Annotated in this window: 48 protein-coding genes, 4 tRNA genes and 3 pseudogenes (1 of these 55 cut by a window edge); 22 read left to right on the top strand and 33 right to left on the bottom strand. The window is 73.8% G+C overall.

Annotation, left to right across the window (positions count from 1 at the left end):
• Positions 1-679: the 3' portion of a universal stress protein gene (locus ACFQH9_RS22110; protein WP_379568470.1), read on the top strand. The gene continues 119 nt to the left of window position 1, outside the view; 679 of the gene's 798 nt are visible here — the last part of the coding sequence; its start codon lies beyond the left edge, outside the window; its stop codon occupies positions 677-679.
• Between the two features lie 117 nt (positions 680-796).
• Entirely contained in the window at positions 797-1768 is a 972-nt protein-coding gene (locus ACFQH9_RS22105) for a rod shape-determining protein (RefSeq protein WP_379568468.1), read from the top strand.
• A 45-nt stretch (positions 1769-1813) separates the two neighbouring features.
• On the opposite strand, the gene ACFQH9_RS22100 is transcribed toward ACFQH9_RS22105, so the two are convergent.
• The 4 genes from ACFQH9_RS22100 to ACFQH9_RS22085 all read right to left on the bottom strand — a co-directional run bounded on the left by ACFQH9_RS22100 (position 1814) and on the right by ACFQH9_RS22085 (position 7454).
• Positions 1814-4747, bottom strand: coding sequence for an FtsW/RodA/SpoVE family cell cycle protein (locus tag ACFQH9_RS22100; protein ID WP_379568466.1), 2934 nt, complete (start codon positions 4745-4747; stop codon positions 1814-1816).
• Between the two features lie 25 nt (positions 4748-4772).
• The gene (locus tag ACFQH9_RS22095) at positions 4773-5363 is read right to left on the bottom strand and encodes a hypothetical protein (protein ID WP_379568464.1); all 591 of its coding nucleotides are present in this window, start codon (positions 5361-5363) and stop codon (positions 4773-4775) included.
• A gap of 331 nt (positions 5364-5694) precedes the next feature.
• On the bottom strand, positions 5695-6312 hold the full coding sequence (locus ACFQH9_RS22090) for an FMN reductase (protein ID WP_379568462.1): 618 nt from the start codon (positions 6310-6312) through the stop codon (positions 5695-5697).
• A gap of 2 nt (positions 6313-6314) precedes the next feature.
• Positions 6315-7454: an LLM class flavin-dependent oxidoreductase gene (locus ACFQH9_RS22085; protein WP_379568460.1), complete on the bottom strand. Its 1140-nt coding sequence runs from the start codon at positions 7452-7454 to the stop codon at positions 6315-6317.
• A gap of 82 nt (positions 7455-7536) precedes the next feature.
• Between ACFQH9_RS22085 and ACFQH9_RS22080 the strand changes: the two genes are divergently transcribed.
• Together ACFQH9_RS22080 and ACFQH9_RS22075 are read left to right on the top strand one after the other, a co-directional pair.
• Entirely contained in the window at positions 7537-7992 is a 456-nt protein-coding gene (locus tag ACFQH9_RS22080; protein ID WP_379568458.1) for a MarR family winged helix-turn-helix transcriptional regulator, read from the top strand.
• An 85-nt stretch (positions 7993-8077) separates the two neighbouring features.
• Positions 8078-9871, top strand: a complete 1794-nt coding sequence (locus tag ACFQH9_RS22075; RefSeq protein ID WP_379568456.1) for a thiamine pyrophosphate-requiring protein — start codon at positions 8078-8080, stop codon at positions 9869-9871.
• Between the two features lie 12 nt (positions 9872-9883).
• Here ACFQH9_RS22075 and ACFQH9_RS22070 read toward each other — a convergent pair whose 3' ends face one another.
• The 4 genes from ACFQH9_RS22070 to ACFQH9_RS22055 all read right to left on the bottom strand — a co-directional run bounded on the left by ACFQH9_RS22070 (position 9884) and on the right by ACFQH9_RS22055 (position 11397).
• The gene (locus ACFQH9_RS22070) at positions 9884-10105 is read right to left on the bottom strand and encodes a hypothetical protein (RefSeq protein ID WP_379568454.1); all 222 of its coding nucleotides are present in this window, start codon (positions 10103-10105) and stop codon (positions 9884-9886) included.
• 137 nt (positions 10106-10242) lie between these two features.
• Positions 10243-10848, bottom strand: coding sequence for a nitrile hydratase subunit alpha (locus tag ACFQH9_RS22065; protein ID WP_379568452.1), 606 nt, complete (start codon positions 10846-10848; stop codon positions 10243-10245).
• On the bottom strand, positions 10845-11120 hold the full coding sequence (locus ACFQH9_RS22060) for an SH3-like domain-containing protein (protein WP_379568450.1): 276 nt from the start codon (positions 11118-11120) through the stop codon (positions 10845-10847). Before ACFQH9_RS22060 ends, ACFQH9_RS22065 begins: the two co-directional genes overlap by 4 nt.
• Entirely contained in the window at positions 11113-11397 is a 285-nt protein-coding gene (locus tag ACFQH9_RS22055) for a hypothetical protein (RefSeq protein ID WP_379568448.1), read from the bottom strand. The genes ACFQH9_RS22060 and ACFQH9_RS22055 overlap by 8 nt, the downstream gene beginning before the upstream one ends.
• A gap of 147 nt (positions 11398-11544) precedes the next feature.
• Between ACFQH9_RS22055 and phaZ the strand changes: the two genes are divergently transcribed.
• Together phaZ and ACFQH9_RS22045 are read left to right on the top strand one after the other, a co-directional pair.
• The gene (phaZ, locus tag ACFQH9_RS22050) at positions 11545-12825 is read left to right on the top strand and encodes a polyhydroxyalkanoate depolymerase (protein WP_379568446.1); all 1281 of its coding nucleotides are present in this window, start codon (positions 11545-11547) and stop codon (positions 12823-12825) included.
• Positions 12822-14576: a PHA/PHB synthase family protein gene (locus tag ACFQH9_RS22045; protein ID WP_379568444.1), complete on the top strand. Its 1755-nt coding sequence runs from the start codon at positions 12822-12824 to the stop codon at positions 14574-14576. The genes phaZ and ACFQH9_RS22045 overlap by 4 nt, the downstream gene beginning before the upstream one ends.
• Here the strand turns inward: ACFQH9_RS22045 and ACFQH9_RS22040 are convergent.
• Positions 14543-14944, bottom strand: coding sequence for a DUF5997 family protein (locus ACFQH9_RS22040; RefSeq protein ID WP_379568442.1), 402 nt, complete (start codon positions 14942-14944; stop codon positions 14543-14545). The two genes, ACFQH9_RS22045 and ACFQH9_RS22040, sit on opposite strands and share 34 nt — an antisense overlap.
• 43 nt (positions 14945-14987) lie before the next feature.
• Between ACFQH9_RS22040 and ACFQH9_RS22035 the strand changes: the two genes are divergently transcribed.
• Positions 14988-15689, top strand: coding sequence for a LysR family substrate-binding domain-containing protein (locus tag ACFQH9_RS22035; protein ID WP_379568440.1), 702 nt, complete (start codon positions 14988-14990; stop codon positions 15687-15689).
• 181 nt (positions 15690-15870) lie between these two features.
• On the opposite strand, the pseudogene ACFQH9_RS22030 reads toward ACFQH9_RS22035, so the two are convergent.
• The 7 genes and pseudogenes from ACFQH9_RS22030 to ACFQH9_RS22000 form a co-directional block, all read right to left on the bottom strand.
• Positions 15871-16146, bottom strand: a pseudogene (locus ACFQH9_RS22030) (glycosyltransferase); the annotation flags it as partial.
• 298 nt (positions 16147-16444) lie between these two features.
• Positions 16445-16816, bottom strand: coding sequence for a VOC family protein (locus tag ACFQH9_RS22025; RefSeq protein ID WP_379568438.1), 372 nt, complete (start codon positions 16814-16816; stop codon positions 16445-16447).
• Positions 16813-17223 carry a VOC family protein gene (locus ACFQH9_RS22020; RefSeq protein WP_379568436.1) on the bottom strand — a complete coding sequence of 137 codons (411 nt, stop codon included), beginning with the start codon at positions 17221-17223 and terminating at the stop codon, positions 16813-16815. Before ACFQH9_RS22020 ends, ACFQH9_RS22025 begins: the two co-directional genes overlap by 4 nt.
• A 213-nt stretch (positions 17224-17436) precedes the next feature.
• Positions 17437-20328 (bottom strand): helix-turn-helix transcriptional regulator, encoded by a 2892-nt coding sequence (locus ACFQH9_RS22015; RefSeq protein WP_379568434.1) that lies wholly within the window; start codon positions 20326-20328, stop codon positions 17437-17439.
• Between the two features lie 673 nt (positions 20329-21001).
• On the bottom strand, positions 21002-25831 hold the full coding sequence (locus ACFQH9_RS22010; RefSeq protein WP_379568432.1) for a chemotaxis protein CheB: 4830 nt from the start codon (positions 25829-25831) through the stop codon (positions 21002-21004).
• A gap of 419 nt (positions 25832-26250) precedes the next feature.
• Positions 26251-26325, bottom strand: a tRNA-Val gene (locus ACFQH9_RS22005).
• A gap of 23 nt (positions 26326-26348) precedes the next feature.
• Positions 26349-27056: a TIGR02611 family protein gene (locus tag ACFQH9_RS22000; RefSeq protein WP_379568430.1), complete on the bottom strand. Its 708-nt coding sequence runs from the start codon at positions 27054-27056 to the stop codon at positions 26349-26351.
• A 450-nt stretch (positions 27057-27506) separates the two neighbouring features.
• Between ACFQH9_RS22000 and ACFQH9_RS21995 the strand changes: the two genes are divergently transcribed.
• The 4 genes from ACFQH9_RS21995 (at position 27507) to ACFQH9_RS21980 (ending at position 28399) form a co-directional block, all read left to right on the top strand.
• Positions 27507-27947, top strand: a complete 441-nt coding sequence (locus tag ACFQH9_RS21995; protein WP_345379366.1) for an SsgA family sporulation/cell division regulator — start codon at positions 27507-27509, stop codon at positions 27945-27947.
• A gap of 162 nt (positions 27948-28109) precedes the next feature.
• Positions 28110-28182, top strand: a tRNA-Gly gene (locus ACFQH9_RS21990).
• Positions 28183-28251: 69 nt separating this feature from the next.
• Positions 28252-28323: transfer RNA gene (locus ACFQH9_RS21985), tRNA-Cys, on the top strand.
• 1 nt (position 28324) lies between these two features.
• Positions 28325-28399: transfer RNA gene (locus ACFQH9_RS21980), tRNA-Val, on the top strand.
• A 167-nt stretch (positions 28400-28566) separates the two neighbouring features.
• Here ACFQH9_RS21980 and ACFQH9_RS21975 read toward each other — a convergent pair.
• The 5 genes from ACFQH9_RS21975 to ACFQH9_RS21955 all read right to left on the bottom strand — a co-directional run bounded on the left by ACFQH9_RS21975 (position 28567) and on the right by ACFQH9_RS21955 (position 34575).
• On the bottom strand, positions 28567-28959 hold the full coding sequence (locus ACFQH9_RS21975; RefSeq protein WP_379568428.1) for a hypothetical protein: 393 nt from the start codon (positions 28957-28959) through the stop codon (positions 28567-28569).
• Entirely contained in the window at positions 28956-32069 is a 3114-nt protein-coding gene (locus tag ACFQH9_RS21970; protein ID WP_379568426.1) for a zinc metalloprotease, read from the bottom strand. The genes ACFQH9_RS21975 and ACFQH9_RS21970 overlap by 4 nt, the downstream gene beginning before the upstream one ends.
• Before the next feature lie 80 nt (positions 32070-32149).
• Positions 32150-32374 carry a hypothetical protein gene (locus ACFQH9_RS21965; RefSeq protein ID WP_379568424.1) on the bottom strand — a complete coding sequence of 75 codons (225 nt, stop codon included), beginning with the start codon at positions 32372-32374 and terminating at the stop codon, positions 32150-32152.
• 666 nt (positions 32375-33040) lie between these two features.
• The gene (locus ACFQH9_RS21960; RefSeq protein ID WP_379568422.1) at positions 33041-33427 is read right to left on the bottom strand and encodes a VOC family protein; all 387 of its coding nucleotides are present in this window, start codon (positions 33425-33427) and stop codon (positions 33041-33043) included.
• A 305-nt stretch (positions 33428-33732) separates the two neighbouring features.
• Positions 33733-34575 carry an oxygen-binding di-iron domain-containing protein gene (locus tag ACFQH9_RS21955; RefSeq protein WP_379568420.1) on the bottom strand — a complete coding sequence of 281 codons (843 nt, stop codon included), beginning with the start codon at positions 34573-34575 and terminating at the stop codon, positions 33733-33735.
• A 134-nt stretch (positions 34576-34709) separates the two neighbouring features.
• Here ACFQH9_RS21955 and ACFQH9_RS21950 point away from each other — a divergent pair, with 134 nt between their 5' ends.
• On the top strand, positions 34710-35180 hold the full coding sequence (locus tag ACFQH9_RS21950) for an OsmC family protein (RefSeq protein ID WP_379568418.1): 471 nt from the start codon (positions 34710-34712) through the stop codon (positions 35178-35180).
• A 16-nt stretch (positions 35181-35196) separates the two neighbouring features.
• On the opposite strand, the gene ACFQH9_RS21945 is transcribed toward ACFQH9_RS21950, so the two are convergent.
• Positions 35197-36354, bottom strand: a complete 1158-nt coding sequence (locus tag ACFQH9_RS21945; RefSeq protein ID WP_379568416.1) for a cysteine--tRNA ligase — start codon at positions 36352-36354, stop codon at positions 35197-35199.
• Between the two features lie 37 nt (positions 36355-36391).
• Positions 36392-37912: a GDSL-type esterase/lipase family protein gene (locus ACFQH9_RS21940; protein WP_379568414.1), complete on the bottom strand. Its 1521-nt coding sequence runs from the start codon at positions 37910-37912 to the stop codon at positions 36392-36394.
• A 173-nt stretch (positions 37913-38085) separates the two neighbouring features.
• Between ACFQH9_RS21940 and ACFQH9_RS21935 the strand changes: the two genes are divergently transcribed.
• A complete protein-coding gene (locus ACFQH9_RS21935; protein ID WP_379568412.1) occupies positions 38086-38838 on the top strand; it encodes an FkbM family methyltransferase in 753 nt (250 codons plus the stop codon).
• Here the strand turns inward: ACFQH9_RS21935 and ACFQH9_RS21930 are convergent.
• A pseudogene (locus tag ACFQH9_RS21930) lies at positions 38838-39296 on the bottom strand (glycosyl transferase); the annotation flags it as partial. The gene ACFQH9_RS21935 and the pseudogene ACFQH9_RS21930 sit on opposite strands and share 1 nt — an antisense overlap.
• An 89-nt stretch (positions 39297-39385) precedes the next feature.
• On the opposite strand from ACFQH9_RS21930, the gene ACFQH9_RS21925 reads away from it, so the two are divergent.
• Positions 39386-39634: a type B 50S ribosomal protein L31 gene (locus ACFQH9_RS21925; RefSeq protein WP_379568410.1), complete on the top strand. Its 249-nt coding sequence runs from the start codon at positions 39386-39388 to the stop codon at positions 39632-39634.
• Between the two features lie 57 nt (positions 39635-39691).
• Here the strand turns inward: ACFQH9_RS21925 and ACFQH9_RS21920 are convergent, their stop codons facing one another.
• Positions 39692-40555: a metallophosphoesterase family protein gene (locus ACFQH9_RS21920; RefSeq protein WP_379568408.1), complete on the bottom strand. Its 864-nt coding sequence runs from the start codon at positions 40553-40555 to the stop codon at positions 39692-39694.
• 162 nt (positions 40556-40717) lie between these two features.
• Between ACFQH9_RS21920 and ACFQH9_RS21915 the strand changes: the two genes are divergently transcribed.
• From ACFQH9_RS21915 to ACFQH9_RS21895, 5 genes are all read left to right on the top strand, one after another.
• Complete coding sequence (locus ACFQH9_RS21915; RefSeq protein WP_379568406.1) at positions 40718-42040, top strand: cytochrome P450; 1323 nt, start codon at positions 40718-40720, stop codon at positions 42038-42040.
• Positions 42037-42438, top strand: a complete 402-nt coding sequence (locus tag ACFQH9_RS21910; RefSeq protein WP_379568404.1) for a PPOX class F420-dependent oxidoreductase — start codon at positions 42037-42039, stop codon at positions 42436-42438. The genes ACFQH9_RS21915 and ACFQH9_RS21910 overlap by 4 nt, the downstream gene beginning before the upstream one ends.
• A gap of 240 nt (positions 42439-42678) precedes the next feature.
• The gene (locus tag ACFQH9_RS21905) at positions 42679-43644 is read left to right on the top strand and encodes a hypothetical protein (RefSeq protein WP_379568402.1); all 966 of its coding nucleotides are present in this window, start codon (positions 42679-42681) and stop codon (positions 43642-43644) included.
• A gap of 187 nt (positions 43645-43831) precedes the next feature.
• Positions 43832-44566 (top strand): polysaccharide deacetylase family protein, encoded by a 735-nt coding sequence (locus ACFQH9_RS21900; protein ID WP_379568400.1) that lies wholly within the window; start codon positions 43832-43834, stop codon positions 44564-44566.
• Between the two features lie 10 nt (positions 44567-44576).
• Entirely contained in the window at positions 44577-45980 is a 1404-nt protein-coding gene (locus ACFQH9_RS21895; protein WP_379568398.1) for a glutamate decarboxylase, read from the top strand.
• 4 nt (positions 45981-45984) lie between these two features.
• Here the strand turns inward: ACFQH9_RS21895 and ACFQH9_RS21890 are convergent, their stop codons facing one another.
• From ACFQH9_RS21890 to ACFQH9_RS21865, 6 genes are all read right to left on the bottom strand, one after another.
• Positions 45985-46611 (bottom strand): LysE family translocator, encoded by a 627-nt coding sequence (locus ACFQH9_RS21890; protein WP_379568396.1) that lies wholly within the window; start codon positions 46609-46611, stop codon positions 45985-45987.
• A 9-nt stretch (positions 46612-46620) separates the two neighbouring features.
• The gene (locus ACFQH9_RS21885; protein ID WP_379568394.1) at positions 46621-47694 is read right to left on the bottom strand and encodes a phosphotransferase family protein; all 1074 of its coding nucleotides are present in this window, start codon (positions 47692-47694) and stop codon (positions 46621-46623) included.
• 72 nt (positions 47695-47766) lie between these two features.
• Entirely contained in the window at positions 47767-48204 is a 438-nt protein-coding gene (locus ACFQH9_RS21880) for a DUF3037 domain-containing protein (RefSeq protein ID WP_379568392.1), read from the bottom strand.
• A complete protein-coding gene (locus tag ACFQH9_RS21875) occupies positions 48201-49058 on the bottom strand; it encodes a HipA family kinase (protein ID WP_379568390.1) in 858 nt (285 codons plus the stop codon). Before ACFQH9_RS21875 ends, ACFQH9_RS21880 begins: the two co-directional genes overlap by 4 nt.
• Before the next feature lie 230 nt (positions 49059-49288).
• Positions 49289-50149, bottom strand: coding sequence for a DoxX family protein (locus ACFQH9_RS21870; RefSeq protein WP_379568388.1), 861 nt, complete (start codon positions 50147-50149; stop codon positions 49289-49291).
• 296 nt (positions 50150-50445) lie between these two features.
• Positions 50446-50889, bottom strand: a complete 444-nt coding sequence (locus ACFQH9_RS21865; RefSeq protein WP_379568386.1) for a hypothetical protein — start codon at positions 50887-50889, stop codon at positions 50446-50448.
• Between the two features lie 206 nt (positions 50890-51095).
• Between ACFQH9_RS21865 and pgi the strand changes: the two genes are divergently transcribed.
• A complete protein-coding gene (gene pgi / locus ACFQH9_RS21860; protein WP_379568384.1) occupies positions 51096-52763 on the top strand; it encodes a glucose-6-phosphate isomerase in 1668 nt (555 codons plus the stop codon).
• A gap of 115 nt (positions 52764-52878) precedes the next feature.
• Positions 52879-53535, top strand: coding sequence for a phosphatase PAP2 family protein (locus ACFQH9_RS21855; RefSeq protein WP_379568382.1), 657 nt, complete (start codon positions 52879-52881; stop codon positions 53533-53535).
• 14 nt (positions 53536-53549) lie between these two features.
• Here the strand turns inward: ACFQH9_RS21855 and ACFQH9_RS21850 are convergent, their stop codons facing one another.
• Positions 53550-54356: an Fpg/Nei family DNA glycosylase gene (locus ACFQH9_RS21850; RefSeq protein ID WP_379568380.1), complete on the bottom strand. Its 807-nt coding sequence runs from the start codon at positions 54354-54356 to the stop codon at positions 53550-53552.
• Between the two features lie 51 nt (positions 54357-54407).
• Between ACFQH9_RS21850 and ACFQH9_RS21845 the strand changes: the two genes are divergently transcribed.
• Positions 54408-56192 carry an NHL domain-containing thioredoxin family protein gene (locus tag ACFQH9_RS21845; RefSeq protein WP_379568482.1) on the top strand — a complete coding sequence of 595 codons (1785 nt, stop codon included), beginning with the start codon at positions 54408-54410 and terminating at the stop codon, positions 56190-56192.
• A gap of 12 nt (positions 56193-56204) precedes the next feature.
• On the opposite strand, the pseudogene ACFQH9_RS21840 reads toward ACFQH9_RS21845, so the two are convergent.
• Positions 56205-56692, bottom strand: a pseudogene (locus tag ACFQH9_RS21840) (hypothetical protein); the annotation flags it as partial.

Here is a 56692-nt window from a genome sequence, read left to right as displayed (position 1 = left end):
CGCCCTCCGTCCGGACGAGTCCGCGCACCGCGCCGAGGCGCTGCTCGACCGGGCCACGGCCCGCGCCCTGGCCGTCGCCCCCGAGGTCGACGTGCTGCGCCGCGTGTCGCACTGGGCGCCCGGGCCGGCCCTGCTCGAGGCCGCCCGCTCCGCGTCGCTGCTGGTCGTGGGCATGGGCGGGCGGGACGACCCGCCGGAGGCCGCCGACGACTCCGTCGCCCTCGACCTGATCGGCCGGGCCCGCTGCCCGGTCGCGGTCGTGCGCGCACCGCACCGCCGGCACCGCTCGGTGGTCGTGGTCGCCGTCGCCGACCCGGTGCGGGACACGCCGCTGCTCGCCGCCGCCTTCCCGCTCGCCGCCGGCCGCGGCGTGCCGCTCGTCGTCGAGGTCCCGCAGACCGGCGACGCCGACGCCGACCTCGTCGCGGCCGCCGCGCTGGACACCGCGCTCGCGCCGTGGACCGCCCGGTTCCCCGAGGTCCGGGTGGAGACGGCCGCCGTGCGCGGCCCGTTCGTCGAACACGTGCTGGAGCGCGCGTCGGGCGCCGCCGCGCTGGTCCTGGGTCGGCCCGACGGCACGGGGCGGTGGGACGAGCCGGCGCGGCGCGCGGTCCACCGCGGCCCGTGCCCGGTGGTCGTGGTGCGGACCGAGGCGGCACCGGAGCCGGCGGGCGCGTAGGGCGGACGGACTAGCGTCCTTCGGCCCTGCCGGGGGGCGGCGGCGAGGGGCAGGCTGGCAGGGGGCGGCGCGGGGCACCGTGCCGGGAGCTGGGGGTGGAGCATGGGGCGTATCGGCATGGACGTCGGCACCGGCACCACGGTGCTGTACGACGCCGAGGGCGGGTTCCAGTACGACGAGCCGTCGGTCATGCTCGCCCGCCCGCACGGCCGGGGCGTGAGCGTGGGCCGCGAGGCCGCCGACCTCGTCGACAGGATCCCCTCGGGCGCGCACGCCGTCCGGCCGGTGCGCGACGGCGTGATCACCGACCTGGACACGGCCCGCCGCTACCTGCGCGCCGTCGTCCGTCACGTGCTCCCCCGGCCCTGGCAACGGACCCGGCTGTCCGCGGTCCTCACCGTCCCGGCAGGGGCCAGCCCGCTGGAACGCCGCGCCCTGGTCGAGGCCGCGGAGGAGGCCGGGATCGTCCGTGTGCTGGCCATCGCCGGACCCGTCGCCGGCGCGATCGGGTGCGGCGTCGACCCGCTCGACCGGCGGGTGCACATGGTCGCCGTTGTCGGCGCCGGCACGGCCGAGATCGTCGCGATGTGCTTCGGCGAGGTGCTGGCCGTGCGGTCGCGCCGGGTCGCCGGGGACGCGATCGCGGCCGCGGTGCGCCGGCACGTCCGCGAGCAGCACCACCTCCTCCTGGGCCGGGACGCCGCCGAGGAGCTGACCATCCGGGCCGGCGGGGCACCGGACGGCGCCGAGATCGCGGTCGTCGGGCGGGACGGCGACAACGGCCGGCCCCGCACGGTGCGCCTGCCCGCCGCCGAGCTGCACGGCATCGTGGCGCCGCGGGTCGCCGAGCTCGCGACCTCGCTGATCGGCTGCCTCGACGACCTGCCCGCCCGCGCGCTCGACGACCTCGCCGCGGACGGCGTCCTGCTCGTCGGGGGTGCCTCCCCGACCCGCGGGCTGCGCGCGGCGCTGGAGGCGGGTCTCGGGCTGCCCGTCAAGCAGGCGGAGAACCCGTCCACCTGTGTGGCCGAGGGTGCCGCGCGCGCCTTCACCCTGCCCGGCGTGCTCGAGACCTACGCCCGGGCCTGAGGCGGGCCCGCCGCCGGGACGGGCATCCCGGCGGTACCTCTCCCGTCAGGGGGCCGGGGGCGCGTCCGTGTACTGCCGCAGCCCGTCGAGGACGATCCGGCTCGCGCTGTTGCCGCCCTTGCCCGGTCCCTGGACCAGCCCGGTCATGACCACGGTCGGCGCGTCGAGCGGCGCGGCCGCCGAGGTCCAGTTGTCGTACTCCTCCGCCGACAGGCTGCCGTCCTGCGCGGTGCCGGTCTTCGCGCCGGAGTCCAGGGGCAGCGTCGAGAGCGACGTGGCCGTCCCCCCGTGCACGGCCCCGCGCATGCCGTCCCTGATCGGGCCGAGCGCTGCGGCGAAGGGCACCGGGACGGGCGGGGGCACCGGCAGGGCGGTGAACCCGGTCTCGGGGGTGCCGACGGCGAGCCCCACCCGCGGCGTCACCAGCTGGCCGGTCGCGACCGCCGCCGTCCAGCGGGCGTTCTGCAGCGGCGTGACCTGCAGCGGGCCCTGGCCGATGCCGAGGATCACCGTCGTGCCGCCGTACCAGTGGCTGCCGTCCGCCTCGATCGTCTCCGGGGTGCCGAGGTAGCCCGCGGACTCGCCCGGGAGGTCGATGCCCGTCGGTGCCCCCACGCCGAGCGCGTGGGCGGCGTCGACGATCGGCCCCGGGCCCAGCCGCGCGGCGAGCTGGTAGAAGTACACGTCGTTCGACCAGGCGATGGCCTGCGGCAGGTTCATCGGGCCCATCGGGCGCCAGTTGTCGAAGGTGTGACCGCCGAGGGTGAAGCTCGCCCCGGTGGGGATCACCGACGCGGGCGGGATCGTGTTCGTGACGACGTTCGCCGCCGCCACCACGAGCTTGAAGGTCGACCCGGGCGGCACGGCGACCTGGCTGGCGTGCTCGAGGGTCGGGTGGCCCGGGCGCGCCTCCACGGCCTGCAGCGCCTGCGCGTCGAGCGGCGGGCCGTACAGGTTGTTGTCGTAGGAGGGCAGGCTCGCCAGGGCGAGGACCTGGCCGTTGCGCGGATCCATGGCGACCGCCGCGCCGACCGCGCGCGGGTTGCGCTGGGAGGCGAGCGAGGCCCGCACCGAGTCGGTCAGCCGGCGCTGCAACGGCAGGTCGAGGGCCGTACGCAGGTCCGCACCCGGCACCGGCTCACGGCGGGTCCCGACGGCGGTCGGGACGCCGGACGGGGTGACGTAGTAGCACTGCTCGCCGTCCAGGCCGCGCAGCACCGCGTCGTAGCTCGCCTCCAGCCCCGCCCGTCCGACGACGACGCCGGGCGCCAGCGTCGGGTCGCGCCGCGCCTGCACCTCGGTCGCCACCCCGGTGTACCCGAGGAGCGGGCCGAGCAGCTCGCCGGTGGGGTAGCTGCGCCGCGGGTCGAGCTCGACCCGCATCCCGGCGAACCTGGTGAACGCCCGCGCCTGCGCGAGGGGCAGGTCGGCCAGCTCGAGCGACAACGTGGTGTCGGGGGCCGCGTCGAGGGCGGCCCGCACGTCCGCGGCCGGCCGGCCGAGCATCTCCGCGATCCCGTCGATCTCGACGGGCCGGACCAGGGTCGGGACCGCCAGGACCTTGGCCGTGCCGGCGTCCGTCCTCGCGGCGTCGGTGGCGAGCACCGTGCCGTTGCGGTCGGTGATGTCGCCGCGCGGGGCCGGCAGCCGGGCGCAGCGGGTCATCTGCTCCTGGCCCGCCGCCACCAGCGCGGGCCCCTCGACGGCCTCGAGCCGCCAGCCGAAGGCCCCGAAGGTGACCAGCAGCCCGGTCACGCCCAGCGCGGCCACCCGGACCAGCCGCGGGCGCAGCCGCTCGGGCGCGGCCCACAGCACCCGGCGGGCCCCGTCGCGCCGGACGCCGAGCACGACACCGATCGCCGCGAGGTGCACCACCACCGCGGTGCCGCCGTAGCTGACCAGCGGGAACGGCACCCCGGCCAGCGGCAGCAGGCCGAGGTTGCCGCCGACGGAGACCACGACCTCGGCGCCGAACAGCACGGCGAGCCCACCCGCGAGCAGCGCCCCGTGGGCGGTGCGCGAGGTGCGCGACGCGACGGCGAGCCGCCACACCAGGACCACGGCGGCCAGCAGCACCGCCACCCCCGCGACCATCCCGAACTGCAGGACGAGGCTGGCCGGGGCGAGGTCGGTGTCCCGTTCGGGCAGGTAGCGCTCCAGGATGTTCGTCACCGGGTCCCCGGCCTGCCCGAACGCGCCGCCCGAGGCGAGCGCGATCCGCGCCTGCGCGACGGCCCACCCCGAGCCCGCCGGCGACTCCGCCGAGCCCGCCAGGAAGCTGCCGAGCCGCTCCACCTGGTAGGGCCGCAGCAGCCCGACGACCAGCGGTGCGGCCACCGCGGCCCCGGCGAACACCGGCAGCACGAACCGCGCCGGCACCCGCCCGATGATCAGCAGCGCGACCGCGACGACCACCAGCAGCGTCGTGGTGCTCAGGTCGGGCTGCAGCACGGTGAGCATGATCGGCACCGCGGCCAGGACCAGTGCGCCCAGGAACCGCTGCCACGCCGGCCGGCCCGATCCCAGGACGCCGGCGACGACCAGGAGCATGCCCAGTTTCGCGAGCTCGGAGGGCTGGAAGGTGAACCCGCCGAAGGCGATCCACCGGGTGGCGCCGTTGGCCGACAGCCCCACCACGGGCACCGCGAGGAGCAGCACGACGGCCGCGGCGTAGCAGACGACGCCGAGCACCCCGAGCAGGCCGACCCGGACCCGCCAGAACAACGCCAGCAGCACGAGCCCGCCGCCGGCGATGATCGCCTGCCGCACGGCGGTGTCGGCGCCCTCGACGACGGCGAGGTTCGCCAGTCCCGCGACGACCAGGACCAGCGTGGCCAGCACGGCCACGAGGTCGAACGCCAGCCCGGGGTTGCGCGGGCGCCGCGGCGGCCGCTCCGCGCGGGACGGCCGGTCGGAGGCCCACGCGGAGACCCGGCGCCTGCCACGCAGGAGCCGGCGCAGGCGCCTGCCGGGCCTCATCGCGACGGTCCCCCGCGCCGGCCGGTCACGGGGTGCACCCGCCCGTCGGCGGGACGCGGACCGCCGGGCTGGCCGCGACCCCCGGGCCACCCGTGACGGCGGTGAGGGCGGTCGCGGCGGCGTCGGGCACCCGGACGGACGCGACGACGTCGGCGCGGTCCCCGCCCGCGGGCACTGTCACGGTGCCGTCGGCGAGCGTGCCGGCGGTGCCGGCGCACAGGTCGTCGAGCCGCAGGACCCAGCCGACGGCCACCGGCTCCGGCGCGGGACGCAGCCCCACGTGGATCCGGACGAGGCAGTCCTGCCCGGACCCGCAGGTCCGCACGGTGCGCAGGCCGACCGCGCCGACCGCGCCGGCGGCGGGCGGCGCGGGGGCGGCCGGCAACGGTGGCAGCGGCCTGGCCGGCGCGGCCACGGCCGCCGTGTCCCGCCCGCTCGCGAGCAGCAGGGCGATGTCCGCCTCGATCCGCTCGTGCAGCAGCACCCACTCGACCACCAGCACCGCCGACACCGCCAGCGGCCAGGCGATCCAGAGCCACCAGCGGCGCCGTCCCCCGCGCACGCCCGCGTACCCCCCGGCGCGAACCACCCCGCAGCCCCCCTCGTCCCCCGCCACGGCCCGACTCGTCCCCGCGGACACCGTGCCCGACGCGGGCGCGGCACAGGCAGGGGCGGACGGCCCCGCGGGGTCCACGGGGTCCCGGGGCGGAAGAGGCCCTTTCCGGGGCGATGGACCCTGGCGGGTCGTGGCGTCACACCACGCGGCGAGGCCCGGCTCGAGCAAGGACCACTGGCCCGACGCGCGCCGCCGCGAGCAGCGGCAGCGCCCCCCACGTCGCGGCCTCGGTCGGGGCGCTCGACCGCTGCTCAGCTCGGTGGCGGGTCCTCACCCTCCCCGGGGACCGGCGGGACGGGCCTGCCCCGGTCGCGCCGGGCCGCGGCAGGGCTCAGACGCCACCGAGCAGCGCCTCGAACGACGGCGCGTCGGCGAACGGGTCCGCCGCCCGCGCCGCCGGCCGCGTGGCGACGAGCTCGGCCAGCTCCTCGGCCGCGCGCTCGATCCGCGCGGCCAGCCCGTGGCTCGCCTCCCCCGCGCCACCCCAGTCCTCCGACGCCGCGAACACGCCGGTGGGCGCGACGACGGCGCGCAGGTAGGCGAACAGCGGCCGCAGCGCGTGCTCGAGCGCCAGCGAGTGCCGGGCCGTGCCGGCCGTCGCCCCCATCAGCACCGGCTTGCCGGTCAGGGCGTCCTTGTCCACGACGTCGAAGAACGTCTTGAACAGCCCGCTGTACGACGCCGAGAAGATCGGCGTGACCGCGATGATCCCGTCGGCGCCGGTCACGGCCTCCAGCGCCGGCCGCAGCCCGGCGTTCGCGAAACCGGTGACCAGGTCGTCGGCCAGGTCGCGGGCGTGCTCGCGCAGCTCGACGACCTCGACGTCGGCCTCCACGCCGCGGCGGCGCAGGGCCGCCACGGTCGCCGCGGCCAGCCGGTCGGCCAGCAGCCGGGTGGACGACGGGACGGACAGTCCCGCGCTCACCACGGCGATCCTTCGCTTCTCCATGATCAGGCCGCCTCCTCCGGGGCCTGCCCCGTGACGTCGTCCGCCGGGGCGTAGACGGTCGAGTCCTTCGCGCCGCGCGCGGCGACCAGGGACTCGTGGGTCGGAGCGTCGGGGACGTGCGCGGGCTTGAGCGCGGCGAACTCCTTGCGCAGCACCGGCACGACCTCCTCGCCCAGGATGTCGAGCTGCTCGAGCACGGTCTTCAGGGGCAGGCCCGCGTGGTCGACCAGGAACAGCTGGCGCTGGTAGTCCCCGACGTAGTCGCGGAACCCCAGGGTCCGCTCGATGACCTGCTGCGGGCTGCCCACGGTCAGCGGGGTCTCCCGGCTGAAGTCCTCCAGCGAGGGCCCGTGCCCGTAGACCGGTGCGTTGTCGAAGTACGGCCGGAACTCCTTCACCGCGTCCTGGCTGTTCCTCCGCATGAACACCTGCCCGCCGAGCCCGACGATCGCCTGGTCCGCGGCGCCGTGGCCGTAGTGCTCGAACCGGCGGCGGTAGAACTCGACCATCCGCCTGGTGTGCTCCGCCGGCCAGAAGATGTGGTTGTGGAAGAAGCCGTCGCCGTAGTACGCGGCCTGCTCCGCGATCTCCGGGCTGCGGATCGAGCCGTGCCACACGAACGGCGCGACGCCGTCGAGCGGGCGCGGGGTCGAGGTGAAGCCGCGCAGCGGGGTGCGGAACCGGCCCTCCCAGTCGACGACGTCGGAGTCCCACAGCCTGCGCAGCAGCGCGTAGTTCTCGATGGCCAGCGGGATGCCGTCCCGGATGTCCTTGCCGAACCACGGGTAGACCGGGCCGGTGTTGCCGCGGCCCATCATCAGGTCCACGCGGCCGCCGGCCAGGTGCTGCAGCATCGCGTAGTCCTCGGCGATCTTCACCGGGTCGTTCGTGGTGATCAGCGTCGTGGCCGTCGAGAGCTGCAGGCGCTCGGTCTGCCCCGCGATGTAGCCGAGGGTCGTCGTCGGCGACGAGGAGAAGAAGGGCGGGTTGTGGTGCTCGCCCAGGGCGAAGACGTCCAGCCCCACCTCCTCGGCCTTCTTCGCGATCGCGACGACCGCCGTGATCCGCTCCGCCTCGGACGGCGTGCGCCCGGTCGTCGGGTCGGTCGTGACGTCGCTGACGGAGAACACTCCGAACTGCATGACCCTCACCTCACTGGTTGATGTGTCATCTACCGTGCCTCAACCTTGGTGACGTGTCAACTATTCCGGTACCGTGGAGCCCATGACCCGATGGCTCGACGAGCGCGAGCAGCGGACCTGGCGCGCCTACCTCGCGATGCAGGCCCAGCTGCAGGCGCAGCTGCACCGGCGGCTGCAGGCCGACTCCGGCCTCTCCTACGCCGACTTCGACGTGCTCGTCGCGCTGACCGACCGCAACGGCGAGCAGGTGCGCGTGCTGGAGCTGGCCGAGGCCCTGCAGTGGGAGAAGAGCCGGCTCTCCCACCACCTCTCGCGGATGCAGAAGCGCGGTCTGGTCGAGCGGCAGGAGTGCACCGACGACGCCCGGGGGGCCTTCGTCGTGCTGACCGAGGAGGGGCGGCGCGCGATCGAGGGCGCGGCGCCCGGCCACGTCGAGGCGGTGCGGGAGCTGATGTTCGACGGGCTCGACGCCGCCCAGGTCGACGCGCTCGCCGGCATCGCGGAGACCGTGCTCGACCGGATCCGCGCGGCGAGCTGAGCGAGCCGACGGACCGAACTGCGCGGGATCGGGCACGATCGGCCGCTGCGGCATGCGGGGCGGGGCGCCGGGTACCCGACGGTCCATGGGTGAGGACCAGCAGCTGGTCGCGGACCTCGTCGTCGAGCGTCTGCGCGCGTGGGGCGTCGAGCGCGTGTTCGGCCATTCCGGCGACGGGATCAACACCGTGCTCGGGGCGATGCGGCGGGCCGGGGGCCGTCCGGCGTTCGTGCAGGCCCGGCACGAGGAGACCGCGGCGCTGATGGCGGTCGGGCACGCGAAGTACACCGGCGGCGTCGGCGTCGTCATGTCCACGCAGGGCCCGGGCGCGGTCCACCTGGTCAACGGCCTGTACGACGCCAAGCTCGACGGCGTGCCGCTGGTCGCCGTCGTCGGCCAGCAGGAGCGGACGGTGCTGGGGTCGGCCTACCAGCAGGACATCGACCTGCAGACGCTGTTCGGCGACGCCACCCGCTACGTGCAGACGGTGACCGCGCCGGAGCAGGCGCAGATGGTGCTCGACCGGGCCTTCCGTACCGCCCTGGCCTCCCGCGCGCCCTGCGCGGTCGTCCTGCCGCACGACGTGCAACGGCTGCCCCTGCCCGAGGGCCTCCCCCAGGAGCACGGCGTGATCGTCAGCTCACCGCAGTGGCGGCGGCCCCGCGTGCGCCCGCACGACGACGACCTGCGCGCCGCCGCCGAGGTGCTCAACGCCGGCCGGAAGGTCGCCCTGCTGGTCGGGCAGGGCGCGCGGCACGCCGGCGCACAGGTTCAGGCCGCGGCCGAGCGGCTCGGCGCCGGGATCACCACCAGCCTGCTGGGCAAGCCCTGGGTGGACGAGCACTCCCCCGTCGCCGCCGGGGTCATGGGGCACCTGGGCACCAGCGCGAGCGCCTTCGTTCTGGAGAACTGCGACACGCTGCTGATCGTCGGCTCGAACGACCCGTGGACCGAGTACTACCCGCCGCCCGGGCAGGCGCGCACCGTGCAGATCGACGTCGACACCCGCAACCTCGGCAACCGCTACCCGGTCGACGTCGGGCTGCCCGGCGACGCGGCCGAGACCCTCGACGCCCTGCTCCCCCTGCTCGACGAGCGGGCCGACGACGGCTGGCGCACCCAGGTCGTCGAGGCGGTGGAGCGGTGGCGCGACCTCGCCGCGGAACGGGCGGCGCTGCCCGCCCGGCCGCTCAACCCCGAGCTGGTCGTCCGCGAGCTCAGCCCCCGGCTGCCCGCCGACGCGCAGGTCGGGGTCGACGTGGGGTCGATCACCTACTGGTACGCCCGGCACCTGCTGCTGCCGCCGGGTGTGCAGGCCCACCTGTCCTCGACGCTGGCGAGCATGGGCTCGGCCCTCCCGTACGGCCTCGCGGCCAAGCTCGCCGCCCCGGACCGGCCGGTCGTCGCGCTGGCCGGCGACGGCGCGATGCAGATGAACGGGCTCGCCGAGCTGATCACCGTCGCGGCCCGCTGGTCGGACTGGGCCGACCCGCGGTTCGTCGTCTGCGTCCTGCACAACCGGGACCTGGCGGAGGTGACCTGGGAGCAGCGCGAGATGGAGGGCGACCCGCGGTTCGACGACAGCCAGCGGCTGCCGGAGTTCCCCTACGCCCGCTACGCCGAGCTGCTGGGCCTGCACGGCATCCGCGTCGACGACCCCGCCGACGTCGGCGCCGCGTGGGACGCCGCCCTCAAGGCCGACCGTCCCGCCCTGCTGGAGGCCGTGGTCGACGCCGAGGTGCCGCTGCTCCCGCCCTTCCCGGCGGGGCGGCAGAAGCTCGACACGATGCGGCAGGGCCTGGCCCAGGACGGGCCGGAGGGCGAGCGCGCCCTGCAGTTCCTCGAGGAGCAGGCGCGGCAGGAGGGCGGGTCGGGCTGAGCGGTCCCCGGGTCAGTCCTCCACCACCAGCGGGAGCTTGAAGGTCAGGTTCCGGAGGGCGTTCGCCGGCGGCCGCAGCATGGGTGGGTAGCGCAACTCCGCCTGCACCCACGCGATGATGTCCTGCGCGCGTCGACGGCTGTTCGCGATCCCGGAGACGACGAAGCCGTCCTCGTCGACCACCGTCCACGTCCACTCGCGGTAGCCGGTCCGCCTGGTCACCGTCAGCTGCACCGCGACACCCTATGCACCCGGTCGGTGGGCGGATCCGGGCACCCACCTCCACGGGGCTCGCGGAGCGTCGCGGGCAGCGCCGAAGGCCCCTCGTCCACAACCTCGTTCCGGGAGCCGGACCAGGGCGGGAACGGACCTCAGACCGCGGCGGTGCCGATCAGGCCCTTCCGGGTGACGAGCCCGGCGAGCTGCTCCTCGGAGAGCCCCTCGGTGCCGTCGGGCCTGCGGGGCAGGACCATGTACCGGGACTCCGCGCTCGCGTCCCACACCGAGATCGCGACCGGGTCCGGCAGCTCCAGACCGAACTCGCGCAGCACGCCGCGCGGGTCGCGCACCACGCGGGAGCGGTAGGCCTCGCTCTTGTACCAGGACGGCGAGGGCCCCAGCAGCGCGATCGGGTAGCAGGAGCACAGCGTGCACACCACGACGTGGTGCTCCTCCGTCCCGTCCGCGCGCACGCCGTTCGCGACCACCTTGAGCCGCTGCTCCTGGAGGCCGCCCGCCATGGACAGGCCCAGCTCGCGGATCGCGGCGTTGGCGTCGGCCAGCAGGCGCTCCGCGAAACCCGGATCGGTCCACGCGCGGGCAACGATCCGGGCCCCGTTGGCCGGGCTCCCTCCGGCGAGGAACTCGTCGATGCGGGCGTCGATCTCGCCGGGTTGCAGCAGCCCGCGAGCCTCCAGCAGCGACTCGACGTGCCGGACCTCGGCCGAGATCGTCGCGCTCGCGTGTTCCCCACTCATGCCCGCTCCTCCACCAGGTAGTCCTCCCACAGCTCCACCACGACGGAGTGGTCGCCGGCGCCGAACAGGTCCGCCGCCGCGAAGCGGACGTGGTACACGGGGTGCGGCTCGCCGTCCCGGCCGCGGGCCCGCTCGTCGGCCAGCGGGTGCCGGCCCGCCAGCTCCACGACGGTGCCGACCGCGCCCCGCGCGTAGCCCGGCAGCCGGGTGTGTCCCGCCACGTCGAGCGACCGGGTCCGCACCCGGTCGCCCGCCGCGAACCGGTCAGCCATGCGCGAGCTCCTCGGCGGTCGCGACGCCCTTCTCCGCCAGCAGCAGGCGTATCGCGGCGAACCACCGCTCGTAGTAGGAGGCGGCCAGGTACTCCCGCACCGGCAGCCGCTCCTGCGCGTCGCGGAACTCGTCGAGGTTGTAGACGCCGCGCCGGATCAGGGCGCCGTTGAGCGCGAACACGTGCGCCTCCCAGTCCGCGTGGAAGCGCGGCTCGTCGGGCTCCTCGACGATCGGTGCGAACCCGCTCATCCCGCCGACGTCGTTGATGCGGCTCACGGGCCCTTCCTACCTCACGACCTCCGCGGCGGTCACCCCGGACGACGTCGGGGTGACCGCCGTGCCGTCCCGCCAGCGGTGGTCGACAACGCGACGGTCGGTTACTTTCCGTGTGACGCACGTCGCACGACGAACGGAGATCGGCCGATGCTCTATCCCGCGTACGAGTGGCACCGGCGGTTGACCGAGCCGGCCCGGATCTCGTCGAAGCTCCTGCACCGCACCCTGTCGGGACTGCCCGCGCCGGTCGCGGAGCTGGGCGGGACCCGCAGGCTCAAGGCCGTCAGCGAGATCGTCGCGGGCAGCCGTCCCACCCACGTCCGCCCGGACTGGGGCATCGACTCGGTCACGGTCGCGGGCCAGCGCGTCGCGGTCGAGGTCCGGCCCGTCCTGGCGACACCCTTCGCCACCCTGTTGCACTTCGCGACACCCGGGGTGACCGGGAGGACGCCGACGCTGCTGGTGGGGCCGATCTCCGGGCACTTCGCCACGCTGCTGCGGCCCACGGTCCGCATGCTGCTGTCCGACCACGACGTCTACGTGCTGGACTGGCACAACGCCCGGGACGTCCCGGTCGAGGAGGGCCGGTTCGGGCTCGACGAGTACATCGACCACGTACTGGCCGCGATGCGCCACCTCGGCCCGGGCCACCACGCCCTGGCCGTGTGCCAACCGGCCCCGCTGGTGCTCGCGGCTGTCGCCCTGCTGGCGGTCGCGGACGACCCGGCACAGCCCCGCAGCCTCACGCTCATGGCCGGCCCCATCGACACCCGGGTGAACCCGAACCGGATCAACGAGCTCGCCGCGCGCCGGCCGCTGTCGTTCTACGAGCGGTTCCTCGTCTCGCGGGTGCCCCGCCGCTACGCCGGTGCCGGGCGGCGCGTGTACCCGGGGCTGGCCCAGCTGACCGCGTTCCTGTCGATGAACACCCGGCGGCACCTGGGCTCGCACGTCCAGCTCTACCGCGCGCTGGTCGCGGGCGACGGCGCGACCGCCCGGCGGATCCGCGACTTCTACGACGAGTACGGCGCGGTCATGGACGTGCCGGCCGAGTTCTACCTGGAGACCCTGCAGCACGTCTTCATGGAGCACGCCCTGCCCCGGGGGGAGTTCGTCTGGCGCGGGCAGCGGGTCGATCTCGCCGCCATCCGCCGGACCGCCCTGCTCACCGTCGAAGGAGCCGAGGACGACCTGTGCTCGCCCGGGCAGACCGAGGCGGCCCACGGGCTCTGCACCGGGATCCCCGCGGACGATCACCACCACCACCTGCAGTCGGGCGTCGGGCACTACGGGGTGTTCGCGGGCTCGCGCTGGTCCGAGGAGATCTACCCGGTGTTCCGGGACTTCGTCGCGGCCCGGTCGGCCGCCCGCACCGCGTCCTCGTCCGGAAGTCGCGTCCCCCACGCGAGGATCGGAGCCGCTCGATGACCGCAGAAGCGCCCGGCCGACCCGGTGGGAAGCGGACCGTCCCGCCGGAGCGGCCCCGGCCGCCGGCGGAGCCCGTCGCGGCCGACGAGGCCGACGCGCTCGGCGTGGTCGAGGGCGGCGAGGCGGTCGGCATCCCGTCGGTCACCGGGGTCCTGAAGGGACTCGCCTCGGCCTTCGCTCAGCCCGGGCCCGTCACCCGGGGCGCCGGACGGTTCGTCCGGGACCTGGTGTCGATCGCGCGCGGGACCGACGAGCACACGCCCCATCCGAAGGACAAGCGCTTCGCCGACCCGGCCTGGTCGATGAACCCGCTGTTCCGCCGGCTGGGTCAGGGCTACCTCGCCCTGGGCTCGGAGCTGGGCCGGCTGGTCGACGAGTACGAGAAGAGCGCCGCGGACTGGCACGACGTGGAGCGGGCCCGGTTCGCGGTGTCGGCGTTGACCAGTGCGCTGGCGCCGACCAACCAGCTGCCGACGAACCCCGCCGCGCTCAAGCGGGCCTTCGACACCGCGGGCGCCAGCGTCCTGCGCGGGGCCCGGCAGTTCGTGCACGACGTCCGGCACAACGGCGGGCTGCCCTCGCAGACCGACCGCAGTGCCTTCACGGTGGGCGAGGACCTGGCCGTCACCCCGGGGTACGTCATCGACCGGGACGAGGTGGCCGAGCTCATCGAGTACCGGCCGAGCACCCCCACCGTCCGGGAGCGCCCCTTGCTGGTCGTCCCGCCGCCCATCGGCCGGTACTACTTCCTGGACCTGCGGCCCGGGCGCAGCTTCGTGGAGTACGCGACGAGCCGCGGGCTGCGCGTCTACATGCTCAGCTGGCGCAACCCCACCCGGGAACAGGCGGACTGGGACATCGCCACCTACGCCCGGCGGATCCTCAGCGCCTGTGAGGTCCTCGAGGACGTGACCGGGGTCGAGGACGTCAACACCCTCGGCTTCTGCGCCGGGGGCATCCTCCAGTCGGTCGTCCTGGGTCATCTCGCCGCTCGGGGCGAGCACACCATCCACTCCGCGTCGTACGGCGTCACGCTGCTGGACTTCGGGGTCCGGGCGCCGATCGGCGCCTTCTCCGCGCCGCGGGCGTTGGAGATGGCCCGGGCGGACTCGCAGCGCCGTGGGGTGATCACCGCGCGGTCCCTGGGCACGGTGTTCAGCTGGATGCGCCCGGACGACCTGGTGTTCAACTACGTCGTCAACAACTGGCTGATGGGCGAACGTCCTCCGGTCTTCGACATCCTGGCCTGGAACGCCGACGGGACGAACCTGCCCGCGGCGCTGCACTCGGAGTTCCTCGACATCTTCCGGTCCAACACCCTCGCCGAGGGGCACCTCGAGGTGCTGGGGACGCCGATCGACCTCGGCAAGATCACCGTGCCGGTGTTCGTCACCGGAGCGGTCAACGACCACCTCACCCCCTGGACGGGGTGCTACCGGACGACCGAGCTGGTGGGCGGGCCGAGCACCTACGTCCTGAGCAACGCGGGTCACATCGCCAGCCTGGTCAACCCGCCCGGCAACCCGAAGGCCAGCTACTTCATCGGCGGGGACCCCTCGCACGGCCCCGAGCACTGGCGGGCCACCGCGGAGCGGCGCCAGGGGACGTGGTGGGAGGCCTGGGCCGACTGGCTCCTGGAGAGGTCGGGCGACGAACGCGCGGCCCCCGCCACGGCCGGCAACGCCGACCACCCACCGCTGGAGCCGGCGCCGGGCTCCTATGTCCGGGACCGCACCCCACCCCCGGCCTGACGCCGTTCGGCCTGCAGTCGGGCCTCCGCGCGCTGAGCCTCGGCGCGGGTGCTGCGCTCGCGGCGCAGCCACTCCGGCTGCTCCTCCTTCAACGCCGCGATCTGGGCGGTGGTCAGCGGCTCGGTGATCTCGGCACGAGCCAGTCCGGAGATCGACACTCCCAGTCGGTCCGCGACGACCTGGCGCGGGTGCGGGCCGTCGCGCCGCAGCTCGCGCAACCACTCGGGCGGATCGGCCTGCAGGGCGTCGAGCTCGTCGCGCGAGACGACCCCGTCCCGGAACTCGGCGGGCGTCGCCTCGAGGAGCACGCCGAGCTTCTTCGCCGCCGTCGCGGGCTTCATGGTCTGGGTCGCCCTCTGCCGCGTCATACGCCCAGATTATCGGGGCCGTAGCGGCCGATAGCCTGGGCCGGTGACCGAGCCGAACGACACCGCGTCCTTCCGGCTCGGCTACGTCCCGGGCGTCACGCCGGGCAGGTGGGCGCGGAAGTGGGCCGAGCGCCGTCCCCACGTCCCCCTGCAGCTGGTCCTGGCGACCACGGAGGAGGCGGTGGAGCTGGTCCGGACCGGCGCGGTGGACGCCGGACTCGTCCGGCTGCCGATCGACCGGACCGGACTGCACGCGATCCCGCTCTACACCGAGACCACCGTGGTCGTCGTGCCGAAGGAGCACCTGCTCACCGCGGCCGAGGAGGTCACGGTCGCGGACCTGGCGGACGAGATCGTCCTCCGGCCGCGGGACGACACCCTCGCCTGGCCCGAGGACCGGCCGGGACGGGCCGCGGCGTTCGAGCCCGCCACGACGGCCGATGCCGTCGAGCTCGTCGCCGCGGGCGTCGGCCTGCTGGTCCTCCCCCAGTCGCTGGCCCGCCTCCACCACCGCCGCGACCTCACCTACCGGCCGGTGGCCGACGCCCCGGGGTCGAGCGTCGTCCTCACCTGGCCGGACGCGGAGAACACCGACCTCATGGAGGAGTTCATCGGGATCGTCCGCGGGCGCACGGTCAACAGCTCGCGCACCCCTGCGCCGAGAGGAGACCCCGGGGACACCCGCCCCTCGAGGAAGAATGCCGCCCGGCGCCCCCGGGCCCGCCGCGGCACGCGCCGCCGCTGAGTCGAACAGGTCGAAGGCGGCGGACGAAGGGATCAGACCAGGGCCTCCAGTCGCCGGACCGCCTCCTCGAGCGGTGGCTGCGCGGCCATCTCGGCGGCCAGCCGTCGTGCGGCGCGCGCGTAGGCCGCGTCCCCCAGCACGGCCCGGACCGCCCTGCCGACGCGGTCGGCGTGGCGCTGGTCGGGGCGACGGTCTCCGCGACCCCGAGCGCGGTGCACCGTGCGGCACTGAGGTGCTGGTCCGAGGCGATCGGCATGATCACCATCGGTACGCCCCTGCTCAACGCCTCCTTGACGCTGTTGAAGCCGCCGTGGGTGACGAGCAGGGCGCAATTGTCGAGCAGGCGGGTGAGCGGCAGGACCGGTACCGGTAGGGCATGTCGGGGTCGGGCGGGAGACCGGCCCTCGCGCGCAGCTGTGCGGCCGGTGGCCGGAAGTAGCGTGAACAGCACCCGCATCGGACGCCCCCCTCGGGAACAGTTGACTGCAGCAGCGGTGTGTGTCGACCTGAGGAAGGCCGCCCCGACCGCCACCCCTCGGGCGGTCGGGGCGCCTTCCTCCCCGTCCGGCCTGGTGAGCAGAAGGTCCGTTCCTGATTGAACTGGCCTCGTCGGCCCGCGATCCGGTCTGGCGCGGTCTCCGTGACAACGGTGGCTCGGATCTCGCTCGGTCTCCTCCCCGAGAGGAGGCGCTCACGACTGCCTTCGCCTGTCGAAGGCCCTGCCGGTCTCCGACCGCGCACGCCTCCTGCCGCCCTCATCCTGGCGGCGGAGCCAGGATTTCCATCAGGTGGCCGGAGGGATCCAGGAAGTAGGCCTTCCGCCCGTCGGGACCCTCGTGGATCTCGTTCGCGCGCTGTTGGAAGGGGTCGGCCCAGTAGGTGACCCGGGAGAGTCCTATGCGGTCCATCGCAGCGTCGAACTCGTGGGCATCCATCACGAACGCGCAGTGCTGCGGACGCACGTTCTGGTCGGTCATGAACTGAAGTGTCACCTGGTTGGCCAACGGGACCGGCGTGAACGGGCCCTGTTCCGGGCCGACCTCGACGCCGAGGATCCCGGCGAGAAAGGTGGCGGATGCACGGGCGTCGTCCGCGTGGACGATCAGGTGGTCGAGCTCGACGGTCATGACTGGCTCGGTAGGTCGATGGTGATGACCTCGAGCGCTATGCCGTCGGGGTCGGGGAACGTGAACAGCGCTCCGGTGGTCGGCCCGAGGACGAAGTCCTTGATGTCGCTGCAGACCACCCCCTTGCCGGTCAGGTGTGCGTACCACTGTGCGAGCTGGTCGCGCGATGCAGCGGCGAGGGCGAGGTGATCCAGCCCGGTGCGATGTGGCGCGAACGACTCGCCGCCGTTGCGGTCGTGGACGTCGAGCCCGAGGTGCAGCGAGTGGTCCGGCCGCATCAGCAGAGCCGTGTGTCCGCCCGGGTAGTGTTCCTCGCCCCACTGGATCATTCCGAGCATCTCGGTGTACCAGTCGAGGCTGCGGGCCAGGTCGGTGACGGTGATGCCGAGATGGTGGATGCCGGTCATCGACGGCGTCCGGGCGTCTGTCGTGTGGGACTGCGGTATCACCGAACTCGCTCCTCTCGGCGACCGGAAGGACTTCCGGCTGTGCGGTCGTGGCCGGTCGAGACTCGAAGGTCGGCTCGTTCGGACGGGCCCGACCGCTCGAGCGGACGTGGAAGGGCCCTCTGATACTGGGTCGAGTGCTCCGCGAGGCGGTAGGTAGAACCACGTAGTCGGCTACGGCAGTGAGCTGGGGCCGGCGGCGATGCCGGCTCCTCTCGCCTGGCGCAGTGCGTACGTCGCCAACTGTGCACGGTTCGCCGTTCCGGTCTTGGCCAGGAGTCGTTCCACGTGCTTCTCCACGGTGCGTGACGACAGGAACAGCCGCTGGCCGATCTCCCTGTTGGGCAGCCCCTCGCTGACCAGTGCCAACACCTCCTGCTCACGTGGGCTGAACTCATCGGCGCCGCGCGGAACCCGGCGACCGAGGTGACGCAACGCGGTCCGGCAGGCGTCGGCCGCGCCGCGTAGGCCACGGGTCTCGAACGACTCGAGGGCATCGGTCAGCCAGACCACGGGCCGGCCCCAACCGTCTTCAGCCGCCGCCGAGGCGACGAGCCAGGAGACCACGGCGTGGAGGAAGCCGTTCGAGCCGAGCTTCTGCCGGACCGCTTCGATCGTCGCGGTGGCGGCCTCCGCTTCCCCGGCCCGGCCGAGGAGCACCGCGTCGGCGGCGTCGAGCAGCGCCGTCACCTGTCCGTCACGATGGAAGTTGTACGTGCGCAGATCGGCGCCGAACTCACCCGCGTCCGCCCCCCGCACACTCCGGACCAACGGATCGAGGGCGACCAGCGGAGGGATCACGGCCGGTCGCGCCGGATGGAGCATTTCGACCGCTGCCGTCAGCTCAGCGGCGGCGGTGGCCAGATCGCCCTCGGCCAGGGCGCACGCCGCCAGACAGTGGGCGTGGAGTGCGACCATCTCCGTGGTCTGCCCCCCGGCCAGCGGCAGCGCCTTTGCGAGCGCCGCATCCATCGCGGCGCGGTCCCCGCGCAGCGCGTGCAACGCTGCGCCGGTGACCAAGGCGGCCGGAACCAGCTGGCCGAGGCGGTAGCGGCGGCCCAACCGCTCCGCGGTGGCCGTGTGTGCCAGGCCGGTCTCCGGAGCCTCGCGCCACCAGGCAACGGCACCGAGGGCGAGCTCGGCGAACGCCTCGGTCTCGGGTGCTCCGCAGGAGGCGGCGAGCCGCCGCGCGACCTCGAGCTGCGCCTCGCCGCCTCGTCGGTAGGCCTCGACGAAGCCCCATTCGGCGAGCGCCCTGGCCTCACGGTGGGCCAGGCCGGCCTCGTGTGCGACGTCCTTCGCACGCTCGAAGATCCTCCCGGCTGCTTCGAGGTCACGTGCTCGCAGGCATCGACCGTGCACCAGCAGCGCCTCGCAGTGCAGGTCGGCATCCTCGACGGCGCTCGAGGCCTCGACCGCGGCGGCGGCGAGCGCAGTGGCGTCGTCCAGGCGATACTCGCCGATCGCCACCAGCGCCCGCAGCGTGTCGACCTGCGCCGACACGGCGTGGGCCTCGCCGCCGACCACACGATCCAGGTGCGCGGTGGCCAGCGCCCACTCAGTGGCCGCGACCGCCGAGCGGGCCAGCGCCAGGTGCACCTCTCCCCTCTCCGTGCCGTCCGGGTCGGATCCCTGTCCATCCAGCCTCGCGAGCAGCTCCTCACCGATCGGGAAGATCTCGTCGGCACGACCGGCCGCGGCGAGCGTCATCACGAGCTCGCGCATGAGCGGTAGCTCGAGCGGAGTGCCCTCGGCGAGGGCCAGCGCCCGGCGCAGTGCGGCCTCGGCGCTGCTGAGCGCGCCCTGCTGCAACGCTCCTCGACCCACCCTCAGCAGCAGCTCCGCCGCCGCCTGGAAGTGCCCGGCGGTCACTGCGAGCTCCGCGGTGACCTCGGCCAACTCGTCGCTCGGGGTAGGCCGGGCGGCTCGCAGCGATGCCCACACCTGGCGGGCCCGCAACCCTCGCTCCGGGCCGGGCATCCCGGCGAGCAGCGCGTCGCGGGTCAGCGCGTGGCGAAACCGGGCCCCGACTGGGCCGAACTCCACCAGCCCGAGGTCAGCGGCGGGGCGAAGGGCGCCATGAATCTCGGTGACCTCCACGTCGAGGACCTCCGCCAGCAGGGCGGTGTCGATCTGTCGTCCCAGCAGCGCGGCGTCCAGCAGCAGCTGCCGGTCGCGCTGACTCAGCGAGGCGCACCTTCGGCGCACCGACTCCGCCACGGTGTCCGGCACGCCGTGCCTGAGGTCCCCGCGCACATGCCAGGCGCCGTCGGCCGGGACCAGGACGCCGTCGTTCGCCAACCCGGCCAGCAACTCCTCCACGAAGAACGGCAAGCCGTCCGCCCGTTCCTGGACCAGTTGCTGCACCGCGGGCGGCACCGCAGAGTCGCCGAGGCAGTGCCGGGTCATCTCCAGGACCTGATCCGCGGTCAGCCGAGACAGCTGCAGCAGCCTGGCCGAGCGCCGATCGACCAGGCTCATCAACGTGACCACCGCGTCCAGCGAACGATCCGGTCGCGAACCGACAACGACCAGCACCGGCTCCTCAGGTACATGGTCGGCCAGGTACTCGAGCACTCCGCGGGTCTCCGGGTCCGCCCAGTGCATGTCGTCGAGAAGGAGAACGCCGGGCCCGCCACGGCTGCACGTGCGGAGGACCCGCAGTAATCCTTCGGCGACGTGCAGCAACGACGGCATGCTCGGTCCGGCCGGAATCGCGCCCCCCACGGGCAAGGAGGGGACCAGCTGAGCCAACACGCCCAGAAACGGTGCGACATCCGGATCGTCCCAGCGCGCCCCCGCACGATCAGCTGCCAGCAGCGCTTCGACCAGAGGCCGGAATGCGACGGGGGTCGTGGTCTGGACCCCCCGTCCGATCAGCGCGGTGCCCCCACGTAGCGAGCACCATCGGCGTACCTCGCGCAGCAGCCGCGTCTTGCCCACACCGGGCTCTCCAGCGACGACGATCGTCTCTCCGCGACCGTCGGCCGCTGACTCCAGGCCCCGGCGCAAGACGGCCAGCTCGTCGTGGCGTCCGATGACAGCCTGCGACAGCAACCCCGTCATGCGGGTCATTGTTGGGCCCGCGCCTCGGCAGCGGAAGTCGCCCGGGCCCCCGTCGAGTACGTGTCGAGTTCGCAGAACGACCGCGAGAGGACCGCTCGGCAAGGGTCGTGCTCGTCGTGGTCATCAGGCACAAGCGCCTCCTCCCACTTCATCGGCGCAGTGAGCGGATCCGCCAGCCACGCCATCTCGCGACAGCTTCGGCCACACGTGAAGATCAGAAGCAGGCGCCCGCGCCGAACCACGCGCAGATCAATGCCCTGACTTGGCCGATACTGCGTGGTTCGGCACGTCAACGATCGAGAAGACGAGGCAGGAGCCCTGCCGAGTTCCACCCGGACTCCATCGCCCTGCCCGTGGCAGGCACCGTGGAGGGCGGTCGACGCTGGTCGGTGTGTCGGTCTGTGCTGGCGCGTGTGGGTTGGTGACGTTGCTGATGATGCCTTTCTGCTGCCTCACGCACTGCCGCGACGGCGCCCCGGGCGAGGTTGGGCTGTCATCCCGTTCGCGCGCCGAGCAGCGAGGACACACCGGCGACCCGCAGCTGCTCGACCGCGGGCGGCTCCTGGTCGAGCGCGACCTGGCGCCGAGGCGCGCCGGCGCAGCCCCGCGCTCTCGCCCGGGTCAGACCCAGTTGCGCATGGTCGCCTCGAGCCAGGCCCGGGATCTTCCCGCGTCAGTCCGGCTGAGCGGTCAGGGAAAGTGCTGGGTGGCCGGGGACCGGCTGCCGCTCCTCGCGTTCCTTCAGCTCTGTGATGTCCCGGAAGACGATGGCGACCTGACGGCTGTCGGCGTCGTTCACCCGGGTTGCATAGACGTCGTACCAGCGTCCGGTGTTGTCGTGGTGGCTTTCGAAGCGTGTCGCCTCCCCCGTTCGGGCCACGCTGCCGTAGGTGTCGATCCAGCGGTGCTCGTTGCCCGGATCGACCTCGCTTCCCGGCTTGCCGGTGACGTCGGCCAATCCCGTCTGGTGCTGGAACGCCCCGTTGACCTCCAGGAAGCGATAGTCGACCGGGGTCCCCCCGTCATCCTCGACGATCTCGATGATGCAGAAGCCCTCGTCGACGGACTCGAGGAGCGACCTGTACTTCGCCTCGCTCTCCTGCAGCGCGACCTGGACCCGCGCTCGCTCGACCCACGGCCAGGTCCGTGCAGCCGCCTCGCGCACCAACCCGATGTCGGACTCGGTCCACTGACGCGGTCTACGGCTGTGCGTGCTCAGCACGGCCACGATGCGGCCGTCACGGACGAGCGGGATCCCGAGCACGGCGCCGACGTCGATGCCCCGGAGTGCGGCACGTTCGGACGGCGTCAGGCGGGGATCGCCGCCGGTGTCCTCGATCGCGGCCACGGCCCCCTGCCGCAGCGTGTCCATCGTCCACCGGCCGTACTCCGTCGCCGCGTACCTGCCGGCAGTGAGCGGCTCGACGCCGTCCACGAACCCCTCGCCCACGATCCAGTCGTCGCCGGCGATCTCGGCGTAGAACGCCCGGTCGACGTCGAGCTGCTCGCCGACGAGCCTCGCCGCGACCGACATGATGTCGGACGCCGTCGTGAGCGGCCGGAGCGCGTCGTCGAGGCTCAGGAGGAACCTCTGCCATTCCTCGCTGGCACGCACCGCTGCCTCGGCACGGGCACGCTCGACAGCCTCCCAGGTGCGGTCCGCGGTCTCCTCCAGTAGCGCGACATCCTGCGGACTCCACCGACGTGGGACCGGGCTGATCGTCGCCATGACCGCGACGGGCGCGCCCTCCTTGAACAGGGGGGTCGACACGAGGGAACGGGACGAGACCGACAACATGCCCGCCCGCTCGTCGTCGCTCAGCGCGGGGTCGGTGGCCGAGTCCTCGATGACGAGCGACCTACCGGCCAGCCAAGCCTCGGCGTGCACCCGGAAGACGTTCAGGTCCCACTCTCCCGCCATGCTCGGCAGCTGGTCGCGCAGCTCGCCCCGGTAGTACTCCTGCACGACGATCACCTGCCGTTCGAGGTCGAGCGTCCCGTACTGCACCCACTCCACGCCCTGGTGCTCGCCCAGGACGCAGCAGGCGGCCTTCTGGATCTCGACCGGATCGCTCAGCGGCCGCATCGTGTCACTGAGTTTCAGCAGGAACGCCTGCCGCCTCTCGCTCTCGCGCAGCGCGGACTCGGCGCGGGCACGCTCGACCTCGCCCCAGCAGCGGACTGCGACCCCGTCCATCAGGGCGATCTCGTCCGGTGACCAGCGGCGAGGCCGGCCGTGGTCGACCGCGAGGACGCAGCGCAGCGTGCCCGTGGCCAGGACGGGGACGGCGAGGTTGGCGGCCATCCCGAGCCGCGCGCACGTCTCCTTCACGGACGCCCGCAGCCGGGGGTCCGCCTGGACGTCGTCGACCACGTTCGCCCGTCCGTCGAGCAGCCACGACGTCCCCGGCTGCCACTGCGCCATGGGGTAACGGCCCGCGATCGAGGACGCCGTCGGGGCGTCGGACTCGCCGACCGTGACCCAGTCCCCGCTGTCCCAGTCGACCTCGCTCCAGTAGGCGCGGTCCACGCCCAGCTGGTCGCGGACCATCCGGCAGGCGGTGGTGGCGACCTCAGCCGGGTCCACGAGGTCGCGCACGGCGTCGGAGAACCTCACCAGGAAGGCGTTCAGCTCCTCGTTCCGCCTGCGCGTGCGGGCCAGCTCGAGCTGGCCGCCGACCCGGGCGACGAGCTCGCGCGCCGAGAAGGGCTTGACGATGTAGTCGTCGGCACCTGCCAGGAGCCCCTCGATGGCGTCCTCCTCCGCCGCGCGGGCGGTGACGAGCACGACCGGGACCGACCTCAGCACCTCGTCCGCGCGCAGCTCCCGGAGCAGCGCGAACCCGTCCATGCCCGGCATCATCACGTCGGCGAGGACGAGATCCGGCGGCCCGCGGCGCGCGAGCGCCAGGGCCTGCGCCCCGTCCGCCGCCGTCTCCAGCTCCCAGTGCGGCGCCAACAGACGTGCCAGGTAGTCACGCATGTCCTGGCTGTCGTCGACGACCAGGACGCGCGCCGCGGGCGCATACCCGCCGAGCGCCCGGCGGACCGTCGCGTCGTCGGCTGCGAACAGCTCCGCCTCGGGTGCATCACCCCAGCGCGAGGCCTCCTCCGCCATCGCCGCCGCGACCTGCAACGGTGCCGATGTCGGTGGCGCCGTGTCCGCCGATTCGTGGCGCCTCCCCGAGGGGATCCAGACGGTGAACGCGGTCCCCTCGCCCTCGGTGCCGGCGACCCGGACGCGCCCGTGATGACGGCGCACCAGCTCGTCGACCAGGGCGAGCCCGATCCCCGCCCCCTCGTGCGTCCGCGCACGCGTGCCCCGTACCCGGTGGAAGCGCTTGAAGACGTGCGGCAACTCCTCCTCGGGAATGCCCACCCCGGTGTCCCGGACGACGAGTTCGGCGTGCTTCGGCAGGGCTCGCAACGTCACGGTGATGCCGCCGTCGAACGTGAACTTCAGCGCGTTCGAGAGCAGGTTGGAGACGATCTTCTCCCACATCTCGACGTCCACCCACACCGGCTCGGTCAGCTGCTCCAGGTCGACCTCGAGGCCGATCCCGACGCGGCGGGCGGTGCTCTCGAACTGGGCCACGATCTCGCGGGTGCGCTCGGCGAGGTCCACCGGCGCGAACGTCGCCCGCAGGCGCCCCGCCTCGATCTGGGAGAAGTCCAGCATCGTCCCGACCAGCCGCTGCAGGCGATGCGCGTTGCGGCGCACCAGCTCGACGTCGGCTCGCTGCTCCGGCGTGAGGCCGTCCCGGTCGAGTTCCTCCAGCGGGCCGAGCATCAGCGTCAACGGTGTGCGGAACTCGTGCGAGACGTTCGAGAAGAACTCCGTCTTGGCCCGATCCAGATCCGCCAGGCGCTGCAGGCGATCGCGCTCCCGCTGCCGGGCATGCGCCTCGTGCACCTTGGCGCCCACGCTCTCGCCGACCAGGGTCAGGAAGCCGCGGTAGCCGTCGTCCAGCGGCACGGTCGGGAGGACGCCGAGGATCACCACGCCGACGACCCCGCCGTCGGCCCCCTGGTCGCGCAGCGGGTGCAGGACGGCCTGCTCCAGGGACAGGCGCTCGTCCGTGACGCGCTGCCCCCGGAAGCGCGCGGCGACGTCGTCGAGGAGGACCTCCGACCCCTCCTCCACGACGCGGGTCAGCGGCCATGCCGCCCCCGGCGCGAGCCGCAGCCGCCGCGGCGCCATCGCGCTTCCCGCCTCGGCGCCGCTCACCGCCACCAGGTAGGCCTCCGCGCGCGTCGCATCCAGCAGGTAGGCCGCCACGAACGGCACGTCCTCCGCGCTCGACAGGACGCCGACCGCCGCCTCGAGGGCCTCGTTGCGGCCGCGTGCCGTGGGCAGGAGGGCCAGCTCGTTGAGCGTCTGCAGCCGGCGTCGGCCGAGCACCTCCTCCGTCCGCTCGCGAAACGTCTGCTGGACGCCGAGGACCGTGCCGTCGCCCGCGCGGATCGCGACCCATGAGATGTCGAACCACCCGTCGCGCAGGCGCCCGCCCTGGACGTAGGGCACCTTCTGCCTCTCGTGGTGCACGCGCCGGCCGTCCCGGGCCTGCGCGATCGTGGACAGGAGGTAGCCGGCCGCCTCCGGATAGGCCTCGCCGGCGGCCAGGGCGAAGACGCGCTCGTATTCTCCGGCCATCGACGGGATGGCAGCCTCGTTGAAGATCGTGATCGGCTCGCTGCCGAGGTGCAGGCCCACGGCGTGCGGGGACGCCATCGCGAGCTGGGTGACCGCACGCTGCGCCTCCGGCCAGGTGCTGACGGCGCCGAGCGGCGTGCCCGCCCAGTCGATCCCGCGTGCGAGCCGGGCGATCTCGCCGTCCTCGCCGAAGGTGCGCCGGATCGCCCTCGCCTCCTCTCCGGGCACGGGCAGCGGCCGACCGGCCACGACGTTGACGATCGTCGCCCCGATCTCGTGCAACGGCAGCACCAGGTCCACGGCGGCCGCGGCCACCGCGGCGGCGGGCATCGACGGCTGCTCGGCGGTGTCCTGGCTCTGCGCGATGACTCGCCCACCGGCTGCGCGCACGGCGGCGGCGCCCGCGGCCCCGTCACTGCCCATCCCGGTCAGCACCACCGCGAGCGCGGCAGCGCCGAAGCTGTCACCGACCGACGTCAGCAGCGCGTCGAGCGGACGGTCCAGCGTCACGCTCTCGCCGGGGCGCACCGCACACGTGCGATCGGGCAGGATCTCGAGCACCGACCGCGGTGGGCACACCGTCACCGTCCCCGGCTCGATCCGCCGGCCCTCGCGCGCCCACCCGACCGGGAGGGCGATCCGGCGCGCGAGGATGTCGACGAGCACGCTCCCTTGCCCCCCGAGGTGCTGGGTGAGGACGACGGCCGCGGGGAAGTCACCGGGGAGCACGCGAAGGACGGCCGACACCGCCTCCAAGCCGCCCGCCGACGTCACCAGCGCGACGACCTCGACGCCGCGCCGCTCCACGTCCTGCGCGGCGCTCCCCGAGCCGGTCGGCGGCAGCGCCATAGCTCCTCAAGCTACAGCGACCCAAGGTCGATGACACCGCCTCGATCCGGCCCTGCGCCCTCCTGGTCCTCCGACGGACGACGCTACGGGCGGAGACCGCGGAGCGGCTCGACCTGCCCGCAGAGTCGGGAGCAAGTCAGAGACCCTGCCCTGCGAACCGGACAGGGGCTCTGCAGCGGGTCATGGGGCACGAACGGTCCTCGACGACCCTCGACCTCTCCACGCGCCGGACCAGCAATGCCGACCGCATCCTCCGGGCCCTCGACGACACCCCACGCGACGACGCTGACGACGACCCGGACGACGACGGCTCAGCGGCACTGTCGAGCGTGATGCCTTTCTGATGCCTTTCCGGCCCCGGAAACGCCGAAGGCCCTGGTCTGGGACTCCGTTTCGGAGCCTTGACCAGGGCCTTCGGCTGGTGGGCGATACTGGGATCGAACCAGTGACCTCTTCGGTGTGAACGAAGCGCTCTCCCCCTGAGCTAATCGCCCGCCGTCACGGGAGGAACCCTACATCACCCGAGGATCGGGCTCTGCAACCAGGTCCACTCCTGCAGCCCGACCCACCCCGCCACCAGCCAGAAGGCGTTCAGCAGCCACAGCGTGGCGACGACGATCAGCCCGGTCGCGGTGAGGACGAGGAGCTTCACGAAGAGGTTCTGCCGGCCGAGCCAGTCGGTCCAGGCGTCGTACTTGCCGCGGGCGAAGGTCAGGACCCGCTTCGCCCAGGCGAACTCGGACGCCAGGATCGCGAGCCCCACGAACACGATCGCCCAGCCCGGGCCCGGGTACGGGATCGCGACGATCCCGCCCGCGAGCACGAGGGTGCCGAGCACCCCGATGGCGATCCGGTAGGTGCGCCGGGCGGTCGGGCGCTCGTCGATGCGCGCGCGGAAGCGCCGCAGCCGGTCCTTGAGCCCGTCGAACCGGCCGCGCTCGTGCCCCTCCTCGCCGCGCGAGGTCTGCTCGGTGCTGCTCAGCTCTCCACCCGCCCGCTCGCCACCACCCGGGACGGCGCCGCCGGTGCGACTCGACCGGGTTCGATCGAGATCGCGAACTGCGCATAACCGGCCGCGCCGGTCGCCGACCCTACCGACTGCGCGCCGGCGCTGTCCCCTCGCACGTCGAACGTGCCGAGCGGGGCCGGGGTTCCGTCCGCCGGCAAACCCACAAGACGTGACCCGGTCCTCGCGGTTGGTCGGCAGGGCGACGGGCACGACCATCCGCTCGGCGCCGTGCGGACCGCCGCGACCAGCGACCCGCCCTCTGTGGGAGCCAGGCAGGCGTGAGTGGTCCCCGGCTCGGCCAGCAGCTGGATCACGGCGACCATGTTCTGCGCGCGGCGGCCTCGGCGTCGCGCTGGGCCACGCCACAGCGTGAGGAACACCTCCTGGAGTCCGCGGCACCGGCCACCAACGCGTCCCTCACAACCTCGTGTCCGACGCCGGCGCCGGCCGGATCACCGACATCCTGTCGTGAAACGTGGATCACAGCCGACCGGGCGATCACCCGTCCTCGCAGGTGGGGCACACCCGACACGGGAACCCCACTAACCCGTCCGTGTGAAAGCGGGCGATCCGACCCCCGGAAGACGTCCCCCGACCCGTCACATCTCGGCGATCCGCTCGTTCTTCCGCACGAAGGACCACGCGGCACGAGGAAGAGGACCAAGGATGCGCGACGAGCCCACGATCATCCGCGAACCGGCGACGTTCGAGCTCATCACCCCGGACTCGGCGCCGGTCCCGGTGCGGGTCGAGCTCTCGTACTCCAGCCGGGACCCGTACGCGGTCCAGGCGTCGTTCCGGACCGGCCAGGGCAGCCCGGTCGACTGGGTGTTCGCCCGCGACCTGCTGGCCGACGGCCTGCTCGGACCGGCCGGGACCGGCGACGTCCGGGTGCAGCCGGTCGCCCACGAGCCCACCCGGATCGAGGTCGAGCTGGCCTCCCCCTCCGGGCACGCGGTGTTCACCACGTGCGCCACGACGCTGGCCGCGTTCCTCGACCGCACCTTCGAGCTCGTGCCGCCGGCGACGGAGTACTCCTGGCTCGACTTCGACGCCGCCCTGGACCAGCTCCTCGCCCCCAACGCCGGTGAGGGCGCCCGCGACTGAGCCGGCCGCGCCGGGCCGCAGCACTCCCTGCGGCCCGTTCGTGCAGGTCAGCGGGTCGGCGCAGGGAAAGAGGGGGGTGGGTGTGGAGCCCCCGGGAGCCCTGCGCTAATGTTCTTCACGTCGGAGCGAGCAGCCCCGACAGCACCGGGAAACCGAGTGCATGCGGACGTAGCGCAGCTGGTAGCGCATCACCTTGCCAAGGTGAGGGTCGCGGGTTCGAGTCCCGTCGTCCGCTCGGAGGAAACCACGTGTTCATGCCTGGGCCTCCAGGTCCGATCCCCGTGAAGCCATCCGGGGGACTTCGGGCGGAGTGGCCGAGTGGCTTAGGCAAGGGCCTGCAAAGCCCTGTACGCGGGTTCGATTCCCGCCTCCGCCTCGGGCGATTAGCTCAGTGGGAGAGCGCTTCCTTGACACGGAAGAGGTCACTGGTTCAATCCCAGTATCGCCCACCACCCGAGAGGGCCCCCTGCTGACAGGGGGCCCTCTGGCGTTCTCAGGCCCCGGTGGTGCGTAGGGCGCCGTGAGCGCCGGCAAGGCACGGAGAAGCACCGGGCGTCCCGGACACCCGTGCACCGACTACGCCGTCGTTCGGGTCCTCGCCACGCCCGTCCGACAGCGGCTACGGGCAGTCCACCCGCCTGGTGACGCCCTTCGAGTCGGTGATCTCGACGTACGCCTTGCCGTTGCTGCTCACCGTCCTCACGGCCACGGCATCCCGAACGTCGACCCGACACTCCTTGCCGTCGACGACGACGACCACGGTCCCCGACCCGTTGGTCGTCGTGACGACGGAGGCCGCCGATCCTCCCGAGATGCTGACGCTGGACGTGCTGTGTACGGCCACTGTGCTGCCTTCCGTGGGGGTGGGGGATGTGCGTCGCGGGGACTCGGTTGCCGAGCACCCGGAGGCGACCAGTGCGATGAGGACGACCTGCCCGGCGAGCAGCCGGTAGCCGACCTTCCGCATCATCAGCTCCTCGAGCGCCGTGGGCGTCCCCGCTCCGAGTCTCACCGCCGGGACGGACGCGGGGCCTCGTCGGTCCGCGTCGACTCCTTGGTGTCGGAGGCACACGCCCCCGTCTGTTGCTCCTCGTGCGATCGGTCGGGTGGAGGGGTGTTCGTCGTCGCGCCGGTCGGCTCGTGCGTCCTGGAAGGCGCCGGCGTCGGTGCGGCGCTCGCCGGCGTCCGGACGTCGCGGGCACCCGCGTCGCTGCCGGGAGACGCGGGCGCCGCGGTTCGCGGTGTCGAGGTGCCGGCTGCGCCTGCCCTCTCTCCGGAGGCTCGCGAGGGGTAGGCGGCCTGCCGGCTCGGCGTGACGGCCTGCCGGCTCGGGGCGGCGCCGGCCGGCCGGGTCGGGGCGACGGCCTGCCTGCTCGGGGCGGCGGGCTGTCGGCTTGGCTCCGGCGCGCTCGAGGGGGCGGCGACCGGGAGGGGCGCGGGCGCTGCGATCTCCGTGTCCTTCGGTGGCGGAACCGGAGTCGCTGCGCCCCGATCCGGCGGCGACGGTGCCGGTGCCAGCACGGTCAACGACCCGGACCCGGACCCGGTCCCGAACCGCGCCGCCACCCGCTCGGCCTGCAGGCCCGGGTCTCCGGCGACGACGGTCCACACCGGTAAGACGTGAGGGGCCGAACCCGCAGCGCTCAGCCGATCGGCCGGCACGCCGTCGCGCAGCAGGTCCGCCCACAGCCCGGCCGGCACGACGACAGAGGTGGCCGGAGACGCCGGCGCGGTGATCCACCTCGCCAGCTCCTCGTGAGGGACCGCGGGAGCGGGCACGGGCAGGAAAAGCGCGCCTACGGCGGTCATCAGAACAGCGGGGACGGCCAGCGCGGCGCGCAGGAGCGGATGAGGTCGGGCCTCGACCGGCCCCTGGCCCAGCGTGCCGATCAGCAGAACGCCCAGGATCACGCTCGCGACCACCACCAGTGGCAGCGCGCCCTCGGCCCCGGACCACGGCACCGCGGCAAGCAGAACCACCGAGCCGGCCACCGCGGCGGCGGGTCGGACCCGTCGTACCGCCAGGCCGCCGACCACCACCAGCGCGCCGACGAGCAACAGCACCTCACGTTCGGGGCCATCGGGGGAGCCGCCCTCGGCGGCGGCCTTCCCCGCGAGCGCCACGCCCAGCCCCGCGAGGGCGAGCAGCAGGACGGCCGCCAGCGCACACCACGGAGCCCGCCCCCGCCACGCCCGCCGCTGCACAGCCAGGGCGATGACGCCGACGGCCAGCGGCACGGCGAGCAGCGGATCGGTGACGACGGCGGCCACGACCAGGAGGCCGGCGAGGACCCGCAGCGCCCGGCTGCGACCGGCGTAGGCGAGGACGACCACGCCGACTGCCAGCCACGCGGCCCCCACGACCCCGGGACCGACGGTGGCGAGAGCGCCCACCGCCGGACCCATCGCCGCCGCGGCCACGACCGGCAGGGCCACGGCGAGCGGGCGCACCCGCCACCGCACCGCGAGCACCAGCAGGCAGGCGACGATCGCGGTGCACGCCACCACGGCCAGCTCGCGACTGCCGGTGAGCACAGAGGCGTGCCGCGCGTAGGCCCCGGTCAACCCGGTGTAGCCGGAGACCTGTTGGCGCGCGGCGAGAGCGCCCGCGGCGACCTCGGGAGCCTGCGACAGGCCGAGCCGCAGCGCGGCGAAGGCGCTGTCGCTCAGCCGCGTCTCGGTTGGCGAGCCGGGGAGCGTCGTGGCGACCTGCGCGACACGCGCCACCAGGGCGACGGCCACGACTCCGACCCCGGCGAGGGCCGCGTACCGGCGGACGACGGTCCAGGTGCCTGGTCGGACCCGGCCTCGCCCCCAGCGGCGGACCGCCCACGGGCCCAGCCGTCGGGCGATCATCCCGGTGATCAGGATGCTGCCGACCCAGGGCAGGACCAGCAGGAACAGCTGGAACACGCTCAGCGTGGCCGTCACCACGTCGCCGGCCCGGATCGTCGCGTCGATCTCTCGCAGGTACTCGAGCACCGCCTGCCACGCCAGGGGGAGCACCCGGGGCGCGACAAGGAGGAACGCGACGAGGTAGAGGAGCAGGGTCGGAACGACCAGCACGACCCACAGCACGATGATCCGGCGCGACCAGAGCTTGAGCTCTCGCACCCGCGGGTCGGTGGGCCGGCTCGGCAACAGGCCCTTCAGCACGGGCCCGATGTAGGCGAAGAGGTCCGGCACGCCGATCAGATCGGCGAGGATGTAGTAGCCGTCGAGCCGGATCGAGGGCAGGAACTGCCAGGCGGTCTCGGTGTGCAGGCCGATGAGGGCCAGGAGCAGCCACGGCTGGCCGGTGTCCAGGTACAACAGCGCCAGACCCGTCATGAAGACGACGTTGAAGTAGACACCGCCGAGGTCCGTGCGGAGCCTCCCGACGCGGTCGAGGCGATAGGCATCGGTGACGTTGGTGTAGAAGGCGGGCCAGACGATGTAGAGGCCGATGCCCATCGTTCCCGGCCGGGCACCGCCGTAGCGGCAGGCGGCGGCGTGGCCGCACTCGTGGTATGCGGCGCTGACGATGGTCAGGCCGATGATCGCGAGCGTCAGGACCGGCTGGTCGATCAACTGTTCCACGCCGGCCACGACCTGCTCCAGCAGGCTGCCCCGGAGGACGACCAGCAGATCGAGCGCGGCGAACGCGACCAGAGCCGTGACCCATATCGGTCGCCGGAAGAAGAAGTTCAGGACGCCCGCGACGCGCCACACCGCGCTCGCGGGGACGACGCCGACGCGGTAGCGCAGCGCCAGAAGGGGATCTGAGCGGACCGGCGCGGGCGAGTTCTCCCCTGTTTGGGTTGTCTTGTCGGGAGCCACGAGGCCGACAGGCCGTAGCCGTTCCTCGACGAGGAAGGACACCTGCTCGGCGATGAGGTCCGTACCCAACTGCTCGTTCAGGTCGGAAGCCAGCTGCTGGCAGTCACGGGTCCCGTCGAGCGATTCGGTTAGCCGATAGAGAAGGGCCGGCAGCTGCATGACCTGCCCGTCCGCCCGGCGGATGAGGTACTTCGGCTCCTGGTACCCCGAGGCCTGGTACTCACCGATCAGCTCCGTGCCCTCGGCGAGGTGATGGCAGCGGGATTCTCCGGCAGGAGGCATGAGCACTCCGTTCTCACTCACCAGCACCCCTCCCATACAACAGCAGGGGAAGGGGCGGCATTCCGCCACCCCTTCCCGTGCATTCGATGAATACCCAGCCGTCAGTACTTCGGGTGGAAGTTGATGACGGACACGTTGGTCTGGACGGCGTTCACGTTGGAGCCCGCGGCCGCGATCTGGTTGCTCTGGTTAACCAGGCCGTGTTGGAAATTAACGTTCGCGGCAATGTTGTTGCCGCTCTTCTTCTTGCCGCCGCGGCCGTAGCCCATTGGAACGGACATCACGGTCCGCTCGGGCAGCAGCTCGACGTGCAGGTCCTCGAACATGGGTCCTCCCGGAGGTGTGATCCCGAATTACTGACAGGCCAAGGAGAATACGAACGCCCCCGAACGAAGCAGTGACTGCTGCTTCCTCGACTCCCCTCCCGGTCCGAACCGGCGTCCGCCGGAGTCGGCGAGAGAAATGATGGCCGGGAAGCGCACGGAACGCAATGAGGTGTCGCCCCCTACTTCACCCTGCAACACCACGCGGATCCTCTCGAAATCATCACGTACGTTACGGGGGTCGGATACGTAATTGCGGAGGTTCGCCACGTAGTCCTAGGAGATCATCCCTCGACGGCAGACAAAGAGATGGCGCACTTTTGAAGCAGACTTTGCTGCATCGCTAGCCGAACCCTGTACTGCGCCGGCGCGCACCTGCGCAGCACCGAATGCGTGCGCAGTTTCACTGAACCAAGCGAGTCGTCCTGACGCAGAACGAGCCATGGACGGGAGTTCGTCCTCGTTCCCGGCGCGCTGTTCCGGTCAACCGCCACGACCCGGAGCCCGCGCCACTCGAACGGCTCCGGGCCCCGCCGGCCTAGAGGTAGTCAGCGGGAGCAGTTGTCAGCGAGCGACCCACCGCGCGACGAGACCGTCGGCGGGGCGCGCCTCGGGCGGTGATCGCCCCTCACTCCAGAGGCCCCCTGGTGACAGGGGGCGCCGGCGTTGTCAGGCCCCGGTGGTGCCGTAGGGCGCTGTGAGCACCTCCATGCCGTGCCCGGCCGGGTCCAGGAAGTACACGCCCCGCCCGCCGTGGTTGTGGTTGATCCCCGGCTGGGTCATGCGGGGGTCGGCGAAGTGCTCGAGGCCGGCGGCGCGGATCCGGTCGAGGACGGCGTCGAAGTCCTCCTCGGGCACCAGGAACGCGAGGTGCTGGAGCGGGATGTCGTGGTCGACGCTGACGTAGTCGAGCGTCACTCCGTTGCTCAGCCGCAGGGGCACGAACGGCCCCCAGGGCTCGCCGACCTCCAGGCCGAGCAGACCGGCGAGGAACTCGGCGGAGGCCCGGTTGTCGCGGGCGAGGACGATCGTGTGGTCGAGGCCGACCGTGGGCATGGTTCTCCTTCATGACGGGCGTGGGCCGTGTGCGCGGCGGGGCTCCGCCGCGACGCGGCGGGAGGGCGAGGGCGCCGTCGCCCGGATACGGGCACGACGGCGCGCCGGCCGGAGCCGGCGGAAGGCGCGGGTCACGGCAGGCGCGGGATCGCCCCACGGCGCGTGCCGGAGAGGGTGAGGGTCAGGCGGTCCCTGCGGAGCGAGTGCTCACGTCGATCAGTCCCCTCGGCGCTCGGGTGCCGCCGCGGCGGCACGGGCCCAGCCAACCGGACGCCCGCGCCACGGGTCAAGAGCGTTCCGGCCCCTCACGGGCCCGCGGGGGCACCCGGCTCGGCCAGCGCGCCGGCCTCGGCCATCCACCCGTCCAGGTCGTGCTGGTCGAACTCCCGCCACGGCTCCACGGCCGGCAGCCGACGGGTCAGCTCGAAGGCCTCGGCGACCCGCGGGCCGCGGATCACCGGGGTGTGGCAGCCGGCCACCACCGCGACGCCCAGGTCCTGCACCGCTGCGACGCACCGGTCCCACTTGCTCTGGTCGAGGTAGCGGTGCCAGGGCGCCACCAGACGGCCGCCGAGCAGCTGCCCGTCGCGGAAGTCACCGTCGCCGAGCTGGTCGGACTCCAGTATCGGGTGCGGGGTGTTCGTCGCGAACGTGTCGACGGACCAGTACACCTGCGTGGTGGGGTCGTACGCGCCCCGCGTGGTCGGGTTGTCGAAGACCGGCGGCCGGACCGAGACCAGCACCCGGTCGCCGATGTCCACCGGCTCCTGGTCGTTGACGAACCGGCAGCGGTCCATCGGCGTCGTCCACTCCTCGGCCATGCGACCGATCGCGAACCACGTGGTGAGCAGTGTGGCGCGCGGGCAGGCGTCGAGCAGGGCCAGCAGGTTCCCGGCGTGATCGCGGTCGTCGTGCGACAGGAAGATCCACCGGACGTCCGCCGGCTCGACCACGGAGAAGATCGCGTCGAGCCACTCGCCGCGCACCAGGGGCGCGCCGGTGTCGACGATCGTCGGCTCCCGACCCCGGATGACCAGGGAGTTGACCGGGAAATGGCCGACCGGCGGTGCGTCGATCCCCCAGCTGATCAGGAACGTCTCGTCGGCGATCGGGTACGGGCGGACGTCGTGCACGACGGGTGCGGCCATGACGGGCTCCTGGGCGTGGGTCGAGCCGGCCGTGCAGGATCCCGTCGCCGCCGCACGCGGGCATCACCCGAATCGGGTGACAAGCCCGTTCGGGGCGGCCTACCGTGCCGTGCACCGACGGGAGGAGACCAGCGATGGGGCGAACGCACGGCTACGCGGTCACCGTGCGGTGGACGGGCGACGAAGGCACCGGGACCTCGGACTACCGGTCCTACTCGCGAGCCCACGACGTCGTCGCCGAGGGCAAGCCGGTGCTGGCCGGGAGCGCCGACCCCGCCTTCCGCGGCGACCCGGCGCGGTGGAACCCCGAGGAGCTGCTCGTCGCCGCCCTGGCGCAGTGCCACATGCTGAGCTACCTGGCGCTGTGCGCGCGCCACGGGGTGGTGGTCACCGGGTACACGGACGCCGCCGAGGGGACCATGGAGGAGTCGACGACGTACGGCGGCAACTTCACCGAGGTCGTGCTGCGCCCGCGGGTGCGGGTCGCCGAGGAGGCGATGCGGCACAAGGCCGAGGCCCTGCACCACGAGGCGTCCGAGACCTGCTTCATCGCCAACTCGGTCGACTTCCCGGTGCACCACCTCCCCGTGGTGGAGGTGGACTGACCCCGCTACCGACCCGCTACTGCAGGGCGAGCGTGCGCAGCACCTGGCGGGCGGCGTCGCCGCCCGCCTCGACGGCGGTGCGCAGCGCCTGCGGCGCGTCGAGGTCGTCGAGCAGCGCGGCCCGCACCTCCGCGACCGCGGCGGACGAGCCACCCCGCCGCCCGGCCGCCACGTACAGCTGCTCGAGCAGCGTGGCCGCCTCGTCGAGCGCCCCTGGGCGGTAGTCCCACGGCTGCGACCACACGCGGTCGAGGAGCATCAGCCGCACCGCCGGCCCGGGGGCCTCGCGCAGCAGGTCCGCGACCAGCACGAGGTTCCCGGCCGACTTGGCCATCTTGGCGCCGTCGATCCCGACGGTCCCCGCCCGCAGCTCGCGGCGGGCGAACGGGGCGCTGCCCGTCGCGGCCGAGGCCATCGCGACCTGGTAGGCGTGGTGCGGGAAGGCCAGGTCCGACCCGCCGGCGAGGACGTCGACCACACCGCCGAGGGTGGCCAGCGCCATCGCCGCGCACTCGGCGTGCCAGCCCGGGCGCCCTGGGCCCCAGGGGCTCGGCCAGGCCGGGTCGCCCTCCCCCGACGGCCGCCACACCGGGACGTCGAACGGGTCGTCCCGGCCCGGGTCCCCCGGGTCGTCGCCGTTCTCGGCCAGCAGCGCGAGCGCCTCCTCGCGGTCGAGCCCGGCGGCGACGGCGGCGCCACGGAAGTAGACGAACCCCTCCCGCTCGTAGGCCGCCCCGGCCGCGAGCAGCGCGATCGCCAGGCGGACCACGTGCGCGACGTGGTGCCGCGCGTGCGGCGAGTGCGTCGGCGGGCGCACGTGCAGGGCCGCCATGTCCCGCTCGACGTAGTACTCCTGGGTCAGCCCGAACTCGTCGAAGGCGCGTCCGCGCTCGGCCGCGACCCGGGTGAGGACGTCGTCGACGTCCGTGACGTTGCGGCTCACCACCGTCTCGACGCCGGTCATCCGGATCACCCGGGCGGCCGTGTCGGCCCAGACGAAGGTGGCGGCGTGCCCGAGGTGCGTCACGTCGTAGGGGGTGATCCCGCAGACGTAGAGGCGCGCCGGGACGGTCAGCGGCAACGGCGCCCCGCCGAGGTGCAGCACCTCGCGCGGGTCGGTGACGGCGCCGGGGCGCGCGTGCTCCTCCGGGGACAGGTCGATCGGCGAGGCCATGCCGTCATCGTCCCAGGCGGCCCCGCGCCGGTCGGGGTCAGTCGTCCATCGGGCCCACGGCCCGGGCGACGGTCGCCGCCAGCCGTAGCGAGCCGACGGCCGTCGGGTGGAAGGCGAACGGGTCGGTGAGGCCCTGCAGGTCCGGGCCCAGCCCGTCGGCCGAGGTGCTGCACAGCAGGGTCAGGTCCGGGTCGGCCACGGCGAACCCGTACTTCTCGGCACCGGCGCGGAGCACGGCGTTGAGCTGGTCGTTGCGGTCGGTGAGCAGGTCGATCTTGTCCTGGGTGAGGCCGACCGCGTAGGAGGGGCCGCGGGCGTCCGGGCACGCCGGGTCGGTGTCCCCGGGGAAGGCGTCGTAGGAGGTCAGGACGATCACCTGCGGCCTGCTCGGCAGCTGCGCGAGGTCCTCGAGCAGGGCCGCGTAGTCCCGGTCGAACGCAGCCATGCGGTAGTCGAACTCGCCCCGGGTGAGGTTGTCGTCGCAGGTCTCGACGCCGTAGCAGTACTTGACCAGGTCGGACCAGCCGACGTCGTTGGGCCCGATCGCGACCACCACGAACTTCAGGTCCTGCATCTGCTTGAGCAGCGCGACCTGGGCCGGCACCTGGACGTTCCCGCGCTGCTGCGGCCCGCGCAGGCCCTGCGCGACGGTCGCGCTCGGGCAGGCGAGGTTGCGGACGCGGCCGGGGACCATGGTGCCCAGCTCGGCGGCGAGGGAGTCGGCGCTACGCTCGCACGCCACGTCGTCGCCCTCGGGCTCGGCGACCGGCGGGCCGCCGACCCGCGCGGCCCGGGAGTCGCCGATCACCGCGCCCGCGTAGCCGAAGACGGGGGGCCCGACCGGCGCCGGCGTGACGCGGGCGCTGCCGACGAGGTCGGACAGCGAGCTCACCTGGGCGAGCCCGCGCATGGTGCCGGTGTAGGCGAACGCGCCGCAGGCGCCCCAGGCCACCAGCGACACCGTGACGGCGAGCAGCGACATCCGGCCGATCGTGCCGGAGCAGCGGTGCCAGACGTCGGCCACCGTCACGTGCTCGCTGGCCTTCTCCCGCCGCAGGATCCCGAGCATCCGGGCGCAGCCGACCAGCGCGGCCGCCGCGAGCGCGGTGCCGACCACCCCGAGCGTCCCGAGCAGGTACCAGTTCACGAACCCGGTGCGCAGCTGGTCGACGGCCTGCGCGGTGGCCTCCGCGGTGGTGTCCGGGTCGAGCACCCTGGCGGCCGCGTCGTTGCGCTGGACCGGACCCATCTCGAGCTGCGGCCGCAGCGGCCCGACGACCTGCAACCGCGGGATGTCGAGCTCGGTGTTGCCGACCTGCACGAGCCGGGCCGGACCCTCGATCGAGAGGTCGGGCGTGCGGGCGCCGACCGAGATGTGCTGGCCGAGGATCGTCAGGTCCTGGTCGGGTGTCAGGGCGATGGTCAGCGGGACGCCGGCGAGCAGGCACAGCCCGATCATCAGCATCGTCGGCCAGGAGCGGGCCTCGCGGAGCAGGGCGCGGAACCGGCCGCCCGGGCCCGCCGGGCGCGTGCGCGCCCGTGCGGTGGTGTCCACCATCGGCGGGCTCCCCCTCGTCCGGCGTCCGTGTACCGATCCCGATCATGCGGTGGCGGACCCGCGGGTGCCCATCCGGCGAACAGGGGACGCCCGGTGGGGAGACGCACGCGGACGGGGGCTTGACGTCCTCGCCGGCGGAGGACGATTCGGACGGGCGGCGGTACGGTCGGCCGATGCTGGCGCGCGCGTGGGGAATCGGCCGCTCCCTGGCGATGTATCACGGCATCCCCGGCCGGCACCGGCGGATGGTGCGGTTCTACTCGCAGTTCCTCGCGCCGGGTGACCTCGCGCTCGACGTCGGCGCGCACGTCGGCAGCCGGGTGCGGGCGTGGCGGCGGCTCGGCGCCCGCGTCGTCGCGGTCGAGCCGCAGCCGGACTGCGTGCGGGTGCTGCGGCTGTTCTTCGGCCGCGACGCCGGGGTGACGATCCTCCCCGGCGCCGTCGGGGCCCGGGCCGGCCGGGCGCGGATCGGGGTCTCCAGCCGCACGCCGACCGTCTCGTCGATGTCGCCGGAGTGGATCCGCACCGTCTCCGCCGACGAGGGGTTCTCCTGGGTGCGGTGGGACCAGGAGGTCGAGGTCGACGTCGTGACCCTCGAGGACCTCCTGGCCACGCACGGCCGGCCGGCCTTCTGCAAGATCGACGTGGAGGGGTTCGAGGTCGAGGTGCTCAGCGGGCTGCGCACGGCGCTGCGTGCCCTGTCCTTCGAATACCTCCCGCCGGCCCACGACGCCGCGCTCACCGCGCTGGAACTCGTGGACCGGCTCGGCCCCTACTCCTACAACTACTCCCCCGTCGAGACCCTGCGGTTCGCGAGCGAGCGCTGGCTCGCGGCCGACGAGCTGGTCCGGCTGCTGGAGCGGGTCCGCCCGCTCGGCCGCTCCGGTGACGTCTACGCGCGGCTTGATCAACCGGTGAGGTCGTAGACAAGACCGGCGCGGACGCGGTCGGTCCGCGGCGCCCGCCGGGTCACCCACAGGCCCGCGACCAGCAGGACCAGCGCGGCGGGCACCAGCCAGGACACCTCGTAGGCGATCTCGCCGGTGAACAGCCCGGTGCTCCCGGCCGATCCGCCGAACCCCGTGTTGCCGCCACCTCCACCGCCGCCCCCGCCGCCGTTGCCGCTCCCGCCGAGCAGCCGGCCGAGGCCGTTGTAGCCCAGCGCGAGCTCGAGGAGCGAGTCCGTGGTCGAGCCGCCGATGTACGGGCGGCTGTCCGCCGGCCACAGCTCGACGAGCGCGACGAACCAGCCCGCGGACACCACCAGCGCGACGAGCGCGCCGAGCAGTCGCACGATCCGGGTCCGCAGCCGCGGGGCACCGTCGACCAGGTACGCCAGGCCGAGTGCCGGCACGACCAGGAGCGCCTGGCCCATCGTCGTGAGGACAGGACCCGGTGCACTCCACGGGAATCATCCGCTAACGACAACCGTTGTCATGAGCGAACGTAGCAGGAGCTCCCGAGGAGGACAGCGTGCGACCGAACATCCACCCCACGTACGAGCCCGTCGTGTACCAGGACCGGTCCACCGGCGACGCGTTCCTGACCCGGTCGACCGCGACCTCGCGGGAGACGATCGAGTGGACCGACGGGCGGACCTACCCGCTCCTCCGTGTCGACATGAGCGCCTACTCGCACCCGTTCTGGACGGGCGCGACCCGGGTCCTCGACTCGGCGGGACAGGTCGAGAAGTTCAACCGGCGCTACGGCCGCCGGCGCTGAGCTGGCCCACACGGCACCCCCGCGCCTGCGGGGGTGCCGTTCGCGTTCTCGGCGTCCTCAGCGGCGGACGCCGAAGTCCTCGGTGGGGACGGGCAGGACCTGGCGGGGCAGGACGTCGGCGGGATGGCCGAACCGCTCCTCGCGCGGCCGCCACTCGCGCGGGTAACCGAGCGAGGCCTCCACGAACCGCACGCCGTCCTCGTAGAGCACCCGCGGGATGTGCAGGTGCCCGTAGACGACGGCCCGGGCGCGGTAGCGGACGTGCCAGTCGGCCGTCGCCGTGGTGCCGCACCACAGCGCGAACTCCGGGTAGCGCAGGACCTCGGTGGGCAGCCGGGTGAGCGGCCAGTGGTTGACCAGGATCGTCGGCAGGTCCGGGTCGAGCGCGTCGAGCCGGCGGCGGGTCTCGGCGACCCGGGCGGCACACCACGCCTCGCGCGACGGGTGCGGCTCGGGGTGGAGCAGGTGCTCGTCCGTGCAGACCACGCCCGCGTTGTACGCCGCGGCCAGGCCCTCCTCGCTGGTGGTCGTGCCCACGGGGAGGAACGAGTAGTCGTAGAGCAGGAACAGCGGGGCGACGACGACCGGGCCGCCCTCGCCCTCCCACACCGGGAACGGGTCCTCGGGGGTGAGCACCCCGAGCGCGCGGCACTGCTCGACCAGGTGGCGGTAGCGGTGCTCGCCGCGCAGGCCGACCGGGTCCTTCGTGCGCGTCCACAGCTCGTGGTTGCCGGGCACCCAGATCACCCGGGCGAACCGCGCCGCCAGGTCGGCCAGCGTGGCGACGGTGTCCTCCACCCGTTCGGCGACGTCGCCGGCGACGATCAGCCAGTCCCCCGGGTCGCCCGCGAGCCCCTCCGCCACCGCGCGGTTCTCGGGGTAGCGCACGTGCAGGTCGCTGACGGCGAGCAGGCGGGGCACCCCATCAGATCTAGCAGACGCGCCGGGCGGGCGTGCGGCGCGACCATCGGAGCGGGCGAGCAGGCACGGCATCGTCGGCGCTGAGGATCCCCTGAGGTCCGGCCCTGGGCAGTGCTGGTTACCGGCGGTAAGTTCAGGGCGGGAGACGGCGAGGAGGTCGGCATGGCGGGTTCACGGGGCGTGCGCCGGGTGGTCCGATGGGGACTCCGGCACGGGATGATGCGGCGCATGGTCCGCCGGCGGGTGCGGGCCGGGGAGCTGGGCGCGCGGCTGATGACCGACCCCGAGGTCGTCGCGAACCCGTACCCCTTCTACGAGGAGCTGCGGTCGCGCGGGAGGCTGGTCGACACGGGGATGTTCCACGCCACCGTCGACCACGAGGTCTGCACCCAGGTGCTGCGCAGCACGGACTTCGGCGTCGGCGGGCGGATGCCCGAGAACCTGCCCGCCGTGGTGCGGGCGGCCCTGGCGTTCGGCGGTTCCTGGGCGCTCGGCCCGGCCCAGCCGCCGTCCATGCTCGCCTCGGACCCACCGGACCACACCCGCTACCGCAAGCTCGTGACCAGGGCGTTCAGCGCGAAGAAGGTCGCGGCGCTGCGCTCGCGCACCGAGGAGATCGCCACCGAGCTGCTCGACGCGATGGCCGCGAAGGGTGAGCGTGCCGACCTGGTGAAGGACTTCGCGGCGCTGCTGCCCGCGACCGTCATCGCCGAGATGCTCGGCGCGCCGGTGTCGATGCGGGAGCAGTTCCTCGAGTGGGGCGAGGGCGCCGCGCTGTCGCTCGACGCCGGGCTCTCCTACGCCGACTTCCGCCGCTCCGAGCGCGACATCGACGCGCTGCACTCCTGGATGCTCGACCACTTCGAGCGGATCCGCCGCCGGCCGGGCGAGGACATCCTGTCCGCGCTGGTGACCGCGCACGACGAGGACGGCGCGCTCAGCGAGGACGAGCTGTCGAGCATCGCCATGCTGCTGCTGGCCGCGGGCTTCGAGACCACCGTGAACCTCATCGGCAGCGGGGCCGCGCTCCTGCTCGACCACCCCGACCAGCTGGCGCTGCTGCACGCCGAACCGGAGCGCTGGCCGGTGGCGATCGACGAGATGCTGCGCTTCGAGTCCCCGGTGCAGCGGACCGGCCGGGTCGCCGAGCGGGACACCGAGATCGCGGGCGTCCCGGTCCGGCGCGGCACGTTCGTGATCACGCACCTCGGCGGCGCGAACCGGGATCCGGCGGTGTTCCCCGACCCGCACCGCTTCGACGTCACGCGCGAGGAGGCGCACAAGCACCTCGCGTTCTCCCAGGGCATCCACTTCTGCCTCGGCGCCGCGCTCGCGCGGATGGAGGGCGAGGTGGCGCTGCGCGCGCTGGTCGACTGCTTCCCGGACATGCGCGCCGCCGGCACCCCCCTCCGCCGCCGCACCAAGCTGCTGCGCGGCTACGAGAGCGTGCCGGTGGAGCTGCACCGGGCGAGCGTGCCGGCGTGACCGAGGCGGGTGGGCCGCCGGCCCGGCGCCTGGCCGACGCGCAGTACCTGCTGCTCACGACCTTCCGGAAGGACGGCACCCCGGTCCCGACGCCCGTGTGGGCGGCCGAGCTCGACGACGGCCGGCTCGGCGTCTGGACCGTGACGGACTCCGGGAAGGTCAAGCGGATCCGCCGGTCCGGGGCCGCCGAGGTCGCCGAGTGCGACCGCCGCGGCCGCCCCCTCGGCCCGGCCGTTCCCGCCACGGCCGAACTGCTCGACGCCGAGGGCACCCGTCGCGTCCGCCGCGCCGTCGCCCGCAAGTACGGGCTGGTCGGCCGGATCGCCGTCGGGTCGAGCCGGCTCTTCCGCGGCGCCCGCGGATCCACCGGACTGGCGGTCGCGGTCGGCCGCTCCTGACCCACCCCGTCCGCCCGGCACGCTGTGGACCACTCGTCCGGACGTTGTGGGCCGGTCGGTGCCACTCGCCCGGGCGCCGACCGCGTGAACCCGCTGGGCCGTTCGTCCGCTCGGACGCGCCCCGGCCTGGTGATCTGCTCCACCGGAGTGATCATGCCCGGTCCCCCGCAACGTCCGGGGGTCGCGGAGCGACTCCCTTCCCCGACCGGTGCCGTCGCGGGCCGGTCACAGGGGGGAACGATGGGGAACTTCTGGCTGATCGTCACCGGTGGGATGCGGGCCTGGTGGAACCAGACGCGGGCCACGCTGGCGCCGCCGCCGATGCCCGCACCGGATCCGCAGGCTCCTACGCTCGGCCCGCCCGGGGACGGCCGGCGCAAGGAGTGGGTGCACCGCTACTTCCGACCGTCGCCGGCGCGCTGGGAGAAGCTGCGGGCGGTGCGTCAGATGCAGGTCGGGGGCGTCCTCGTCCTGGTGGGGCTGTCCCTGCTCGCCGTGGGCCTGTGGCCGTGGGCCCTCGGGTTCGTGGGCATCGCGACGGTGTTCCTGGTCGTGGGCTTCGCCGGATGGCGCGCCTACCACTTCGGGATGCAGTTCGCCGAGGCCAAGCCCACCGGGCGGCACCTCGACCGCACGCTGAACGCCGACCTCCGCAAGGCCATGGCGGAGGTGCTCGACCGGTTCGGGCTCACCCGCGAGGACCTGATCCTGCACGCCGGGCCGGTGCATCTCCCGGACGCCAGGACGGTCGAGCGCGGCCCGGGCGACCCCTTGGTCTTCGCCGGGCCCGCGCCGGGTGCCAAGCACCGGCCGAACACGCAGGACCGGATCCGCCGCTTCACGGCCTACTCCGTCGCGGTCGTGTGCCTCGCGCAGCACCATCTCGCGGTCATGACGTTCGAGCTGGACCTGGCGACCGGCGCGCGGAAGAACGTCGACACGCACGAGTACCACTACGACCACGTCGCCGCGGTCAACACGAGCACGCGCCCGGCCAAGGAGCTGCTGGCCGGGGACATCTACGGCTTCCCGGCCATGAAGGCGAAACTGACCGCCCAGGAGCTGGAGATCACGTCGACCGGCGGCACCCACGTCCTGATCAGCACCGAGATCGCACAGGAGCATCCGGCGGACCTCACGATCACGACGAGCATCAAGGACGCCCTGCCGCAACTGCGCCGCCTCCTGCGCCGCCTCGTCGGCTGACCGGGCGCGGTTCCACCGGTCGTCCGGCGTGTCCGCCGACCTTGAGTCGTCCCTTCGGGTACGAACTCCCGTGACGGGCGAGCCGGGAGAGGCGGATGAGGCGTCCATGGGCGTGGCACCGGTGAGACGCGGCGGACGAGCCCTCCTGACCCGCCCGGCCCATCCCGACCCGCGCACGACGGAGGGGATGTTCCGCGGAAGAGCCGCGGACCGGGTGCCGGCGCTGCTCGGAGCGCTGGCGCTCGGCCTGATCGCGCCCCTGGGCACGCAGGTGGCGGCGCCCGCGCCCGAGCCCGCGCCGGTCGTCGTCGCGCCCCCGGCGCCGACGGCCCGTCCGGTGGTGCTCACCGACCTGCCCGTCGCGGGACCGGAGGACCGGCGGGTCGCGCTCACCTTCGACGACGGCCCGGATCCCCAATGGACCCCGCAGATCCTCGACGTGCTGGTCAAGCACGGGGCGAGGGCGACCTTCTGCATGGTCGGGTCGCAGATGGAGCGGCACCCCGAGGTGGTCGCGAAGGTCGTCAACGCCGGTATGCGGATCTGCTCCCACTCGCACACCCACGACGAGCGCCTCGCCGCGCGCGACGGCGCCACCATCACCGCCGAGCTCACCGACGTGGCGAACCGGGTGCCGGGCACCCCCGTGTCCTACTTCCGCGCCCCGGGCGGCAACTGGGACCAGCAGATCCTGGACACGGCCGTGGCGAACGGGATGCAGCCGCTGGGGTGGGCGATCGACCCGCGGGACTGGAAGCGCCCGGCCGCGGACGAGATCGTGGCGAACGTCGAGAAGCACCTGCACCCCGGCGCGGTGATCCTGCTGCACGACGGCGGCGGCAGCCGAGCCCGCACGGCGGAGGCCTTGGACCGCCTGCTTCCGTGGCTTCGGTCCCAGGGATACGTGACCGACTTCCCCTAAGGTCCGCAGCATGCCCACTCCGCATCGGCGCGAGCCCGCCGACAAGCCGGTCGCCGCCAACCCGGTCTTCGGCGCCGAGCCGATCACGGTCCCCCGCTACGAGCTGTCCGACGACGGGCTCGACCCCGGCGTGGCCTACCAGATCGTGCACGACGAGCTGATGCTCGACGGCAACGCGCGGCTCAACCTCGCCACGTTCGTCACGACGTGGGAGGAGCCGTTCGCCCGACGGCTGATGTCCGAGTCGTTCGACAAGAACATGATCGACAAGGACGAGTACCCCCGGACGGCCGACCTCGAGCAGCGGTGCGTGCGGATGCTCGCCGACCTCTGGAACGCGCCCGACCCGGCCACCGCGATCGGCTGCTCGACGACGGGCTCCAGCGAGGCCTGCATGCTCGGCGGGATGGCGCTCAAGCGGCGCTGGCAGGCCCGCCGCCGGTCCGAGGGCAAGGACACCGCGCACCCCAACATCGTCATGGGGATCAACGTCCAGATCTGCTGGGAGAAGTTCGCGAACTACTTCGAGGTCGAGCCGCGCCTGGTCCCGATGGAGGGCGACCGGCTGCACCTGGGCGCGGCCGAGGCCGTGGCGCTCTGCGACGAGAACACGATCGGCGTGGTCGTGGTGCTGGGTTCGACCTTCGACGGCAGCTACGAGCCGGTCGAGGAGGTCTGCGCCGCGCTCGACGACCTGCAGTCCCGCACCGGACTGGACATCCCGGTGCACGTCGACGGCGCCTCCGGCGCGATGATCGCCCCCTTCTGCGACCCGAACCTGACCTGGGACTTCCGGCTGCCGCGGGTGGCCTCGATCAACACCTCCGGGCACAAGTACGGCCTGGTCTACCCGGGCGTGGGCTGGGCGCTGTGGCGCGACGAGGACGCGCTGCCCGAGGACCTCGTCTTCCGGGTCAACTACCTCGGCGGCGACATGCCGACCTTCGCGCTGAACTTCTCCCGGCCCGGCGGCCAGGTCATCGCGCAGTACTACCAGTTCCTGCGGCTGGGCCGGGCCGGTTTCGCGCGGGTGCAGCAGACCTGCCGGGACGTGGCGACCACGCTGTCGTCGGCGATCGCCGGGCTGGGCCCCTTCCGGCTGCTCACGGACGGGTCGCAGCTGCCGGTGTTCGCGTTCACCGTGGCCGAGGGCCAGCCCTTCTCGGCCTTCGACGTGTCCGCGGCGCTGCGCGAACGCGGCTGGCTCGTGCCCGCCTACACCTTCCCGGCCAAGCGCGAGGACATCGCGGCCCTGCGGATCGTGGTGCGCAACGGGTTCAGCCACGACCTCGCCGGGCTGCTGCTCGACGACCTGCGCCGGTCCCTCGAGCAGCTCGGCCGGCAGAGCGGCCCGCAGCGGGGGCCGGAGTCGGCCGGCTTCGCGCACGGCACGGAGAAGCCGCCGACCCGGTAGCGGGCTACTCGACGGCCAGGGCGACGCCGAACCCGACGAGTGCCGTGCCGGTCGCCGCGTCGATCGTGCGCCGCACCCGCCGGCGACCCAGCCACGCCCGCACCCGGTGCACCACGAACACCAGGCCGAGGAGCCACACCGCACCGAGGACGCCGACGGTGTAGGCCAGCAGCAGCGCGTCGGCCGTCGTGGTGACACCCGGGACCAGGAACTGCGGCAGCACCGACAGGTACATGACCAGCACCTTCGGGTTGGTCACGTTGGAGAGGAAGCCCTCCCGCACACGGCGGAAGCCCTGCCCGCGCCGCTTCTCGACGAGCTCGGTGATCGCCGCGTAGTCGCCGCGCCAGGCGCCGCGCAGCGCCTGCACGGCGAGGAACAGCAGGTACGCGACGCCCGCCCAGCGCAGGACCTCGAAGAGCGGGCGCGAGCTCGCGACGAGCACGCCGAGCCCGAAGGCCGCCGCGCTGCCCTGCAGCAGGTTGCCGGCGAGGATGCCCGCGCAGGCGAGCAGCCCGCCGCGGCGGCCGCCGGCCAGGGCGTTGCGGAGCAGGACGAGCGTGTCCGGCCCCGGCGCGAGCACGAGCAGCACGGCGATGCCCAGGTAGGCGCCGTAGGAACCCCAGGTCACCGGGTGACCCTAACCCGCGCTCCGGTGCAGGATCTCCACCGCGGCGGTGGCCTGCTCCTGCAGGTTCGCCAGCCGCAGCCGGGCGGTCTCCGGGTCCTCGGCGGAGCCGCCCATGTGCCCGGCCGCGTACCGGGTGTACACGCCGGCGCCGATGCACGCCGAGCGCCAGCGGGCGAAGGCCTCGAAGTAGTCCGCCTGCCCCGCGATCCGGTCGCCGCGCCCCGAGCGCTCCGCGTAGCGGGCCAGGATCTCCTCGCGCTCCGGCCAGCCCTCCAGGGTGGTGGGGCCGGAGGTGATCTCCCGGACGGTGTCGCCCGGGCGCCCCCACGACGCCAGCAGGTAGCCGAGGTCGGCGAGCGGCTCGCCGAGCGTCGCCAGCTCCCAGTCGAAGATCGCGCCGATGCGCCCGTCAGGGCCGAAGGACAGGTTCCCGGGCCGGTAGTCGCCGTGCGCGATCGTCAGCTCCTCGTCGGCCGGCCGCCGCTCCACCAGCAGCCGGTGCCCCTCGTCGACCATGGAGAGGTCCTCGACGGCCGAGTCGTGCGCCTGGCGGTGCCACCGGCGCAGCTGCCGCTCCAGGTAGCTGCCGGGGCGGCGCAGCTCCCCCAGGCCGACGGCGTCGGGGTCCACCGCGTGCAGCTCCGCGAGAACGTCCGCGACCGCCAGCCCCGCCGCGTGGCGCATCGCGACGGGCATGGCGGCGCCGGCCTCGACGTCGCCGGGGACGACGCCGTCGACGAACCCCATGAGGTAGAAGTCGGCGCCGATCACGGAGTGGTCGGCGCAGAAGGCGACGGCCCGCGGGACCGGGACGGGCGTGTCGGCCAGCGCGGCGATGAACCGCCACTCGCGGCCCATGTCGTGGGCGGTGGCCAGGACCCCGCCGGTGGGCGGGCGGCGCAGGGCCCACGGCGTGCCGGCGGCGTCGACGATCCGGTAGGTCAGGTTCGAGTGCCCGCCGGAGATCCGCGTCACGTCCACGGGCTCCGGTCCGGTCGCGATCTCGGGGACCTCGGCGCGCAGCCACTCGGTGAGCGCCGCGGCGGGGACGGGGTCGGTGGCGATCTGCGTCGATCCGCTCATGCCCGTCACCTTGCCCCGTGACGGGCGATCAACGCCATTGCGACGATCGCCACTTCCCGTGGGCGACACCGGCTACACGGGCAGGACCAGCGCGGCCAGCAGGCGGTCCGGCTCCGCGGCCGGGTCCGCGGTGAGCCCGCTGTGCACGGGGCCGGGCCGCACGACCGTGCTGCGCGGCGCGGTGAGCCGGCGGAAGCGCCGGCCGAGGTCCTCCCCCGCGCCGGGGCCCGACGCGGCCAGTGCTCCCTCCGTCCGCCGGTCGGCCCGTGGCGGGGTGGGCACGGCGCAGACGGCGGCGGCGACCTCGAGGGCGTCGGCGATCGCGTCGGCGTCGGCGTGCGGGTCGAGGGCCCGCAGCCGGTCCCGGTCCAGGTGCACCCGCCCGCCGAGGAAGTCCTTCGCCCGGCAGTAGACGAGCACGCCGGCGTTCATCGTCTCGCCGCGCTCGGGGCGCGGCACGACCTGCAGCACCGCGTACTCGTAGACCTCGAGGCCGTTCCCCGTGCTCACCGGTCCACCTTCGGCAGCCGGGCGGCGAGCCACGCCGGCGGGCGGCCGGTGCGGGTGATCGGGCGCGGACGGCCGGTCGCCGCCGCCTCCCGGACGGCGGGCAGCCAGGCCTCCCGGGCCGCGACCCGTGCGGTGAGGATCTCGGCGTAGGCGGCGCGCACCTCGTCGGGGTGGTCGAAGCCGGGCTCGCCGGCCAGCCACTCGTCCGGCACCGCCGCGGCCGCGCGCCGCACGGACTCCGCGCTGACCTGCGGCGCGAGGGCGGCGTCGGCGGCGTCGAGGTCCGGGAAGGAACCGAGCAGGACGTGGTCGCCGGCGTCGAACGGGCGGGCGGCGACCGCGGCCGGGTCGGCCAGCGCTCCCGCCCAGCCGTGGTGGAAGGTCAGCGTGGCCCCATGGTCGATCAGGTACGGGGCGCGGTGCCAGAGCAGCATGTTGGCGTTGCGCCAGGACCGGTCGACGTTGCCGACCAGCGCGTCGAACCACAGCACGCGCCCGGCGAACCCCGGTCCGGGATCGAAGGCCAGCGGGTCGAAGTCCAGCGCCCCGGGCAGGTAGTCCAGGCCCAGGTTGAGCCCGGCGGAGCGGTGCAGCAGGTCCTGCACCTCCTGGTCCGGCTCGGCGAGCCCGAGCTCGGGATCGAGGTCGACCGTGACCAGCTCGGGCACCGGCAGGCCCAGCGCGCGGGCGAGCTCGCCGGCGACGATCTCGGCGACCAGGACCTTGCGGCCCTGCCCCGCGCCGTGGAACTTCACGACGTAGGTGCCGAGGTCGTCGGCCTCCATCAGGCCGGGCAGCGACCCGCCCTCACGCAACGGCGTGACGTAGCGGGTCGCCGTGACGTGGCGCAGCACGGATCCCTCCTCGTTCCGCCGACGATGATCCCCTGCCGCGCGACCGGTTTCCGCGGCGGTCCCCCGTCGGCGCCGGCGCTCGGCGGCGCGCCCGGTCGGATCTCGGGAAGGAGCAGGGCCCCGCGGCCGCCCGTCCCGCCGCGGTCGCGGGGCGGCGGGACGGGACGGGCCGCGGGGCCCTTCGTCAGGGGAGGTCGGGAGTGGCCGGCGGCCGGGCGCGCCCGGCCCCGTCAGTGCTGCTCGCGGTGCGTGGGGTCGAGGTGCGCCTGCGGGTCGGCGTAGTCCGCGTAGTCGACGGGCCGGTCGGCGGGCGGCACCGCGGCGGTGTGCCGGGCGGGCTGCGCCGGGGAGTTCGCGTACGCGCTCGGCACCCGCCGGGGCGCCGGGGCGTCGACCGCGGAGCCCTGCGGGCCGGCGGCGGGGTCGTCCCACAGGGAGTAGGACCGCGGGGCCGAGACCCGGACGTGCTGCGGGGCCTGCTCGGCGGACGCCTCCGCCTCCCACCGGCGGGCGGGCGCGGGCGCGGCGTAGCGCTGCTGCTCGTCCCACCGCGGCTCGTCCCACCGCTGCGACGGGGCCGGACGGGCGGCGAACGCGGCGGGCGCGGGCGCGATCGGGACCCCGGCCGGGTCGGAGCTGACGTCGACCGGGGCGGGCACCTCCCCGCGGCGCTTCCGCTCGAACAGCAGATGGTCGAGGCTGTAGCGGCCCGGGCCGAACGCGGCGATGGCCAGCACGAGCGCCGCGATCAGGGCGACGAGCTCCCAGCCGTTGTTCTTGACGAACACGCCGTGCGGGGCGTGCACGAAGTAGATGGCGCCGAGCATCACGAACGCCATGGCGCCGGAGGCCCAGGGCACGAAGATCCCCACCGCCAGCAGGATCGACCCGATCAGCTCGACGACCAGCGTGAACGCCGTGGCCACGATGGCCAGCGGGATCCCGAAGTTCGTGAACTGGTCCGTCGCGGTCCCGAAGCCCTTCACCCCGAAGGTGTCCCAGACGTGCGCCAGCATGACGAAGGCGACCGTCAACCGGGCCAGCAGGATGAGCAGGTGCTTCGCGGGTTCGGGGAGCGAACGGGTCAACATCGGGACCTCTCCTGACTACGGGTCGTCGGCAAACCGCGGTGAGTGACGAAGCTAGACCGGAGCGCGGCCCGGTGTAGGCCGAACAGCGGTCTCTGCGGTGGTCCGTCATCCGCACGCGATGAACAGCAGGCGTGAACCACTCATCCGGGTAACGAAACCCGCGGCAGGTGGTTACGGACCGTTCGTCTCCGCGACTCCCCCGCTGGTCGGCGCCGCACGGCCACCCACAGGGGTGGATCGGCGTCGGCGAGCGGGGGCCGCCCGTGGACGGGAGGGGCCGGGCTCCGGCCCGCCGGTCAGGCCGGCAGCACCTCCCGCCACTGCGCCGTCGCCTTGCGGCCCGGGGCGATCCAGGCGAGCCCGGCCAGGTCGCCCACGTGCCCGACCCCCTGGAAGGCGGCCGCGACACCGAGTGCCGCGAGGCCGATCTCGAGCGCGGACGGGTCCGGGCTCGGCATGCCGTTCGGCTTGACGAAGGTGATCTTCACGGTCCTGCCGGCGATGCGGGCCTTGAAGCCGCCGCCGAACCAGTACCAGGGGTACCTGACGTCGGAGACCTCGGCGAGCGGGACGTCGAAGGCCGTCTCCTCGCCGTCGGTGAAGGCGATCCGGGGCGGGCCGGGCGGTGTGGCGGCGGTGACGAGGTAGCCGGGGCGGTTGCGCAGGCCGCCGATGATCCAGGCCGGGCTGGCGAGGACGGCGGAACCGGTGTCGGGGGTGCGGGCGGACTGCTCGCTCACGGGTGTGCTCCTTCTGGTGCGGGACTGTCGTCGACGCTGCGGGCGGGGCCGTGGTCTCGGCGCCGTCGTCGGGTCACAGGACACCGCGCGCGGCCCCGCCCCGGACAGCACGCCGCCACCACACCCGGCGTTGGTGGTAGCCACACCCGTCGATCGCCGGTCCGCGGGACGTGTCAGGCGGGCCGCGCGCGGGCATGATGTCCGGCGTGGACACCCCCCGCGACATCACCGCGACCCCGGAGTGGGCGGCCCTGACCGAGCACCACGCGGCCGTCGGCTCGGCGCACCTGCGCGAGCTGTTCGACGCCGACCCCGGGCGGGCGGAGGCGATGACCGTCCAGGGCGCCGATCTCGTCCTCGACTACTCCAAGCACCGGATCACCGCGGAGACGCTGCCCAAGCTGGTCGCGCTGGCCGAGGCCGCCGGGCTGCCGGACCGCATCACCGCGATGTTCTCCGGCGAGCACATCAACACCAGCGAGGACCGGGCCGTGCTGCACACCGCGCTGCGGCTGCCCCGGGAGGCCTCGCTGACCGTCGACGGGCAGGACGTCGTCGGCGACGTGCACACCGTCCTGCGGCGGATGGGCGAGTTCAGCACCCGGGTCCGGGACGGCGAGTGGACCGGGGCGACCGGGGAACGGATCCGGACCGTCGTCAACATCGGCATCGGCGGCTCGGACCTGGGCCCGGTGATGGCCTACGAGGCGCTCAAGGACTACTCGGACCGGGACGTCGAGTGCCGGTTCGTCTCGAACATCGACCCGACGGACCTCGCCGAGACCACCCGCGACCTGGACCCGGCGAGCACGCTGTTCATCGTCTCGTCCAAGACCTTCACCACCCTGGAGACCCTGACCAACGCCCGCAACGCCCGGACGTGGCTGGTCGACGGCCTCGGGGACGAGAAGGCCGTCGCGAAGCACTTCGTGGCCGTGTCGACGAACGCGGAGAAGGTCCGCGAGTTCGGCATCGACGAGGCCAACATGTTCGGCTTCTGGGACTGGGTGGGCGGGCGCTACTCCGTCGACTCCGCGATCGGGCTCTCGCTCATGGTCGCGATCGGCCAGGAGGGCTTCGCCGAGTTCCTCGCCGGCTTCCACGCGATGGACGAGCACTTCCGCACCACCCCGCTGCACGCGAACCTGCCGGTGATCGCCGGGCTGCTCAACGTGTGGTACTCGAACTTCTTCGGCGCGCAGACCCACGCCGTGCTGCCGTACTCGCAGTACCTGCACCGGCTGCCCGCCTACCTCCAGCAGCTGACGATGGAGAGCAACGGCAAGTCCGTGCGCGGCGACGGCAGCCCGGTCACCACCACCACCGGCGAGATCTTCTGGGGCGAGCCGGGCACCAACGGCCAGCACGCCTTCTACCAGCTGCTCCACCAGGGCACCCGGCTCGTGCCGGCGGACTTCCTCGGCTTCGCCGAGCCCAACCACGTGCTGCCCGGCGACGGCGATGCCGAGGGCTCCGGGGCGGACATGCACGACCTGTTCATGTCGAACCTGTTCGCGCAGACGGCCGCGCTCGCCTTCGGCAAGACGAAGGAGGAGATCGAGGCCGAGGGCACCGCCGCGGACGTCGTGCCCCACAAGGTCATGCCCGGCAACCGGCCGACCTCGACGATCCTCGCCCCCAAGCTCACCCCGTCGACGCTGGGCCAGATCATCGCCTTCTACGAGCACCAGACCTTCGTGGAGGGCACGATCTGGGGCATCGACAGCTTCGACCAGTGGGGGGTGGAGCTGGGCAAGGTGATGGCCCGGCAGTTCGGCCCCGCGCTCTACGGCGAGGACCCGGACTTCTCCGCGCTGGACCAGTCCACCGCCGCGCTCATCCGCCGGTACCGCGCCCTCCGCGGCCGCAGCTGACCGTGCGCGGCGACCGCCACCGGACGGCGGTCGCCGCGCACGACCGGCTCGCGCTGCGGCTGGAGAACCGGGCGGACGGCGGGCGGCTCGCGTGCTCCTTGGGCAGAGTGGTGGGGTGCCCGGCCGCCGCGTCCTCGCCCTCACCGCGACCTGCTCCCTCCTCCTGCTCGCCCTGGCCGCGGGGCTGATCTGGGCCGCGTTCACCGGCGTCGGCCCGGCCGGCGAGGACCGGTCGGCCCTCGCAGGCGCGATCGACAGCCGCTCCGTCGGGGTCACGGCGGTCCTGGTGGTGTTCACCAACCTCGGCAGCACCGCCGTGATGGCGGCGCTCGCCGTGGTGACGGGCATCGTGCTGGTCGTCCGCGGGCGCCGGGTGGACGGCGTGTGGCTGATCGCCACGACGGCCGGCGCCGGTGCGGCGTTCACGCTGGTCAAGCGGACCCTCGACCGGCCGCGGCCACCGCTGGCGGTGCGCCTGGTCGAGGCGGGGAACGAGTCGTTGCCCTCCGGCCACGCGACGATGTCCATGGCCGTCGTCGGGGCGCTCGTCGTGCTGGCCTGGCCGCACCTGACGGGGTCGTTGCGGCTCGGTGCGCTGCTGGTGGCCGCGGCCTGGATCGGCGGGATCGGCTACACCCGCATCTACCTGGGGGTGCACTGGTTCAGTGACGTCGTGGCCGGCTGGGCCACCGGCGCCGCGTGGCTGGCGGTGTGCACCGGGGTGCTGCTCTGGTGGCGCGCCCGGCACCCCGAACCCGCCGTCCCGGCGTAGAGGGCCGGCCCGGGCTACTGCTGCTCCTTCGTGCACCACCAGGTGCTGCGGCCGCCGACGGTGCCGTGCCGCATCTCCGCGCCACAGCGCGGGCAGTGCCCGCCCGCGTGCCGGTGCTCGATGACCTCGCCGGTGTGCACGCCGCCGTTCGCGACGGCGGCCTGCAGCGCCTGCTCCAGGTTCCGGTACAGCCGGTCCAGCTGCGTGCGGGAGAGCTCGTCGGCCGGTGCCGCCGGGTTGATCCTCGCCCGCCACAGCGTCTCGTCGGCCAGCAGGTTCCCGACGCCCGCGAGGACGGACTGGTCGAGCAGCCGCGCCTTGACCGCGGAGCGGCTGCGCGCGATCCGGGTGCGGAAGTCGGCGGCGGAGATCTCCTCGGCGTCGGGCCCCAGGCCGGACAGGTCCGGCTCGAGGCGGATCCGCCCCAACCGGCGCTTGTCGAACAGCCGGAACCGCCCGCCGTCGGCGAAGTCGACGGTGAACCGGTCCCACTCGGGCTTGCGGGGCCGGCGGTCGGGCCGCTCCGGGCCGCCCCCGACCCGTTCGCCCTCGTCGTTCGTCACGATCACCCGCCCGCCCATGCCGAGGTGCACGCCGAGCGTCGGGCCCTCCGCGCCGTCGCGGTCGACCGTCTCGCACCACATCGTCTTGCCCCGCCGGTGCGCCGCGGTCAGCCGCCCGCCGACCAGCGCTCTCGCGATCTCGCCCGGCGGGTGCGGCCGGCACACCCACTCGTCGTTGTCGTCGACGCTGCAGATCTCGCGGTCCAGGGCGTGTTCGAGCACCTTCCGCGCGGTCTCCACCTCGGGCAGTTCCGGCACGCCGACCAGTCTGGAACAGCGGCGGCCGCGCCGCGCGTTGATCGGACCGTGATGCGGGTGAGGGCGCCGGAGCTGCGCGGACGTCGATGGCTGAACACCGGCGGGCAGGCGCCGGACCTGCGGGGCAAGATCGTCCTGCTCGACTTCTGGACCTTCTGCTGCGTCAACTGCCTGCACGTGCTCGACGAGCTGCGCCCGCTGGAGGAGGAGTTCGCCGACGTCCTCGTGGTCGTCGGGGTGCACTCGCCGAAGTTCGCCCACGAGGGCGACCCGGTGGCGGTCGAGGCCGCGGTGGAGCGGTACGGCGTGCACCACCCGGTGCTCGACGACCCGGACCTCGCCGTGTGGGACGCCTACGCGGCCCGCGCCTGGCCGACGCTGGCGGTGGTGGACCCGGAGGGGTACGTCGTCGCCCAGATGGCCGGCGAGGGGCACGCGCACGGGCTGGCCGTGCTGATGCGGGAGCTGGTCGCCGAGCACACCGCGAAGGGGACGCTGCGGCGGGGCGACGGCCCGTACGTCGCTCCCCCGCCACCGTCGACGCCGCTGCGGTTCCCGGGGAAGGTCGTGGCCGTGCCCGGCGGGTTCCTGGTCTCCGACACCGCGCACCACCAGCTCGCGCTCGTCGACGCGGAGTTCACCGAGGTCCGGCGGTTCGGGACGGGGGCGCGGGGGTTCCGCGACGGGACCGCGCCGGAGTTCTCCGAGCCCCAGGGCCTGGCCGTGCTGCCGGCGGAGGTGGCGGCGCAGGTGGGGTACGACGTCGTCGTCGCCGACTCGGTGAACCACGCCCTGCGGGGGCTGCGGCTCGCCGACGGCGAGGTCACGACGGTGGCCGGGACCGGGTCGCCGCTGCGTGAGCGGGTGGAGCCGGGCGGGACGGCCCCTGCGCTGTCGACGCCGTGGGACGTGGCGTGGTGGCGGGACCGGATCGTGATCGCGATGGCCGGGTGGCACCAGCTGTGGACCTTCGCACCGGTGTCGGGCGAGCTCGTCGTGCTCGCGGGCACGACGACCGAGGGGCTGCGGGACGGGCCCGTCACCGACGCGTTCTTCGCCCAGCCGTCCGGGCTGGCGGTCGCGGGCGACGTCCTCTGGATCGCCGACGCCGAGACCTCGGCCGTGCGTGCCGTCGACCTGGCCGCGACGCCGCAGGTCAGCACCGCGGTCGGGCTCGGGTTGTTCGACTTCGGGTTCCGCGACGGCCCGGCCACCGAGGCGCTGCTGCAGCACCCGCTCGGCGTGGGCGTGCTGCCGGACGGATCGGTCGCGGTGGCGGACACCTACAACGGTGCGGTGCGCCGGCTCGCCGCCGGGCAGGTGACCACGCTGGCGCAGGGTCTCGCCGAGCCGAGCGACGTGCTCGTCGACGGTGACACGCTGGTCGTCGTGGAGTCCGCGGCGCACCGGCTGGTGCGGTTGCCGATCCCGGCCGGTGCGCTGGTCGACGCCGGCGCCCACACGGTGCGCCGCCCGCGCACCGACCTCGCGGCCGGGCCCGTCGCGCTCACGATCGACTTCACCCCGCCGACCGGGCAGCACCTCGACACGCGCTTCGGCGACCCGACGGTCCTGACGGTGGGGGCGTCGCCGCCGTCGCTGCTGGTCGAGGGGGGCGGGACCGCACCGGGTCTGGCCCGGTCGCTCCGGCTGGCGCCCGGGGAGGGCGTGCTGTCGGTGAGCGTCACCGCCGCGGCGTGCGACGAGGGCGACGCGGTCTTCGCCGCCTGCCACCGCTACCAGCAGGACTGGGGTGTGCCGGTGCGGGTGGTGGAGGGCGGGGAGGACGCTCCGGCCGAGCTCGTGCTCGACCTGCGGGCGGTCGACGGGGGCTGAGGGTCCCGGGCCTCACTCGAGCTCGGCGACCGTCCACGTCCCGTCGGCGGCGGGCGCGACGACCTGGAACTCGCCCGCCGGCAGGGTGCGGACGTGCTCGGCCAGCTGCGGCGCGGACATCGGCGCCGCCTCCACCACGGTCCGCGAGCGCGGGTCGGCGCCCTCGACGGCGACCGTGAGCGGCTGGTCGACCGGGAGGTCGTCGGCCGACCGCAGCACGACGAGCTGGGCGTCGCCCTCGTCGAGCAGCGCGGCGGTGCCCGGGTCGGGTGGCACGGGAACGCCGGCGTCGTCGAGCCGTGCGGCCAGCAGCGGGAGCTCTCCGGCGGGCAGCGTCAGGGTCCCGACCCGCGGGGACCCCGGGCCCGCCGGGATCGCGTGGGCCGCCGCGGGACCTGCAGCGGCAGCGGGCGGGTCCGCCGGAGCGGCCGTCCGCTGGTCCGCCGGAGCGGCTGTCCCCTGGTCCGCCGGAGCGGCCGTCCGCCGGTCCGCCGGGGCGG

Source organism: Pseudonocardia lutea, from assembly GCF_042658055.1.
GTDB classification, from domain to species: domain Bacteria; phylum Actinomycetota; class Actinomycetes; order Mycobacteriales; family Pseudonocardiaceae; genus Pseudonocardia; species Pseudonocardia lutea.
This window is presented reverse-complemented; position numbering and strand designations above follow the sequence as displayed.

Coding starts and splice junctions, on each gene's coding strand:
- ACFQH9_RS22105 (WP_379568468.1), top strand. CDS start 797: ATGGACGTCGGCACCGGCACCACGGTGCTGTACGACGCCGAGGGCGGG.
- ACFQH9_RS22100 (WP_379568466.1), bottom strand. CDS start 4,747: ATGAGGCCCGGCAGGCGCCTGCGCCGGCTCCTGCGTGGCAGGCGCCGG.
- ACFQH9_RS22090 (WP_379568462.1), bottom strand. CDS start 6,312: ATGGAGAAGCGAAGGATCGCCGTGGTGAGCGCGGGACTGTCCGTCCCG.
- ACFQH9_RS22085 (WP_379568460.1), bottom strand. CDS start 7,454: ATGCAGTTCGGAGTGTTCTCCGTCAGCGACGTCACGACCGACCCGACG.
- ACFQH9_RS22080 (WP_379568458.1), top strand. CDS start 7,537: ATGACCCGATGGCTCGACGAGCGCGAGCAGCGGACCTGGCGCGCCTAC.
- ACFQH9_RS22075 (WP_379568456.1), top strand. CDS start 8,078: ATGGGTGAGGACCAGCAGCTGGTCGCGGACCTCGTCGTCGAGCGTCTG.
- ACFQH9_RS22065 (WP_379568452.1), bottom strand. CDS start 10,848: ATGAGTGGGGAACACGCGAGCGCGACGATCTCGGCCGAGGTCCGGCAC.
- ACFQH9_RS22060 (WP_379568450.1), bottom strand. CDS start 11,120: ATGGCTGACCGGTTCGCGGCGGGCGACCGGGTGCGGACCCGGTCGCTC.
- phaZ (WP_379568446.1), top strand. CDS start 11,545: ATGCTCTATCCCGCGTACGAGTGGCACCGGCGGTTGACCGAGCCGGCC.
- ACFQH9_RS22045 (WP_379568444.1), top strand. CDS start 12,822: ATGACCGCAGAAGCGCCCGGCCGACCCGGTGGGAAGCGGACCGTCCCG.
- ACFQH9_RS22040 (WP_379568442.1), bottom strand. CDS start 14,944: ATGACGCGGCAGAGGGCGACCCAGACCATGAAGCCCGCGACGGCGGCG.
- ACFQH9_RS22025 (WP_379568438.1), bottom strand. CDS start 16,816: ATGACCGTCGAGCTCGACCACCTGATCGTCCACGCGGACGACGCCCGT.
- ACFQH9_RS22020 (WP_379568436.1), bottom strand. CDS start 17,223: ATGACCGGCATCCACCATCTCGGCATCACCGTCACCGACCTGGCCCGC.
- ACFQH9_RS22015 (WP_379568434.1), bottom strand. CDS start 20,328: ATGACGGGGTTGCTGTCGCAGGCTGTCATCGGACGCCACGACGAGCTG.
- ACFQH9_RS22010 (WP_379568432.1), bottom strand. CDS start 25,831: ATGGCGCTGCCGCCGACCGGCTCGGGGAGCGCCGCGCAGGACGTGGAG.
- ACFQH9_RS22000 (WP_379568430.1), bottom strand. CDS start 27,056: ATGGTCGTGCCCGTCGCCCTGCCGACCAACCGCGAGGACCGGGTCACG.
- ACFQH9_RS21995 (WP_345379366.1), top strand. CDS start 27,507: ATGCGCGACGAGCCCACGATCATCCGCGAACCGGCGACGTTCGAGCTC.
- ACFQH9_RS21965 (WP_379568424.1), bottom strand. CDS start 32,374: ATGTTCGAGGACCTGCACGTCGAGCTGCTGCCCGAGCGGACCGTGATG.
- ACFQH9_RS21960 (WP_379568422.1), bottom strand. CDS start 33,427: ATGCCCACGGTCGGCCTCGACCACACGATCGTCCTCGCCCGCGACAAC.
- ACFQH9_RS21955 (WP_379568420.1), bottom strand. CDS start 34,575: ATGGCCGCACCCGTCGTGCACGACGTCCGCCCGTACCCGATCGCCGAC.
- ACFQH9_RS21950 (WP_379568418.1), top strand. CDS start 34,710: ATGGGGCGAACGCACGGCTACGCGGTCACCGTGCGGTGGACGGGCGAC.
- ACFQH9_RS21945 (WP_379568416.1), bottom strand. CDS start 36,354: ATGGCCTCGCCGATCGACCTGTCCCCGGAGGAGCACGCGCGCCCCGGC.
- ACFQH9_RS21940 (WP_379568414.1), bottom strand. CDS start 37,912: ATGGTGGACACCACCGCACGGGCGCGCACGCGCCCGGCGGGCCCGGGC.
- ACFQH9_RS21935 (WP_379568412.1), top strand. CDS start 38,086: ATGCTGGCGCGCGCGTGGGGAATCGGCCGCTCCCTGGCGATGTATCAC.
- ACFQH9_RS21915 (WP_379568406.1), top strand. CDS start 40,718: ATGGCGGGTTCACGGGGCGTGCGCCGGGTGGTCCGATGGGGACTCCGG.
- ACFQH9_RS21905 (WP_379568402.1), top strand. CDS start 42,679: ATGGGGAACTTCTGGCTGATCGTCACCGGTGGGATGCGGGCCTGGTGG.
- ACFQH9_RS21900 (WP_379568400.1), top strand. CDS start 43,832: ATGTTCCGCGGAAGAGCCGCGGACCGGGTGCCGGCGCTGCTCGGAGCG.
- ACFQH9_RS21895 (WP_379568398.1), top strand. CDS start 44,577: ATGCCCACTCCGCATCGGCGCGAGCCCGCCGACAAGCCGGTCGCCGCC.
- ACFQH9_RS21885 (WP_379568394.1), bottom strand. CDS start 47,694: ATGAGCGGATCGACGCAGATCGCCACCGACCCCGTCCCCGCCGCGGCG.
- ACFQH9_RS21870 (WP_379568388.1), bottom strand. CDS start 50,149: ATGTTGACCCGTTCGCTCCCCGAACCCGCGAAGCACCTGCTCATCCTG.
- ACFQH9_RS21845 (WP_379568482.1), top strand. CDS start 54,408: ATGCGGGTGAGGGCGCCGGAGCTGCGCGGACGTCGATGGCTGAACACC.